Here is a 57,671-nt window from a genome sequence, read left to right as displayed (position 1 = left end):
CAGCCCGTGGCTCAGCATCCGCATCGCCGCGATCAGCAGCACGGCGTCGCTCGGCCAGCCGCCCATCCCGGGGAAGCGGCCGAGCAGCACCGCCGCGAACACGATGATCGACACCTGCCAGGCCACCCCGAAGGCGACCTTGAGCAGGAACTCGGCCCGGTACTCGGCCTGGGCGCGGAAGGTCAGCGCGACGATCCGCAGCGTCAGCCTCAGGTCGGCCCACCGCGTCAGCCGCAGGTCGCCGTGCCGCGTGACCCGCATGTCGGGCCGCCGCGCGTCCCCGCGCCGCGGTCCCCCCGGTCCCTGGACGAGTTCCTGGACGTCGCGCATGTCAGCCTCCCTGCGAGACGACGCGGTGTTCGGCCCGCCGCCACACCAGCCGGGTCAGCGCGGCGAGCGAGACCACCCAGAAGAGCTGGACGGCGAGGTGGCGGGGCAGGTCGTCCACCGGGAGGCGGCCGACGTAGAACGAGAGCGGGACGCTGAGCGTCGCCTGGAACGGCAGCAGCGCGCTCATCGTCTGGAACCAGCCGGGGAAGTACCACAGCGCCGCGTACCCGCCCGACAGCAGGTTCTGCGCGAACTGGAGGATCTCGACCGCCGAGTCGTTGCGGACGGCCCAGAAGCACATCTGGTCGGTGAGCAGCACGAGGTAGTACAGCACCGACTGGCCGAGCAGGAACGTCACCGCGAACGCGCCCGCCGCGCCCGCCGAGGCGGGCGGGTCCATCACGCCCGCCAGCAGGCACACCACGTACCCGGCGGCCGCCCACGCGAACCCGTAGAGCTGGTCGCCGACCGCGCGCCGCAGGTAGTAGCGCCACGGCGCGAGCGGGCGCAGGAACCAGTAGACGATCGTCCCGAACTCGATCTGCTGGATCACCATGTCGCGGCCGATCCAGCGGTCGGTGTCGCGCAGCCGCAGCGCGAGGACGGCCAGCACGCCGTAGGCGACGGCCTGCCCCTCGTCCAGCCCGCCGCTGGTCTCGGTGTCGCTGTACAGGGCGTGCCACAGGCACACGACCAGGAACAGCTGGACGGACATCCGCGCCGCCGTGCCGGTGAGGCGGCTCGGCGACAGCAGCTCGCCGAGCGCGGTGATGCCCGCCGTGCTCCACCCCTCGCGCATGGCGCTCCACCCGGGACGCCGTGCCCGGCCGGCCGTGGAGACGCTCACGCGACCGTCTCCCCGTCCAGTTCTCCATCCAGTTCGCGGTCCGCGCGGTCGTCGAGGTAGGCGGCGCGCATCACGTCTTCGAGGTCGCTCTCCTGGATGTGGATGTCGGTGACCTCGTAGCGGTCGATGACGCGCTTGAGCGCCTGCGGCGGCGCGACCCCGTCGGTGCCGTCGGGCTCGAAGATGACGCGGGCGCCGTCCTGGCGCACGACCCGCAGGCCCGGCGGGCAGCGCCCGGTGGCTGGTTCGGTCTGGACGAGCGTCGCGTTCACCCGCCAGCCGCTGCCGAACCGGGTGCGGATCTCCGCGAGCGTGCCGTCCAGCACGATGTGGCCGTGGTTGATCAGGACGACGCGCTCGGCGAGCCGCTCCACCTCCGTCATGTCGTGGGTGGTGAGCAGCACGGTCTGGCCGCGCCGCTCGACCTGGTCGCGCAGCAGCAGCCGGACCTGCTCCTTGACCACGACGTCCATGCCGATGGTGGGCTCGTCCAGGAACACCACCGGCGGGTCGTGCAGCAGCGCGGCGGCGAGGTCGCAGCGGACGCGCTGGCCGAGCGAGAGGTGCCGGACGCGGGTGTCCCAGAAGCTCGACAGCTCCAGCAGGTCGTCGAACTCGCGCATCCGGGACCGGTAGTCGCCGTCGGCCACGCCGTAGATGTCGCGCAGGATCCGGAACGACTCGCGGGCGGGCAGGTCCCACCAGAGCTGGGTGCGCTGCCCGAACACGGCGCCGATGTTGCGGGCGTTGCGGACCCGCTCCCGGTAGGGGACGATCCCCATCACGCTCGCGCGCCCGGCCGACGGGGTCAGGATGCCGGTGAGCATCTTGATCGTGGTCGACTTCCCGGCGCCGTTCGGGCCGAGCAGCGCGAGCAGTTGGCCGTGCCCCACCGAGAACGACACGTCCGCGACCGCCGTCGTGGAGACCCGCTCGGGCGCGACGAGCGCGCGGAGCATGCCGAGCGCGCCGGGGCGGCGGCGGGCCGTCCGGAACGTCTTGACGAGCCCGCGCGCCTCGATCGCGAACTCCGACTCGCGTGCCGTCATCGCGCGCTCTCCGGGGTGCCGGCCTCGGTGCCGCCGCTTTCCGCCGGGACGGTGCGCAGGCGGTCGGCGAAGCGCTTGGCGAGTTCCCGCGCGGCGGCCTCGGGCACGGCCTCGGGACGGTAGGAGACGACCAGCGCCATGCCGCCGTGCTCGTCCGGCCACAGCTCGGCGTGCAGGTCGAGCGGCAGGCTCACGTAGGGCTGGCGGAGGAACGTGGTCCGCGCGCCGGTGAGCGCCAGCCGGGGGACGGCGTTGTCCTGGAGGGCGAACAGCGTCCGGTACAGGGGCGAGCCGTCGGCGGCCTCGGCCAGGCGGAGGACGTCGTCGAGCGGCACGTCCTGCGCCGCGAACGCGCGGGCGGCGACCCGCCCGGTCGCGGCGACCGCCGCCGGGCCGCCGCCGAGCGCGGCGCCGCGCAGCCGGACGCACAGCGTCGTGATGTGGCAGCCGACCGACCGCTCCAGGCCCCGGCCGTGCCGCTGGTCGACCGGGACGCCGACCGCGAGGTCGTCCTGCCCGGTGACCTCCGCGAGGCACGCGCCGTACAGGGCGAGCAGCGCGCCGAACCGGGTGGCCCCGGCCCCGGCGGCCAGGGCGTCCACCCCGGCGACGACGGCCGGGGACAGCGGAACCTCGATATGTCGGGGCTCCACCGGCGGCGTCTCCGTCGCGCCCGGCGGCCATCGCAGCGGCGGCACGTCGGTGAGTTCCGCGCGCAGGTGGTCGAGGTGGGCGGCGCGGTCGTCCTGCCGGAGGCGTTCGGCGTGCTCACGGTGGACGGCCGCCATCGAGGGCGCCTCCTCCAGCGGTCCGGCGGTGTTGTAGGCGGCGGACAGGTCGTGGGCGAGCACCGCCTCCGACCACCCGTCGAAGGCGATGTGGTGGACGGCGCATCCGAACAGCGTGCTCGCGCCGTCGCCGATGGGGACGAGCGCCGTCCGCCACACGTCGCCGTCCATGGGCTCCAGGCCCCGGGCCAGCTCCTTGCGTAGCGCCGTCGCGGCGGCCTCGGGCGTCGGCTGGGCGGGCAGCGCGGTCAGCGCGGGCGGCGGCACGTCCACCGGCCACGCCACCGGACGCGGGTCGGGGACGTAGGCGGCGCGCAGCGGCTCGTGCCGCCGGTGGACCTCGGCGATCGCGGCCTCCAGCGCGGCGCGGTCCGGCGCGCCCTCGATGAGCCAGGTGAGCAGGCAGTGCGCGGTCCGGTCGAAGGGGTCCACGAGGTGCCGGGTCAGGTACACCAGTTGCATGGACGTCAGCGGGGTCTCGGCGTCCATGTCCTCGGCGGTGTGCGTGTCGGCCTCCTGGGGCGTGGTGGTGTCGAGCCGGTGCGCGAGCGCGGCGGGCGTCGGGTCCCGGTAGAGCCAGGACACCGGGACGGGCCGGCCGAGCCGCGCGGTGAGCCGGGCGCAGACGCGTCCGGCGCCGAGCGAGTCGCCGCCGAGTTCGACGAACGGCACGTCCGCCGGAACGCCGTCGCGGCCGAGCACCTCGGCGAAGACCTCCGCGACCAGGCGGGCCGTCCCGGCGGGCGTGGGCGCGGGCGCGGGGGGCGCGGCGGGCGCGGGGGCCAGGGCCAGCAGCGCGGGTTCGTCGAGCTTGCCGCGCTCGGTCATGGGGAAGGCGGCGACGCTCACGAGGGCGCCGGGGCGCTGGTAGGGGACGAGGTCGTCCCGCAGCACCGCGAGCGCGCCGTCCAGCGGGTCGCCCGGGTCGGCGGGGACGCAGAACGCGACCAGGTCGCGGGCGGCGCCGGACGCGTCGCGGCGCGCGAGCACCCGGCAGGCGCGCACGGCCGGCAGCAGCCGCTCGACCTGCCGCTCGACCTCGGCGGGCTCGACCCGGTGGCCCCGGATCTTGACCTGCCGGTCGTCGCGTCCCCGGTAGTGGAGGAGGCCGCCGGCGTCCCAGGCGCCGAGGTCGCCCGTCCGGTAGACGCGCAGCGGCTCGCCGTCGATGCTCACGTGCGCGAACTTGGCGGCGGTGAGCTCGGCGTCACCGAGGTAGCCGAGCGCCAGGCCGTCGCCCGAGACGCAGATCTCGCCGACCTCGCCCACCGCGCAGGGGCGGGAGCCGTCCAGCACGTGGACGCCGGTGCCGGGGACGGGCCGTCCGATCGGGATGCCGCCGGGCCGCGCGCAGTCGGCCTCGGTGACGCGGTGGGTGGTGGCGAACACCGTGCTCTCGACCGGCCCGTAGCCGTTGATCAGCGTGGCGCGCGGGTGGCGCCGCAGGAACCGGCCGACGTGCCCGGTCGAGAGCCGCTCGCCGCCGATCATGACCTGGTGCAGCCCGTCGAACGCCTCCACGGCCTCGTCCACGATCATGTTGAAGAGGCTGCCGGTGAGCCAGACGGTGCGGACGCCGTGCGCCGACACCGCCTCGCGCAGCGACGCGGCGGACAGGTACGGCTCGTCCACGATCAGGCTGGCGCCGCCGTTGAGCAGCATCGACCACAGTTCGAGCGAGAACGCGTCCCACGACATCGGCGCGGCCAGCGGGACGACCGCGCCGGTGTCGAAGCGCGCGAACCCGCCCGCCTGGAACAGCCGGGCGGTCGCGCGGTGCGGGCTCACGACGCCCTTGGGCTCGCCGGTCGTCCCGGACGTGAAGAACACGCAGCACGGATCGGACCCGCCGACGGCGGCCGGATGGAACCCGGCGACGGGCGCGACCGCGCCGGCCGGGGGCGTCCAGACGGGGCGGCCGAGTCCCGTGCCCGTCCCGCGCCGCGCGACCACGACGGGCGAGCCGAGCTGCGCGGTCACCTCGCGCAGGCGGCGCTCGGGCCAGGCCGGGTCCAGCAGCGCGTAGGCGGCGCCCGCCTTCAGCACGGCGAGCAGCGCGACGACGAGTTCGGTGCTCCGCGGCAGCAGCACCGACACGCGGTCGCCGGGCGCGACGCCCGCCATCGCCAGCCGCGCGGCCCAGGCGTCGGCGGTGCGGTCCAGCTCCGCATACGTCATGGTGTTCCGGCCCGCGACCAGCGCGGTGGCGCCGGGACGGGCCGCGGCGAGCCGCGCGACCGTCTCGTGCAGGCCCTCGTCTCGCGCGGTGCACGGCGAACCCATGATCCAACTCACGTCTGGCTGCACCGGCTTCCCACTTCCTCCGAGCCGATCGGGGTCAGCAGATCCTTGCCAAGATTTCCAAAATCGTGCCATATATTGCCACCTATGGCAATGTAGGTGGGCGCAGGCCCGGCGGCGGAGTTGACACGCGCGGGCGGGTGAGGTCCGATGGCCGTCGCCCGGCCGCCCCGGCCGGGCCCCGACCGGAGAGGACGCTGATGGCCGCTGGCAAGATGCACGCCGACGAACTGGACATCGACGAGGCGCTCGTACGGCGGCTGCTCGCGGCGCGGTTCCCCGAGTGGGCGGGCCTGCCGATCGAGCGGTTCCCGTCCGCGGGCACCGTCAACGCCCTGTTCCGGCTGGGCGAGGACATGTCGGTGCGGCTGCCCCGCATCCCCGGCGGCGTCGAGGACGTGGAGAAGGAGCACCGCTGGATCTCCCGGCTCGCGCCGCACCTGCCCGTCCCGGTCCCGGTCGTGCTCGGCAAGGGCACGCCGACCGAGGAGTACCCGTGGCCGTGGTCCGTCCACCGCTGGCTGGACGGGGAGAACCCCGCCCCGGAGACGCTCACCGACCCCGTCGCGCTGGCCGGGGACCTCGCCGCGTTCATCACGGCGTTGCAGGCGATCGACACCGACGGCGGACCGCGGGCGGCGCGCACCCGTCCGCTGGTCACCCAGGACGAGGAGTGCCGCCACGCGCTCGCCGAACTCGACGGCCTGGTCGACATCCCGGCGGCCACCGCGGCGTGGGAGGCCACGCTGGAGGCGCCGAACTGGAGCGCGCCACCGGTCTGGGTGCACGCCGACCTGATGCCCGGCAACCTGCTGACCAGCGGCGGACGGCTCAGCGCGGTGATCGACTTCGCCACCACCGGGATCGGCGACCCCGCCTGCGACATGATCGTCGCCTGGTACCTGCTGCCCGCGCACGCGCGCGAGGCGTTCCGCGCGGCCCTCGGCGTGGACGACGCGACCTGGACGCGCGGCCGCGGCTGGGCGCTGTCGATGGCGCTGATCCAGCTCCCCTACTACAAGGACACCAACCCCGCGATCGCCGCGCAGGCGCGGCACGTGATCGGCGAGGTCCTCGCCGAGCGCACCCACGACCTGTCCGCCTCCTGACCCCCCGCCCCGACCGCCCCGACCACCCCGTCCCTCATGGCGCACGGCTACTCGCCCGTCTCGTACAGGCGTGACCAGTTGGCGCGGCCGGTGAGCTCGGGGAGCGCCTCGAAGTAGCGGCGCCGCGCGTCCCGCGCCGTCCGGCTGAAGCGCAGCAGCGTCCGCGCGGCCCGGACCCCGAGCTCGACGGTCGCGTCCTGGTCGTGGCTGCGGACGCGGACGCCCTCCTGCGACGCGTCGGTGACGACCGCCGTCCGGAACCGGGCGACGTGCCACCAGTGCGCCTCGTCGTGCGCGACCTCCCCGAGCCGGAAGCGGTGCCGCCCGCGCAGCCGCGCGGCGGCGAGCCCGAGCGCGGCGGCGGCGGGCAGCAGCGGCGGGCGGCCGGGGGTGACGATCTCCAGCCGGTCGGACGGCGCGCCCGGCGCGGCCGTCGCGGGGTGCCGCCGCGTCTCGGGGTAGCGGGACCGCATCCGCGCGATCTCCTGGAGGCGTTCGGCGCCGCCGTCGTACAGGTCGTCCGGGCCGTCGAGGAAGTCCTCGACCGCGCTGAGGATCGTGGCGGCGAGCCCGTAGCGCATGTCCAGGATGCACTGGGCGATCTCGGTGCCGAGCCGCCGTGTGAGCGCGCCGACGGGGAACCTTCCGTGCAGCGCCGCGACGATCAGGTAGTTGCGCCGGATGAAGTAGGTCTTGACGTCGTCCAGGTCCTTCATCGAGAAGTCGGTGTGCCAGACGGCCGCGCCCGGCAGGATGATCGTCGGGATGCCGTTCTTGCGGGCGCGCGCGCACAGGTCGGCGTCTTCGCCCTGCCCCCAGACGGGCAGCATGTACCCGACGCGTTCGACCAGCTCGATCGGCATCAGGCAGGCCCACCAGGCGGTGTAGCCGGCGTCCAGGCGGCGCTCCTGGAGCGGCGGGCGCCCGGTCGCCGGGTCCGGGGTGAGCAGGTCGGCGTCGTGGTAGGCGTGCGGCATCGGCTTGCCGGGCTGGATGCCGTCGATGTCGGTGCGCTGCGCGTCGGCGAGCAGCACGGTCGGATGGAAGATGTTGATCATCTGCCCGCCGACGATCATCGGCCGGGTGACATGGTCGCCGAACGCGGTCAGCCGGACGACCACCTCGGGTTCAAGCAGGATGTCGTCGTCCAGGAACATGACGTTCGCGTTCTCGCTGGCATGCCGCGCCACCTCGTACAGGCCCCGGTTGCAGCCGCCCGACGAGCCGAGGTTGGGCTGCGGGGTGTGCTGGAGGCGGTCGCCGAAGTCGGCCGCGATCTCCTCGTACCAGTCCTGCCCGGTGACGTGGTCGCCGTGGTCGACGATGTAGATCCGCTCCAGCCGGGCGCGGGCGACGTCGTCGGCGGCGAGGGCCCGCAGCAGGTCGCGGCAGTAGTCGGGGCGGTTGTAGGTCGCGAACGCCAGCGAGGTCGGACGCCGCGACGCGGGCGCCGCGACCGTCCACCGGACGTCCTCGACGGTGAGGCGCCGCCCGTCCGCCGCCGCCTCCAGCTCGACCCAGATCGCGCCGCCGTCGGCGTACAGGTCCAGCGGCGCCGCGAGCACGACCCGCTCCCGGTCGGCGTCGCGGACGGTGCGCGCCGCCACGACGCGGGCCGGGCCGTTGACGTCGGATGCGGCGGCCGCCAGCCGTCCGGTGCCGGTGACGGTCAGCTCGACGCGGACCTCGCGGGCTTCTGTCCAGCGCTGCCAGTAGGTCGCGGGGAACCGGCCGAAGAAGGCGTTCCCGGAGGCCTTCGCCCCGGGCGCGAGCGTGAGCCGGGTGCGGCTCCGGGTCACGGCGCCGGTCGCCGCCGCGTAGAGGTCGTCGCTCACGGTCTCGTCGGGGCCCGTGAAGTGCCAGCGCCCGGCGAGCGTCCGCGCGGCCGCGTCCTGCGCGCCCTCGGCGGCGGAGGTGTCGGCGTCGGCGTCGGCGTCGGTCGGGTCGTGCCGGATCAGGTCGTCGCGCGTCTGCGGCATGCCACTCTCCCAAGGTGTCACCGGCCTCGCGTTCCCGATTCTGTGCGTCCGGCGGTCGGCAAGACGAGGAAAGAGAGTGTCAAGTTGATGCCGTGGCAGGAGGCTGTCACGGCCCGTCCCGCCGGGCGGCGCGGCGTCTGTGACACTGGCCGGAGTCCGTCCCCCGCGATCTATGGTGATATCGCCGCCCAGATGGCATTATATTGCCAAAGTTTGGCAACTCGCCGATCCGGCAAGGAGCGCAGATGGCCGACCTGAAGATCAGCGTCGTGATCCCCTACAAGCAGCGGCTGGACAACATCCGATCGGTGCTCGGCTCGCTGGCCGACCAGACCATGGACGCGGACGAGTTCGAGGTCGTCGTCGGCGCCATGGAGTACAGCGAGGAGTACGTCGCGGCCTGCCGCGAGTTCACCGGGAGCCTGAACCTCGTCTCGGTGCTGTCGGACGACGAGTGGAACGTCGCCCAGGCGCGCAACCTCGCGATCCGGCAGGCGACCGGGCGGGTCATCATGCTGCTCGACGCCGACATGGTGCTCCCCCCGCAGGTGCTCGACACCCTCTACGACGGGTATTTCGCCGGGCACCGGAACGTCTGCGTCCTCGGGAAGGCCCTCGGCTACAGCTGCGTCGTGGAGCACGCGCCGAACGGCACCGAGCTGACGATGTCCGGCCAGGACAACAGCGGCGTGCTCGCCTACGGCGGCCACCGCGCGCTCCTGGACGACCTGGAGCAGGCGGGCGAGGTGTGGGCCGACGACCGCAAGGTCCTGGAGTCGGTCCCGCTGCCCTGGTCGCTGGTCTGGACGGGCCTCGTCGCGCTGCCCGCCGAGACCGTCCGCCGGCACGACCTGATGTTCGACGAGAACTTCCGCGGCTGGGGCTCGGAGGACCAGGAGTGGGGGTATCGCGTCTACGCGACCGGCACCCCGCTCGTGCTCGGCGACGACGTGTACGGCATGCACCTGCCGCACGACCGCGACGCCGCCACCGACCAGGAGTCCTACCGCGCCAACAGCCGCTACTTCCTCACCAAGTGGCCGACCCTCGACGTCGAGATCACCCGCGCCTACGGCTGGGAGGACGGCAACCGCCTCTACCCGGAGGTGCGCGACGAGGTCGCCGCCGCCGTCTCCGGGCACGGCCGCACGCTCGGCGTCGTGCGCGGCAAGGCCGAGGGCACCGACCTGCTCGTGGTCGGCGCCGAGATCGACTCCCGGACCCGCGTCCCGGCGCCGGACGTCTCGGACCTGTTCGACGACGCCGACTCCCTCGACGTGCTGCCGCTGCTCGGGCTCGCGCTCCCCTTCGGCGACGGCGACCTCGGCGAGTGCCGCGTGCTGCCGTCCGTGCTGGGGCTGGGCGAGCGCCACCGGGACACCGTGCTGGCCGAAGCCGGACGCGTGTCCGCGGGCGCGGTGGCGTCGCCGCTGGAGACCGCCTGACGGGTATGTACCGGGGGCGGGTGCGCGCGGCCCCGGCCGCCGCGCGCCCGCCCGTCCCGTTCCCGCCCCCTTCCACCCCTTGTCCCCCCGCTTCGTCTCCGGTCCTCGACCGCCGCGCCCGAACGAAGGAGAGTCCCCATGCTGTACGCCGGTGTCGCCTGGCACTCCAGTGGTTACGAGGTCGTGTTCAGCCGCGACGCCGGTTCCGGGGGCGCGCCCGTCCCGTCCGCGCGGTTCGGGCCGAGCGAGCGCGACGCCCTCGTCGCGCACCTGCGGAGCGTCGCCGACCACGCCGACGACGAGCTGGTCAGCGTCGTGGACAGCACCAACGGCATCATCGACGGCCTGCTGATGGCCGTCGGGCTGCGTGTGCACCGCGCGGACCCGTGGTCGCTGCCGGAGCGTCCCGTCCTCGGCTCGGTGGGCGCCGCCGACCTCGCCGAGGCCGCCCGCCGCGACCTCGCCCGGTTGGACCGGCTCACCATCGACGACGGGACGCTCACCGGACGCGTCACCGAGCAGCTCGCCACGATGAAGAGGAGCGCGGCGGCCGAGGCGCCGCTGCGCGCGGCGGGACGCTGGTTCACCCACGGCGCCCGCGACGAGCGGGTGGTCGCGCTGACCTTCGACGACGGCCCGCAGCCGCCCTACACCGGCCAGGTCCTCGACATCCTCGACCACTACGGCGTGCCCGCCACGTTCTTCTGCGTCGGGCTCAACGCGCTGGAACGGTCGAAGGACACCGACCGGATGATGGCCGCCGGCCACACGGTCGCCAACCACACCTGGTCGCACGCCTACCTGCCCGACCTCACCCGCGACCAGCTCCGCGAGCAGCTCGCGCGGACGTTCGAGGTGCTGCCGCGCATCGACGGCGAACCCGTCCGCTACTTCCGCCCGCCCTACGGCTCGCGGTCGCCGGAGGTCGTCGGCTGGCTCGGCGAGGAGGACGTGACGACCGTGACCTGGGACGTCGACGCCGAGGACTGGACGCTGCCGAGCCCGGAGAAGATCGCCGCCGACGTGCTGCGCAAGACCGAGCCCGGCTCGGTGATCCTGCTGCACGACGGCGGCGGCGACCGCTCCCGGACCGTCGCCTCCGTCCCGCTGGTCATCGAGGGGCTCCAGGAGCGCGGGTACCGGTTCGTCCTGCTGGACGAGCTGAAGCCCGCCATCTGAGCCGCCGTCCTCCTGAGGGGGGGCGCGGCGCCCCCTCAGGAGGTCTCCGGGCTAGTCCGGCGGGAAGAGCTCGTCGAGGAAGGGGTTGCGGAACGTGCCGTCCGGGTCGCGGTCGCGCAGCAGCGCCGCGAACCGGTCCGCGCGCGGGTAGAGGGCGGCGATCTCCTTCCCGGTCATCGCGGTCAGCTTGCCCCAGTGCGGCCGGGCGCCCAGCGGGACGAGCCGGTCCTCGACGGCGGCCAGCACCGGCGCCACGGCCGCCGCGTCCCGGACCCAGGTGAAGTGCAGCGTGACCGAGTCGCGGCCGAACGCGGGGCTCAGCCACATCCCGTCCGCCCGGACGGTCCGGACCTCCGCGATGTGCAGCACCGGCCCCAGCAGGTCGGCGAGGCCGCGCAGCGCGGCGAACGCGGACGCGGCGGCCTCGCGCGGCAGGAAGTACTCCGACTGCAACTCCTCCCCCGCGCCCGGCACCACGCCGGGACGGAAGTGCGGCAGCCGCTCGTGCCACGGCCCGGCGAGCCCCAACTGCCCGGTGCACGACTCGGTCGGCATCCCGGGCACCATGTGGACGGGCGCGTCCGCCGCCAGCCCGCCCTCCCAGCCGCTGCCCGGCCGGTCGGCGCGGTGCTTGAGCCACACCGAGGCGTCGGGATCGCGCCAGTCGGTGAACACGCTGACGCTGTAGGCGGCGCCCGACACCTCCTCGAACCGCGCGGCCACCTCGTCCAGCGGCACGGCCAGCAGGACGCGCTGGGCCACCTCGAACTCCGGCTCGACGTCCAGCGTGATCCGGGTGACGACGCCGAGCGCGCCGAGCGCGACGACCGCGCCCGGGAACACGCCGGGGTCGGCGTCCCGGCTCAGCTCGACCAGGTCGCCGCCCGGCCCGACGAGCTGGAGCGCCGACACCGACGAGGCGAGGACGCGCAGCGCGTTCCCCGACCCGTGCGTCGCGGTCGCGCAGGACCCGGCGACCGAGATGTGCGGCAGCGACGCCATGTTCGGCAGCGCGAGCCCGGCCCGGTGCAGCGCGGCGGCGACATCGGCGTAGGGCAGCCCGGCCGACACCGCCGCGGTCCCGGTCGACGGGTCGATCTCGATCGCGCGGGGCAGGCCGTCCACCCGGACGAGGTCGCCGGTGGTGTCGGCGACCGCGCTGAAGGAGTGCCCGCTGCCGAGCGCCTTGACGCGGGCCGCGCCCGCGACGATCCGGCGCAGCTCGTCCAGGGACGCCGGGCGGTGCACCCGCGCGGCCTGGAACACGACGTTGCCCGCCCAGTTCGCGGCGGGACGCGTGGTCAGCACGCCGCCACCCCCTCGGGGGCCGTCGTCATGTCCTCCACGGACACGAACGTGTAGTCGTCGGCGAGCAGCCCCTCGATGATCGGGGCCAGCGCGCCGACGGTCTGCGAGCGGTCGCCGCCGCCGTCGTGCAGCAGGATGATCGAGCCGGGCCGCGTCCCCGCCAGCACCGTCCGCGCGATCACGTCCGCGCCGGGCATCGACCAGTCGTCGGGCTCGACGTCCCACAGCACGACCGTCGGGTCCATCTCCTCCAGCCAGTCGAGCACCCGCGGGGTCCGCGACCCGTAGGGCGGGCGGAACAGCGTCGGCGCCGCCCCGCCGGACGCCCCGGCGACGGCCTCGTTGGTCCGGTCGATCTGCTCGGCGAGCTGCGGACGGGTCAGCTCCGGCAGGAACGGGTGCGACCAGGTGTGGTTGGCCACCGTGTGCCCCTGCTCGCGCATGCGCGCGACCTCCTCCGCCCCCGCCTCGACGTTGATGCCGACGCAGAAGAAGGTCGCGGGGACGCCGTAGCGCTCCAGCACGTCCATGACCTGGCCGGTGTAGGGCGGCAGCGGGCCGTCGTCGAAGGTCAGCGCGACCTCGCGGCGGGAGCGGTCGCCGTGGCCGAGGCAGCGTCCGGCGCCGGTCAGCGCGGCGGTGCGGTCGGCGCTCGCCGCGATGTCGGCCAGGAGGACGTCCTCGCGCCCGGTCTGCGTGCCCGACGTCCGCTCCAGCCGGGCCAGCGCCGACAGGTCGCGCGCCGCCGCGCGGGCCAGCGCGCCCGCCGAAACGGACCCGAACACGGGACGTTCGGGCAGCGCGGGCGGGTCGGCCCGGTACATCTCCAGGCCCGCCGCCATCATGCGGCCGTCCAGCACGCCGTTCGTGCTGTCCACGACCGTGGCCATGGCCGGGTCGGCGTGCGCGCGGCCGGTCTCGCGCAGGAAGCCGATCATGTCGTCCACCCGGTCCGCGCCGAAGCGCGCCGGGGGCGCCACCCGCCTGCCCTCCCGGTCCACCACCTCGACCTCGTAGCCGGTGGCTCCCCAGGACACTCCCGAGTACAGCATCCAGTTCCTCCCTCAACAGATGGTCGGGCGACAGGGGCCGGTCACACCGGCCGGACGTACTCCTCGAAGTGGCGCTCGGCGAACAGCTCCGGCCGGCGGCCCCGGTCGAGCCGCAGGTCCCGGCCGCGCCGCAGCATGTGGCGCCAGAACGGCTTGACCGGCGGCCAGCGGCGGCCCACCTGGCAGTAGGAGCCGTCGACCAGGTAGCGGGGCTGGTCGCCCTGGCGCGGGTTCGGGCGCCGGGCGTGGAACAGCGCGGAGTGCAGCACCACGGTCGAGCCGGGGGGCAGCCGGTCGATCACGACCTCGCCCGGAAGCTCGGCGGTGCCGTGGGCGGCGCGCGCGTTCTTGGCCGCCACCTCGTACTGCGACCCGGGCAGCACCGCGAGCGGCGCCGTGCCCGCGTCGATGCCGTCCAGGTAGTGCAGCGTGTGGATCATGGTGTGGGTGCGCTCGGCCTGCGGGTTCTGCTCGTAGTCGTGGTGCCAGCTCTTGCCCGGGAGCCCGGGGTCCTGCCGGTGCGAGTGCATGTGGTGGAAGACGAACTCGGGCCCCATGAGCTGGGCGAGGACGTCCATCAGCGGCGGGTGGCCGACGAGTTCGCCGTGCGCCGCGAGCTCGATCTCCATGACCGGCGGCGGGCCCTGCGCGCCGGGATCGACGCAGCTTTGTATGGATCTGTCCCGCAGGCCCTCGTCCACCCAGCGGTCGGCCTCGGGCTTCAGGCGTTCGACCAGGTCACCGGGCAGGAAGGCGGGAAGGACGAGGTAACCGAGCCGGGTGAACCGGTCGATCTGGGCGGCCTCCAGGGGAAAGGGCCGCTCCGGGGCGAATGAGGTTCGCGAGGTCATGCCGGGGCCTCCGCTCCGCGTCGAGATGCGCGTGCTGCCACGCGCCCGCGGCGGCGCGCGCGCAGGCGCGCCGCCGCACGCGTCGATGTGATGGCGTGGATGGGGTGGCGTGGTGGGGTGGCATAGGTGTCGGAGTCGGTGGGGGCCCCCGGAGCTTCTGGCAACCGATGTTGGCACAGAGTTGCCTAACTTGGCAAGAAGGTGCCAACGACCCGTTCCGTCCAAGCGGGACACGCGGGGGCGTCACCGGTCGGCCGGGTCCGGGCAGCGCGGAAGGCCGGCGGCTCGTCAGCCGCCGGCCTTCGTGGATCCCTACTCGTGGCCGCTCAGGGCCAGTCGATCTCCGGACCGTCCATGGGCATCGCCCTCTCACGGGTGAGGCAGTCGTGCCGTCCGGCCTTGCGCCTGGGCGACGGGCACGCCGGGGCGGGCGGCGACCCGGCCCCGGTCGGCGCCGGAGCCGTCTGAGGCGCCTGCGCCGGGGGCGCCTGCGCCGGGGGCGCCTGCGCGGGTGCCGGCCTCCTGACCAGCGACACCGCCGGACGTCCGCCCTCCCGTTCGGCGACGCCGGGCACGGGGATCGCGCCGGCGAGGCCGAGGCCGAGCAGCAGGCAGCCGAGGACGTCGTCGGCCACGGGTCCGTCATGCGCGGTCATCGCCACCCCCAGGCCGGCCGCCGCTCCCAAGCCGACCGCCGGGGCCACGAGCGGCACCGGGGAACCCGACTCCCGGCCCTGGACGCGGGGACGGACCCGGGACGGCGCGGGAGCGCCCGCGGCACCGGCGAGGAGCAGGCCGAGGCGGAGCACGGGCAGGCAGGGGACCGGAAGCGGGAGCCGCGCGCCCGCCGTGCCCGTGCGCGCCCCGGCGCACCGCATTGCGCGCGGCGCGGGTGGGAGTCGCTTTCCGCTAATCCGCTCCACGGCCGCCGCCTGGGTGCGCAGGGAAGCGTCGAGAGCGCCGCATGCGCCACAGAAAAGGACAAGTACGGCGAAATCCCATACCCCCTGATGAACGAGGCCCCCGAGCGGCAGAGCACATCCGCCAAGGACCAGCGCCGTGCGTGCCGCGCCCGGACCCGTCCGGGACGCGAACACCGCCGGAACCGGCGTCGACGCGCGGAAACAGGCCACCGCACCGCCGGTAAAGTGCGCCATCGAGCGTCCGCGGCCGACGCGCGCCGGGGGCGCCGACCCGGTACCGGGCGCCGCCCAGGACGCCACCGCGCCGCCCCGCGCCGCCCGCGTCGCCGCCGCTGAGCGCCGGGTGCGCCGTCCCGCGACCCCGGCCCGCGGCCCCCTCACGAGCGGGCGCCTTTCCCGGCGAGCCGCATCGGATTCTCCGCCGCCGTCCCGGCCGCGCCTCAACCCCAGCCATTGGTTCCCGACGAATCTCCTCCTTCGGAGGTGAACATGAAATGACCGCCCTGAAGCATGGTGATGATCATTGTTCCACTCCCTTGAATCCTCGAAGTTCTTTCACAGGTGATTCTTGATAGGTTCGGTTCTTGAGCCAAGAGGCGGCGAGTGTCACGACCCTGCAATGGCATTAGCATGTCACCGGCTGATCAAGGACGGACCACCCCGAAGTTCTCGTGTGCCCGGTCCTGAGCCGCTCACACCCCGGCCAGGTCGTCGAATATGTGCTGCCAGGCCAGGTCGCACGCCTCGACCAGGCAGCCGTCCAGCACGGCCTCGCCGCGGCCCCCACCGACCTCCATCGGCGGCATGCCGCCGGCCGCCGCGGCGGGCAGCTCGTACCGCACCGCGTCCACGAACCCCGGCACCTCCGCGAGCCGTCCGGCGAACACCACGAGCCCGGGGCGCGCGATCGCCAGCACCGGCCGCAGCAGCCGCGCGGTCAGCACCGCCATCTCCGCGAGCACCTCGGCCGCGCGCCGGTCGCCGCGTCCGACCGCCTCCGCCAGCTCCTGCGGCCGCATGACGGGCCCGCCGCCGCGCGCCGCCGTGATCCGTTCGAGGTCGGAGGGAACGCTCCCGCCGGGCACGCCGCAGAGCCGCAGGAACGCGTCCCGCGCCCTACCGCCGCGGTCCGGGTCGCGCGGGGCCGGGCCGGGGGCGCAGACGGAGGCGTCCTGCGAGTGGAGCGCGCCATCGTTGATCACACCGATGTCGACCGAGGACTCGACCGTCACGTAGACGGTGGTGCTGGCGGCCCGCCGGTCGTCCCGGTAGCGGAACAGCGCCTCCATCTCCACGCCCCGGCGCGCCGAGTAGCGCGGGCCGAAGAGCCGGTGCAGGGCGTGGTCGAGGGAGGCGTGGCAGGCGCGGCTCGGCGGCGCGGGCATCATGTCGCAGGGCGCCGAGGAGAACCCGGCGACCACGCGCGCGAGGTCGGCCCGCGTGATGTCGGCCTGGCGGCAGACGAGGTCGACCTCCGCCGCGACGCCGGGCAGGCCCTGCTCGCCGCGCAGCGGCGACACCCGCGTCGAGCGCGCCTTGCCGTCGATCCGCGAGACGGCCCAGTGGGCGGCGCCGTCGCGCACGTCCACGCCGAGCACCCAGCCCGCGTTGTGCCCGACCGTGAACAGCGTGGGAGCCCGCCCCGGGCAGCCCGCGCGGTGCCCGGACCGCTCGACGAGGCCGAGCGTCTCCAGGTTCGCCACCACCGAGGAGACCGTGGGCTTCGACAACCCCGACAGCCGCGCCAGGTCGGCGCGCGACACCGTCTCCAACTGCCGGATCAGGCTGAGCACGTACCGCTCGTTCATCGCCCTGAGCATGCGGGCGGACGGCACCCGCGACGGGATCCGAGCCGCCCGCCCGCCCGAGGACGGCGGCGAAGCGGGCCCAGACCCGCCGCCGCAGCCCTCGCCCGCGGCACACGCCTCGCCCAACCCATCGACGTCGACGCCACAGGGCTCCCCCACCGTGCCCCCGCCACCCGCACCGCCCGCACCGCCCGCGCCACCCGCAAGGTCCGTGCCACCCGCGCCGTTCGCGGGGTTCGCGGGGTTCGCGGGGTTCGCGCCACCCGCGCCGCCCGGAAGGTTCGCGCCACCCGCGCCGTTCGTGGGGTTTGCGCTGTTCGCGGGATGCGCGCCGCCCGCAAGGTTCGCGGCGCCCGCGCCGTTTGCGGGGGGTGTGGGGTTTGCGGCATTCGTGCCGTCTGCGGGGGGTGCGGGGGCCTCGTCGGGGTTCGGTGGCGGGGGGGCGGACAGGATGAGGTCTTCGGCTTGGTCGACGAGCGTGACCATGCACTGCGCGACGGTCCAGTCCTGGCAGCCCGCCATGCGCATCGCCCGCCGGCAGATCTCGACGGTCAGCGCCTCGGCCCGGCGCGCGGTCTCCGCCAGCAGGAAGAAGACGACCTCCGTCGCGTCCGGTTCGAGCTTGGCGCGCAGGTGCTCCACGCCGTTGCCCTGGTCGACGAAGGTCCGCAGGCTGGAGGCGATCCGCTGCGCGCCGCCCGGTGACTGACCGGTCAGTCTGGCTTTGACTATGTACACCATTCGATCCCTGGTCGACATCGACCGCCGCTGGCCTATCCTGACCAGCTTAAAATTGATGCAAAAACGCGGGCGCCATGGTGCGCTGTCAGATGCCTGCAGTGGCAGGAAAGTGACATGTTCTCCACCCGTCCGGGCGAATCAGAACCGGCGGCGCCTGTCAACCCCTACCGGCTCGCGACGGCGCCCGGGCCCCTATTCGGCCACCCGAAAGGGGTGTGCGCCGCCCATCCTTCCAGGTCAGGCAGCTATGCACGGACGGCATCTCCACTAGCGTTTCGTCAACGGCCATGTGATACCCGGAACGGATAGAGGATTATTATGGCTTGACTGTAAAGGTTGCTAACAAACACGCTGCACGAGAGACTCGGTGGTACCCGACGCGTGCCCAGGGAGGCGGTGTGTTCGAGTCCATCGGGTTGCGGTCGGACGCGGCGAGACTGTACCGGGCGATACTGGACAACCCCAAGTACGGGGTGGACCAACTGGGCGAGCTTCTCGGCTGGTCACCGGAACAGGTGCGCGGCGTCCTGGACGAGCTCGCGGAGCTGTCGCTGGTGCGCCCCTCGTGGGAGCAGCCGGAGACGCTGCTCGCCGTCAACCCCGCCGTGGGCTTCTCCTCCCTGCTCGCCCGCGAGGAGCAGGAGCTGCTGCGGCGCCAGCAGGAGCTGGCCGCCAACCGGCGGGCCGTGATGGAACTGATCGAACAGCACTCCCGGCAGCGCCACCTGCACCATCCCGAGGTCGAGCACCTCGCCGGCCTGGACGAGGTCCGGCTGCGCATCGAGGAGCTGGCCGCCGCCTGCGAGGCCGAGCTGATGGCGTTCGCGCCGCGCGGCGCGCAGAGCCGGGAGGCGATGGAGGCGAGCCGCCCGCTCGACCAGGCGATCCTGCGGCGCGGCGTGCTCGTCCGCACCGTGTACGTGCAGAGCATCTACAACGACAGCCTCACCCTGGAGTACGCGCAGTGGCTCTCGGAGGCGGGGGCGCTGGTGCGCACCTACGGGGCGCTGTCGCAGCGGCTGCTCATCTACGACCGGGAGGCGGCGCTCGTCCCGGTCGACCCCGACGAGGAGAGCTCGGGCGCGCTGCTCGTGCGCGGCACCGGGATCGTCAACGCGCTGTGCGAGCACTTCGAGGCCGTCTGGGACAAGTCCGCCGAGCTGAGCCTCAGCCATCCCCGGCGCCGGGGCGGCGACGACCTGACCCCGCAGCAGATGGCGGTGCTGCGGCTGCTCGCCGACGGGCACACCGACGAGACGATCGCGCGCCGGCTCGGGGTGTCGCTGCGGACGACGCGCCGCATCACCGCCGAGCTGATGCAGATGCTCGGCGCGCGGAGCAGGTTCCAGGCGGGGGTGCGGGCGGTGGAACGTGGCATTCTCCGTTCGGAGAGCGACCGCCCTGACGAGGACGAACAGGCGGCCGAGACCTCCCCGTCCGGGACGCGCGGACGCCCCCTCGGCCCCGGCGCGAGTCCGAGCCCCGGCGTGACCTGACCGGGCGCCACGCCGACACGACCTCGTCGCTGCGATTGCCAATAAGGCAATCAATCTGGCAATCTTCTGTCAACTCGGAGGGTCCTCCACGCACGAGGCAGGCATCGCATGGCAGCAGCGAACCGAACCCCGACCCCGAACCGGCCGACCGCCGTCCTGGTGGACGCCTACTCCACCGGCAACTTCCTGCCCCCGGCCTTCGACCGGCTCGGCGTGGACGTCGTCCACGTGCAGAGCACGCCGGAGCCGATCGCCGGGATGCTCGCACCGGACCTCGGCGCCTACCGGTCGTCGCTGGTCTGCGGCGACCCGGCGGCGACCGCCGCGCGGCTCGCGGCGCTCGACCCGATCGCGGTGGGCGCCGGGCAGGAGCCGGGCGTGCCGCTGGCCGACGAGTTGTCCGAGCGGCTGGGCCTGCCGACCAACGGCACGGCGCTGTCGGCGGCGCGCCGCGACAAGTTCGAGATGATCGAGGCGCTGCGGCGGGCCGGGGTGCGGTGCGCCGACCAGGTCCGCGCCGCAGACGCGGCGGACGCGGTCGCGTGGGCCGAGCGCCGCGGCGCCTACCCGGTGGTGGTGAAGCCGCTCGCCTCGTCCGGCACCGACGGCGTGGAGATCTGCGCGGACGCCGGGCAGGTGCGGGACGCGGCGGAGGCCGTGCTCGGGTCGAGGACCGTCTACGGCGAGCCGAACACGGCCGTCCTCGTCCAGTCGTACCTGGCGGGCACCGAGTACGTGGTCGACATGGTGTGCTGCCGGGGCGCCCGGTACACGTGCGGGATCTGGCGGTCGCAGAAGCGGCTCCTCGGCACCCGCAACACCTACGACCTGGAGCTCCTCGTCGCGCCCGAGGAGGACGTGGTGGCGGACCTGATCGCCTATGTCGGCGGCGCGCTCGACGCGCTCGGCATCGACCACGGCCCCGCGCACGCCGAGGTGATCGTCACCGAGCGGGGGCCGACGCTGATCGAGGTCGGCGCCCGGCTCGCGGGCCACCTCGACCCCGGCTTCCACGACGAGTGCCTGGGCGGCAACCAGGCCGACCTGACCGCGCTCGCCTACACCAGCCCCGAGACGTTCCTGCGCGAGCGGGCGGGCCGCCGCTACACCCGGCGTCTCGCGGCGGGCGTCTACGCGAGCCCGACGGAGCAGGACGGCGTCGTCGAGCGGATCGACTGGACGGTCGTGAAGGAGATCGAGAACCTGCCCGGCGTGTACGGGGTGCTGCTCAAGCTGCGGGAGGGCGACCGGATCCGTCCCACCGTCGATCTGCGGACGAGCACCATGCGCGTCTACCTGCGCGCCGGGACCGAGGAGGCGATGGCGCGCGACTACCGGCTCGTCCGGGAGTTGAAGGACCAGGTCTTCCAGGTCGGCTGACCCCGCCCCCGAATGCGGTCGTGCCCGGGGCGGATAAGGACTGGCAACATATTACCGGCATTTTGACAACGTATTGCCAGGGAGTGCGGAACCCGGTTATCTTTCCGGCGAAACGATCTTCTCCCTGGGGGTGGCCGCATGCTGGTCGCGGGTCAACCTGTCCGGTCCGGCGCCGACGCCGGTGTCATCCACAACGCCCTTTCCCGGTTCCACGACGAGATCCGGGCCGCCGCGCGGGCGGTCGCGGCGGAGCGCGACGTCCAGCCGGTGGTGCCGCTGGAGCCCGCCGACCGCTTCACCGAGTTCACCGACGCCACCGACATCGGGCTCACCCGGGTGGAGCCGCACACCTACGTCCTCGACCTGATGCGCAACCCGGGCGCGCGCACGACCAAGACGATGGCGTCGCTGCTCATGGTGGCGCGCGCGGCCGGGCACACGCGCCGGACGGGCGAGCGCGTCATGATCCTCACGCCGACGTCCGGCAACAAGGGGACCGCGCTCCGGGACGCCGTCGCCCGCGCCTACGCCACCGGCATCGCCACGCCCGCCGACCTGCGCGTCGTCACGGTCAACCCGGAGGCGTCGCGCGGCAAGCTCCGCGACTGCCCGCTCACCGCCGACGCCGGCCTGCGCGCCGCGAACCCCGTCGCGCTCGCGCGGGTCGCCGAGCCCGGGGACGTCAAGGCCGTCACCGCGCGGGTCGCGCGGGAGGAGGCCGGCGCGCTGTTCGAGGCGACCGGGTTCCGGCTGTGGCCCACCCTCGACCTCGACAACTACCGGATCGCGGACGCGGCGCGCGCGTTCGCCGAGGCCGAGCTGCTGCCGCTCACCGAGGACTCGCCGCCCCGGCTGCACGCGCACGCGGTGTCGAGCGCGTTCGGCCTGCTCGGCTACCACCTCGGGCACGAGATGCTCGCGCGCGGCCTGCCCGGACGGGCCGTCCCCGCGCGCCATCCCGGGTTCTGGCTGGTCCAGCAGCTCGCGACGCCCGACATGGTGACCGCTGTCCTCGGCGCCGACGTCCCCGACTACGCCTGCGACCCCGGCGGCGCCGTCTGGCGGCAGGAGGGCGCACCGCACTTCCCCGCCGAGACCGACGACCCCCGCGAAGTCGTCGACTCGACCTTCTACACCCGGGCACCGGCCACGATCCCGCAGGTCAACGCCATCATCGGGCGGCACGGCGGCGGTGGGGGCATCGTCTCGCGGCGCGAGTGCCTGGCGCGGTTCGACCGCGTCCGCGCACTCGCCGCCGAGGCCGGGATCGCCATCGGCGCGGACCCGGCGGAGATCCGCGAGTGGTCATTGGTCAAGGCGCTCACCGGCGTGCTGGTGGCCCGCGAGCGCGGTCTGATCGCCCCCGGCACCGACGTGGTGGTGCACGCGTCCGGCCACTACACCGACGCCTCGCTCGCACCGGCGCGGGACGAGCACCTCACCCCGATCGGCGGCGCCGACGACCTCGCCCGGCTCGTCCGCGCGGCGGCGCGGTGATCCCGCGCGGCTGGCGGTACGCCTGGCAGCACGGCGCAGACCCGTGGATCGTGCGGGCGCGGGAGTGGGCGGACGCCGCCGTCTCCGCGCGCCCGCGGGTGACCGTGTCGGTGCCCGGGGACGGCGGGCCGGTGCTGGCCTACGGCGGCCTGCCCGACGGCCTCACCCATGTGCTGCCGTTCCTGGAGCAGCGCCGCGGCCCGGCCGCCGCGCGCCGCGTCACGCGCCGCACGTCCTGGACGGGCCTCGCCGACGGCCGCGCGGCGCCGGACGCCGACATCCTCGCCGTCGGATGCTTCCGGCGGCGCGTCCCCGACCCCGTCCCGGAGCACGTCCTGCTGCTGCCGTTCCGCGTCACGCTCGCCGTGCCGACCGGCGGCGGGCCGGAGCGGGTGCTGCGGGGGATCTCACGGAAGGCCCGGCAGCAGCACGCCCGGGAGGTGCGGTCGCGGGCGCGCACGCTGCGGGTCGCGACCGGCGACGCCGACTTCGAGCACTTCTACGAGGGCATGCACCGGCCGACGATGCGCCGCAGGCACGGCGGCGCGGCGCGCTCGGAGTCCAAGGAGACCGCGCGCGCGTGCCTGTTCCGGCGCGGCGCGCTGTTCTACCTGTGCGAGGACGGCCGCCCGGTGGCGGGGATGCTGTGCCGCCGGGAGCGGGCGGCGCTCGTCGTCCGGCTGGCGGGGGTGGCGGGCGGCGACGAGTCCCTGTACCGGTCGGGCGCCTACATGTCGCTGTACATCCTGGTCCTCCAGTGGGCCTCCGAGCACGGCGTCGCGCGGGTGGACCTGTCGGGCTGCGAGCCGTTCCTGAGCAAGGGCATCTTCCAGTTCAAGCGCAAGATGCACCCGGAGGTCGCCTTGCCCGCGAACCACTTCGGCGGGAAGCGGCTGCACCTGCGGGTCCGCCGGGACGGCCCGGCCGTGCGCGCGTTCCTCACCGCGAACCCGATGCTGACGCTCGCCCCGGACGGCGCGCTGGAGGCCGCCTACTTCCACGACGACGACCACCCGCCCAGGACGGACCTGCGCTGGGAGGCCCCGGGGATCACCGGGCACCGCCTGATCCATCTCGACGGGTTCCTGGACGGCCTGCCCGCCACACCCCTGAGCCTGCACGGAGGCGCCTGATGTGCGGCATCACCGGCTGGGTCGACTTCGGACGCGACCTCGCCTTCGAGCGGCCGACGGTCGAGGCGATGACGCGGTCGCTGTACCGGCGCGGCCCGGACGGCGAGGGCGTGTGGGTCTCGGCGCACGCGGCGCTCGGGCACCGCCGCCTCGCCGTCATCGACATCGAGGGCGGCGCGCAGCCGATGGCGGCGCGCGGCCGCCGGGCGGGCGAGCCGGTCGTGCTCACCTACAGCGGCGAGGTCTACAACTTCCGCGAGCTGCGCGCGGAGCTGGCCCGGCTCGGGCACCGGTTCGCGACCGCCTCCGACACCGAGGTCGTGCTGCACGCCTACCTGGAGTGGGGCGCGGCGTTCGTCGACCGGCTCACCGGCATGTACGCGCTCGCGATCTGGGACGCGGCGCGCGAGGAGCTGCTGCTCGTCCGCGACCGGCTCGGCGTCAAGCCGCTCTACTACCACGCCTATCCGGGCGGGCTGCTGTTCGGCTCGGAGCCGAAGGCGCTGCTCGCGAACCCGCTGTTCACGGCGCGCACCAGCGAGGCGGAGCTGCCGATCCTGTTCAACCCGAGGCTGGCGCTGCCCGGGGAGACGCCGCTGACCGGGCTGCGCCAGGTGCGGCCGGGGCATCTGGTGCGCGTCGACCGGTCGGGCGCGCACGAGACGCCGTACTGGCGGCTGGTCAGCCGGGAGCACCACGACGACCACGCGACGACGGTGCGGACCGTCCGGGAGATCCTGGAGGACGTCGTCGTCCACCAGATGGTGGCGGACGTGCCGCTGTGCGCGCTGCTGTCGGGCGGCCTGGACTCCACCGCGCTCACCGCCCTCGCCGCCGCGGACGAGCCCGGACGGCTCCGGACGTTCTCCGTCGACTTCGCCGGGTCCGGCGACGACTTCCACGCGACGACGCTGCGCCCCGACCGCGACGCGCCGTTCGCCGTGGCCGCCGCGCGCGACCTCGGCGTCGACCACACCCCGGTCACGCTCGACCCGGCCGCGCTGCCCGGCGCGGTCCCCGAGGCGCTCGCCGCGCGCGACCTGCCGAGCCTCGGGCAGTTCGACGCGTCCATGTACCTGCTGTTCCGGAGCGTGCGGGAGCGGTCGACGGTGGCGCTGTCCGGGGAGGCGGCCGACGAGGTGTTCGGCGGCTACCCCTGGTTCTTCGACGAGGCGACCGTGTGGGGCGGGACGTTCCCGTGGCTCGGCGCCGGGCCCCGGCTGACCGACTGCCTCGCGCCGGACGTGCGGGCCCGCGTCCGTCCCGGCGACGACGAGCGCGACCGGTACGCGACGATGCGGGCGCTCGTGCCGAGGCTCGCGGGCGAGGCGGGGTTGGAGGCGCGCATGCGCGAGGTCCTCTACCTGAGCCTCCAGGGCCCTCTGCACTACCTGCTGGACCGCAAGGACCGGATGAGCATGGCGCTCGGGCTGGAGGTGCGGGTGCCGTTCTGCGACCACACGCTGCTGGAGTACGTCTGGAACGTCCCATGGAAGATCAAGGTCGCGGACGGCCGGGAGAAGGGCCTGCTGCGCGCGGCCGTCGCCGACCTCGTCCCGCCGGAGGTGCTGCGGCGCCGCAAGAGCGCCTACCCCGCGACGTTCGCCCCGGCGCACGCGCGGGCCGTGCGCGCCGAGTTGGAGCGGGTGCTCACCGACGCCGCGTCCCCGCTGCGCGAGGTGCTGGACGTCCCGAAGGTCCGCGCGCTCGCCGCGAGCCGGACGTCGCCGATGACCGTCGCGGACTCCCTGCACTTCCTGCTCCCGATCGTCGAGGTCGACCGCTGGCTCCGCGCGTACGGCGTGTCGATGGCGTAAGGATCCTCCCGCGTGCGCACCTACCGCGAGCTGTTCGCGACCCCCGAGTACACCCCGCTGTTCCTCGTGGTGGCCGCGCACGTCGCGGCCACCACCGTGAGCGGGCTGGCGCTGAGCACGCTCGTCTTCGACCGGACGGGCTCGCCGCTGCTGTCGGCGCTCGCGATGTTCGGGCCCTCGCTCGCGCAGGCCGCGGGGGCCGCGACGCTGCTGTCGGCGGCCGACCGGCTGCCGCCGCGCGCCGCGCTCACCGGGATCGCGCTGCTGCTCGCCCTCGGCACCGCCGCGCAGGCCGTGCCCGGCCTGCCGACCTGGGCCGCGTTCGGCGTCCTGCTGGCGGCCGGGATGGCCGGCTCGCTGGGCGGCGGGGTCAGGTACGGGCTGCTCACCGACATCCTCGCGCGGGAGGGGTACCTGCTCGGCCGGTCCGTCCTCGCGATGACCGACGGCGTCATGCAGATCTGCGGGTTCGCGGTGGGCGGCGGGCTGGTCGCGGCGCTGTCGCCGCGGGGCACGCTGCTCGCGGGCGCCGCGCTGTTCTGCGCCGCGGCCGGGACCGCGCGGCTCGGCCTGGCGGCGCGTCCGGCGCGCGCGGCGGGGCGCCCGTCGGTCCGCGCGACCTGGCGGCGCAACGCGCGGCTGTGGTCGCTGCCGGCGCGGCGGCACGTCTACCTCGCGCTGTGGGTGCCGAGCGGGCTGGTCGTCGGCTGCGAGTCGCTGTTCGTGTCCTACGCGCCCCGGCAGGCGGGGCTGCTGTTCACCTGCTCCGCGCTCGGGATGCTGGCGGGCGACACGACGGTCGGGCGCTTCGTCCCGGACGCGTGGCGGGGGCGGCTCGTCGTCCCGCTGTACGTGCTGCTCGCCGCGCCGTACCTGGTGTTCGCGGCCGGTCCGCCGCTGCCGGTCGCGGCCGCGGCGGTGACGGTCGCCTCCGCCGGGTACGGGACGGGCCTGCTGCTCCAGCCCCGGCTCATGGACCTGACGCCGGACGAGATGAGCGGCCAGGCGCTCGGCCTGCACTCCTCCGGGATGCTGGCCGCGCAGGGCGTCGCCGCCGCCCTCGCCGGGACGCTCGCGCAGTGGTCCTCGCCGGGGACGGCGACGGCCCTCATGGCGGGGCTGTCGCTGGCGGCCACCGCGGCCCTCGCCCGCGCGCTCCGGGCGCCGCACGACACCGTTTCCGGCCATATGGCAAGTTGACCTTGCCAAGATTGGCAATATCCCTGACACTCGATGGAAAGATCGAAAAGGCGGGGTGAGATGGAACTTCGGTCGGCCGACCCACGCGTCAGCATCGCCATCATGAGCCATTCCAAGCGGGCCCGGGAGGCCGCCGCCCTCGCCGGGCGGCTGGAGGGGGCCAGGGTGGTGACCGACCCGTCCCCTCCCGAGCGGCAGTTCCCGCTGCGGACCGCGATCCTCGCGTGGGGCGCCGCCGAGCCGGGCGCGACCCACCACATGGTCGTCCAGGACGACGTCGAGCTGTCCCCCGGGTTCCTGCGCCGGGTCGAGGCAGGCGTGCGGCTGTTCCCGGACGCCGCGCTCGCCTTCTACGCCAACTGGAGCTCGATGAACGGCGCCGCGATCCGCCTCGCGGGCGCGGCGGGCGCGACCTGGGTCCACGAGATGGGCACCGAGTACTTCCCGACGCTCGCGCTCGCCCTGCCCGCGCGGCACGTCGGCGACTTCGTCGAGTTCGCGACCGCGCTCAGCCGGTGGTGGCGGGACGACGACGACGTGATGCGCGAGTTCCTGGAGTCGCGCGGCATCGACGCCTACGTGTCGGTGCCGTGCCTGGTCGAGCACCGCGACCTGGAGAGCGTCGCCGGGAACGGAGACCACGGCGAGCGGCGCGCGGCCTGGTTCACCGCCGAGCCCGCCTACGACCCGTCCCACGAGGCGCTCGCGCACGCGATCGACTTCTGCCCGTGGCTCAACAAGTGCCGCGCGCTGGTGCTCGCGCGGACCGTCCACGACGGCCGCCAGATGTGGATCCAGCGGCCCTGGACCGACATGGCCGCCGCCCACGGCCTGGACGCGGGCGACCTCAGGGCGGGCTTCGACCGGCTGGCCGCGCGGAGCCCGCGCCTCCAGAAGACCGCCGACGACCTGGGCGAGCTGTTCGTGTTCTCGCTGTGGCTGACGTCCTACCTCATGGGGGCGGCGGTCCGCGCCGGAGTGCCGCTGCGCACGCTCCCGGGCCGCGGCGCCCCGCCGACCGGCCCGGCGATCGAGCGCGCCGGGCTGCACACGCTCGCCGTCGGGGGCAGCGCGTGGATGCCGCTGCCGCCGTCGCTGCTGGCCACCTACTCGGCGGAGACGGCCGAGCTGGCGCAGACCGGCTTCACCACCGGGCTCACCGCCGGCTAGCCGACCAGCGCGAGGACGGCGCGCTCGAAGTCCGTCCGGTCGCCCGCGAAGACCCCCTCGGAGCGGGGATGGTTGACGACGACGTCGGTGAAGCCGAGGTCCCGGCAGCGGCCGACGACCTCGGCGAACCGCTCCGGCGAGGCGTAGGGGGCGTCCACGACGCGGCTCACGTTCACCAGCCGTCCGAGGGACGCGGGATCGCGCCCCGCGCGCTCGCAGGCGCCTTCCAGGCTCGTGAGCTGGCGGCGCAGCAGCCGCCACGCCTCCTCCTCCGCCTGCCCGCCTGGGCGGCCGGGGTCGCCGATCGTCACCCACAGGTCCGCGTGCCGGGCAGCGAGGAGCAGCCCGCGCGGGCCCGCGGCGGCGATCGCGAACGGCACCCGGGGCCGCTGGACGCAGCCGGGCACCATCCGCGCGTCCACCGCCGCGAAGTGCGCGCCGCGGTAGGTCGCGGACGGCTCGCGCAGCAGCATGTCCGACAGCTCGACGAACTCGGCGAACCGGTCGGCGCGCTCGCGCGGGGACGCGGCGGCGCGGCCGAGCAGGGCGGCGTCGGCGCCGGACGCGCCCGCGCCGAGGCCGAGCACGAACCGCCCGCCCGACACCTCGTCCAGCGTCATGACCTGCTTGGCCAGCACGGCGGGATGCCGGAAGTTCGGCGAGGACACCAGCGTCCCGAGCCGCATCCGGCCGGTGACGGCGGCCACCGCCGACAGCGTCGCGACCGCGTCGTACCAGGGGCGCTCGCGCAGCGTCCGCCAGGAGTGGTGGTCGAACGTCCAGGCGTGGTCGAGGCCCATCTCCTCCAGGCCGGTCCAGATACGGCGCGTCTCCGCCCACCCGTACTCGGGGAGGACGACCGCGCCGATCCGCGGCCGCCGCGCGCTCACCCGGTCACGAACTCGATCGAGCCCGCGAGCTTCAGCGCGAGCGCCCGCGCCTCGGCGGAGGTCTCCGCGCCGACGACCACGGCCCCGGCCCGGTCGGAGGACTCGCGGTGCGTCGCGGGCAGCACGTCGCCGGGCCGGACGGTCAGCTCCGCGTGCAGGACGGCGGGGTGCGCGAGCAGCCCCGACCAGCCCCGCACCTCGGTGAGGCGGCCGGGCGCGGGCGCGAGGAAGTACGCGGCGGCGGCCCGCGTGACCGGCGGGGCCGGCTCCACCGGGCGGCCGAGCGCGTCGTCGTAGATCGGGCCGAACATCTCCAGCCCCGGAACCGCGTAGGTCAGGAGCCGGTGCAGCCAGTCGCCGCCCGGACGGGCGTGGACCTCGCCCAGCACCACGCCCTCGGCGGTCAGCCACAGCTCGACGTGGAACGGCCCGAAACGCAGGCCGAGCGCGGTGAGGGCGGACGTCACCTCGTCGTCGATGCGTCGCCTGCCGGGCTCGGGGAGGTCGGCGGGCAGCACGTGCCCGATCTCCACGAAGTGGGGCGGCGGCAGCTTCGTCTTGGCCGTGACGGCGAGGACGTGCGGCCTGCCGCCGAGGAACACGCCCTCCACGCTGAACTCGGGCCCCTCGACGAACTGCTCGACGAGGAACTCGTCCTGGGAGGGCAGCGCCTCGACGGCCGCCCGGAGGTCCGCGGGGGCGGTCACCTTCCGGACGCCGATGCTGGCCGTGCTGTCGCGCGGCTTGACCACCCAGGGGCCGGGTGCCTCGGCCACGAACGCGGCCGCGTCGTCGAGGCCGTGGCACAGCCGGACCGCCGGTTGGCGAAAGCCCGCCGCCGCCAGCGCGGTGCGGCAGGTGTCCTTGGTGCGGGCGCGGCGCGCCGCGTCCGGCGGGTTGCCGGGCGCGCCGACGACCGCCGCGACGTCGGCCGCCGAGGCGAGGACCGTGTCGCGCAGGCCCATCACCAGGTCGAAGCGCTCGCCCCGGGCGAGGCGTTCGCGCGCCCACCGCACGCACGCCGCCGGGTCGTCGGGGTCCACCACCGACACCTCGTCGGCGAGCGCGTTCACGTCGGCGGTCACGTCGAGGGTCTCGGCCCGGTTGATGATGTGGGTGCGGATGCCCCGGTCCCGTGCCTGGGTCAGGGCGTCGGTGACGATGTCGCGGCTGTGCGAGACGGCGCGGGCGCCGCCGACGAACAGCAGGCGCGGCGCGTCCGGTAGGGAGGTCATCGGCTCACCTTGCCAGGATCCGGCGCAGCCAGTCGGCGCGGGCGCGCTGGGCGGTCTTCGAGACGACCGCGTCCGGCACCCACTCGTCGAAGCTGTGGAAGGCCCCGGCCCACACGTGCAGCTCCGCGTCGCCGCCGGCCTGGCTGATCCGGGTGGCGTAGGCGATGGCCTCGTCGCGGAGCGCCTCGACGGTGCCGACGTCGATGAACGCGGGCGGCAGGTTCGCCAGGTCCGTCTCGCGTCCCGGCGCGGCGTAGGACGGGACGTCGCCGGTGCCGACGCGGTCGCCGAGCAGCGCCGTCCATCCGGCGAGGTTGGACCGCCCGTCCCAGAGCCCGACGCCGTCCATCTGGGCGGCCGACACCGTGTCGCACCGGTCGTCCAGCATCGGGCACTGGAGCATCTGGCCGAGCAGCGGCGGGCCCTGCCGGTCGCGGGCGAGCAGGCTGACGGCGGCGGCGAGGCAGCCGCCCGCGCTGTTGCCGCTGATGACGACGCGGCTCGGGTCGAGGCCCAGCTCCGCGCCGTGCTCGTGCACCCAGACGAGCCCGGCGTAGCAGTCCTCGACCGGCGCGGGGTGGGGGTTCTCGGGGGCGAGCCGGTAGTCGACCGCGACCACGGCGAGCCCCAGCTCCTCGGCGCGGTCCAGCTCGCCGGCCAGCTCCGTCGTGCGGTTGTGGCCCGCGACCATGCCGCCGCCGTGCGTGTTGTAGATGACGGGGAGCGGGCCTTCCACGCCGGTCGGGCGGCAGATCAGCACCGGGACGCCGGGCGCGCCCGCGGGGCCGGGCACCACCCGCTCCTCCAGCTCGAACGCGCCGCCCCGGCGGATCTCGGCGTCCGACAGCCGCCCCCGCTCGGAGCTCCTCCGCCGGTCCGCGATCAGGTCGGGCGTCAGCGGGACGGTGATCCCGGCGAGGATCGTGCGCAGCGGCTCGGCCAGCTCGTGGTCGAGGGGCGGTGCCGGCGGTGTCACCGGCCGGGCGGGGGTCTCGGTCATCGTGCTCCTTCGCGGGCGGTGGCGGGCTCAGGGGCAGGCTCAGCCGGCGGGGGCGGTGTCCAGGCGGTCGGCGAGCACCGCGAACGGGGGGTCGGCGACGAGATAGAAGTGGTCTCCGCTGACGATCTTCTCATGGAAGCCCCCGGCGGCCAGCTCGCGCCAGGGCCGGCGGTCGGCGTCCGGGTCGGCGTCCCCGACGATCGTGGTGACCGGGCAGCGCAGCGGCGGCTCGGCGCGGTGCTCGTAGGCGTGGAACATGCGGCCGTCGCCCTGGATGTAGGGCAGGACGAGTTCCAGGAAGAACGGGTCGGACGCCAGCTCGGGGTCGGTGCCGCCGAGGCGGGCGAGGCGCTCGGGGACGTCCGCGTCGTCCTCCGGGACCAGCTCCTCGGGGCTCGGCAGCGGCGCGTCGCGGGAGCCGGAGGCGAACAGGTGGGCGGGGACGACGCCGCGCGCCTCCAGGCTCCGCGCCGTCTCCAGCGCCACCGCCGCGCCCATGCTGTGCCCGAACAGCGCGATCGGGCGGTCGGCCAGCGCCGTCAGCGCCTCGGCGATGTCGTCCGCGAGTCGCCGCAGGTCGGTCGGGGACGGCTCGTCGATGCGCTCGGCGCGTCCCGGGTAGCGGACGCCGTGCACCTCGCAGCCGGGGATCCGCCATTCGCGGAAGAACGACGCCGAGCCTCCGGCGTGCGCGAAGCAGACGAGCCGCAGCCGGGCCTCGGGATCGGGTGCCGGGCAGCTCAGCCAGGTCGAGAGGTCGTCGGTCATCGGCCTGTCTCCTGTGTCGTGCGGGGGTCGGCGGGGGCGGTGCGCTGGCGGCGGGCGCGTGCGGCGCGGGCGCGCCGGGCCGCCGCCTGGCGGGAGGCGCCCGGCGAGCCGTCCGCCGCCGCGCCGCCGTCGCGGATCAGCGCGGACTGCGCCGCGACGGTCGTGTGCCGGAACAGCGCCACGATCGACGGGCGGGTGCCGGTGTGCAGCTCCAGCGCGTCCTGGAGGCGGAACATCGTGAGCGAGTTGCCGCCCAGGTCGAAGAAGTTGACCTCGGCGGGCACCTCCGAGATCTTCAGCACCTCCGCCCACGCGGCGGCGACGCCCGTCGGCGCCCCCGCCCCGGACGGCGCCTCCTCCGCCTTCGCGAGCAGCGCGGCGCGGTCGACCTTGCCGTTGAGCGTGCGGGGGAAGGCGTCCAGGATCCGGACGCGGGCGGGCACCATGACGCCGGGGAACCGCTCCGCGACGTGGGCGCGCACGTCCTCGGGCCTGATGTCGGACGCGGCGACGACGAAGCCGACCAGTTGCGCGCCCGCCTGGTCGGGGACGGCGACCGCGTCGCCGACGCCCGGCGCGCCGCGCAGCGCCGCCTCGACCGCGCCCAGCTCCACCCGGTGCCCGCGGATCTTGACCTGCTGGTCGCGGCGGCCGAGGAAGTCGAGCGTGCCCGCGCCGTTCCAGCGGACGCGGTCGCCCGTCCGGTACATGCGGGCGCCGGGGGCCTCGGCGAACGGGTCGTCGACGAACGCGCGGGCGGTGGCGCCGGGGTCGCCGAAGTAGCCGCGGGCGATCCCGGCGCCGCCGATCACCAGCTCGCCCTCGGTTCCGGGCGGCACCGGCCGCAGCTCCTCGTCCAGGACGTACAGGGCCGCGCCGGGGATCGGCCCGCCGATCGACACCGGGCCCGGCGCGTCGAAGCGGTGGTAGCTCGCCCAGACGGTCGCCTCGGTCGGGCCGTACTCGTTGACCAGCGCGATCGGGCCGGGACGCAGCGCGAAGTGCCGCCGCACCAGCGGCTCGGGCAGCGGCTCACCGGCGACGATCACCGTGTCGAGGGAGGCCAGGCGCTCGACGCCGGCGCGTTCCGCCGCGTCCAGCAGGACGCGGTACAGCGACGGCACGCACAGCGTCCGCGTCACGCCGTGCTCCTCGACCAGCGCGACCAGCCGCGCGGGGTCGCGGACCTCGTCGGCGGTGGCCACGACCAGGCAGCCCCCGGCGGTGAGCGTCCCCCACAGCCCCACCACGGACGAGTCGAACGCGATCGGCGACACCAGCAGGAACACCGGCGCGCCCGGGTAGACCGCGTGCCGCGCGAGCGTCGAGGCGGCCAGGTGCCCGTGCTCGACCAGCACGCCCTTCGGCTCGCCCGTGCTGCCGGAGGTGTAGATGAGGTAAGCCGGGTCGCCCTCCCCGACCTCCACGCCGGGCGGTGCGGCGGCGTCGCCGCCGTCCTCGGCCGGGAGGAAGGGGAGGCCGAGGCCGCTCAGGCGCTCCGCCTCGCCCTCGGTGGCGACCGTCCATGAGACGCCCGCGTCGGCCAGGATCTCGGCGACCCGCCGGTCGGGGTTCTCCCGGTGCACCGGGACGTAGGCGGCCCCGGCGCGCAGCACGCCGAGCGCCGCCGCGACCATCGCCGCCGACGGCTCCGCCAGCAGCCCGACATGGTCGCCGCGCCGGACGCCCGCCGCCGCGAGCCGCGCCGCGATCCGGGCGGACCAGGCGTCCAGCTCGCCGTACCCGACGGTCCGCCCGCCGCAGCGGACGGCCGGCCGCGCGGGGTGGGCGCGGGCGATCGCGGTCACCAGCTCGTGGACGGGGGTCCGCGGCGGCGGCGGGAGCGGGGCGCCGCGTCCGAGGCGCGCGCTTCCGGGCCGCGCGCTTCCGGGCCGCGCGTGTTCGGGACGCGCGTGTTCGGGCCGCGCCAGGCCGACCGGCGAGGGACCGGGGTGTTCCGGCGATGACATCTGTTTCCTCCGCTTCGGTGTTCATGGCCCGCGACGTTCATGGCCCGCGACCGCCGCCGTGGGGACGCCGTGGGGACGCGCCTGGCCGGGCGGGCCGCCGGATCGCGACGGCTCCAGCAGGTCGAGCACGATCGTCGTCTGCCGCCCGAGCGTCCGGCCCGCGAGCATCTCGCGCATCGGCACCCGGACCCCGAGCTCCCGGTGGACCCTGCGCGCCAGATGCGTGACCAGCAGCGAGTCCCCGCCGAGCTTGAAGAAGTCGGACTCGGCGGTGAGGTCGGCGTGGCCGAGCAGCTCGGTCCACAGCCGCGCGAGCAGGGCGGGGGCGTCGGGCGCGCCCTGGCCGGCGGGCTCGGGCGCCTTCGGCGGCTCAGCCTCGGGGAGCGGTTTCGGGGCGGCCTCCGGGGCCATCCAGCTCGGCCCGGCGAACGGGTAGGCGGGCAGGTGGAGCAGGTGTCCGGGCTCGATCAGCGGCTCCGTGGCGAGGGGCTGGCCGAGCGTCCAGAGGGCGCCGAGGGCGGTCCTGACCTCCTCGTCCGGGTGCGCGGTACGGGACGGGGAGAGCGCCACGGCGGTGAGGCCCGCCGCGTCCGCCATCCCGGTGAGCGCCCGGCCGGGGCCGATCTCGACGGCGACCGCGCCGGGGTGGCGGGCGGCGATCGCGGCCATCGCGTCGGCGAACCGCACCGGCTCGCGCGCGGCGCGGACGAGGTCGCCCGGCTCGATCGGGGTGCCCGCCGGGACGAGTTTTCCGGTGGCGTTCGCGGCGTAGGGCACGGTCGGGGGTTTCGGTGCGAGGCCCGGCAGCGCGGCGGCCAGCTCCCGCAGCCCCGGTTCCACGAGGGAGGTGTGGAAGGCACGGCCGGTGCGCAGCGGGCGGGCGAAGACGCGGTCGCCGAGCCACGCGCGGAACGTGTCGACCGTGTCGGCGGTGCCCGCCACCACGCAGGTGTCGGGTGTGTTGATCGCGGCGATCTCCAGCGCGGCCCCGGACGCGGCGAGCAGCTCGCGCGCCGCCGCCTCGTCGCAGCCCAGCGCGAGCATGGCGCCGGGCGGGCAGCCCTGGAGGGCGCGCCCGCGCGCGGCCACGAACCGCGCGGCTTCGGCCGGGTCGAGCGCCCCGGCGACGCACAGCGCGGTGATCTCGCCGAGGCTGTGCCCCGCCACCGCGACCGGGACGACGCCGAGGCCGCGCAGCGCGCGGTCGGCCGCGTACTCGACGGCGAACAGCGCGGGTTGCGCCAGCTCCGTCTCCCGCAGCTCCGCCTCGGGGAACCCGCGGGTCAGCAGCGCGCGCCGCAACCGTCCGGCGAGCGGTGTGTCGAAGGTGTCGAGGATCTGGTCGAGGACGTCGGCGAAGCCGGGTAGCGCCTCGGCGAACGGCAGCGCCATGCCCGGATACTGCGACCCCTGGCCGGGGAACAGGAACACGACAGGCGCGGGTCCGTCGGCCGGGCGGCTCCCCCGCACCACGCCGTCCCCGCCGGCGAGGCGCGCGGCCACGTCGGCGGCGCTCCGTCCGGACACCGCGAGGCGTTCGGTGAGCGCGACGCGCCCGGTGGCGAGGGTGAACGCGACATCGCCCAGGTCGAGGTCGGAACCGCCGAGCCGCTCGGACAACCGGGCGGCGGACCGCGTGAGCGCCTCGGGGTCGGCGGCCGACAGCAGCACCAGACCGGGCCGGTCCCGCCGCGTCCGGGGGACGTCGGCGGCCCGCTCCACGATCACGTGCGCGTTGGTGCCGCCGATGCCGAACGAGCTGACCCCCGCGCGCCACGGCCGGGGACCGCTCCACGGCGCCGCCTCCGCCGGGACGTACAGCGGCGAGTCGCCCGCGTCCAGCAGCGGGTTCAACCGGGTGAACCCGGCCACGGGCGGCACGGCACCGTCCCGGAGCACCAGCAGCGTCTTGATCAGCGACGCGAGCCCGGCCGCGTTGTCGAGGTGCCCGACGTTGGCCTTGAGCGCGCCGACCGCGACCTGCCCCGGCGCCGCGCCCATCCCGCCCAGCGCGGCGGACGCGGCGGACCACTCGATCGGGTCCCCCACGCGGGTGCCGGTGCCGTGCGACTCCAGGTAGCCGATCGAGTCGGCCTCCACGTCCGCCGCGAGCAGCGCCGACCGGATCACCGCCTCCTGCCCGGCGACCGAGGGCGCGTAGTACCCGGCCTTCGCCGCGCCGTCGTTGTTGATCGCCGTGCCGAGGATGATCCCGTGCGGCGCGACCGCGGCGTCGGCGGCCCGCCGCAGCACCACGGCCGCGACTCCCGACCCGGCCACCACCCCGTCCGCCCGCGCGTCGAACGGACGGCACGTGCCGGACGGGGAGTGGATTCCGCCCGGCACGTGCAGATGTCCGGCCTGGGGATGGGCGATCCCGGCGGCGACGACGAGCGCCTGGTCGCAGTCGCCGTTCAGCAGCGCCTGCCCCGCCATGTGCAGGGCGACCAGCGACGACGAGCACGCGGTCTGCACCGCGAGCGCGGGCCCGGTCAGGCCGAGCTTGTAGGAGATGAGGCTCGCCATGAAGTCGGGCTCGGTGCCGTGCACCGCGTCCTCAAGCGTGAGCGGGTCGAGCTTCCCGCCCGCGACCATCGCGCGCAGGTACCCGCTCCCGCTCGCGGACGCGTAGACGCCCGTGACCAGGTCGCCCGCGGACCCCGCGTCCTCCAGGGCGGCCCAGGCCGCCTCCAGCATCAGCCTGTGCTGCGGGTCCATCATCTCCGCGTCGCGCGGGCTGACCCGGAACAGCGCGTTGTCGAAGCGGTCGGCGCCGTCGAGGTGCCCGTGCACCGGGACGTAGTCCGGCTCGTCCAGCAGGCTCGCCGGGACCCCGGCGGCCTCCAGCTCGCGCCGCTCGTACCGCCGGGTCAGGACGCGCCCGGCGAGCAGCGCCGACCACCACGCGTCGAGGTCGGCGCAGCCGGGGAAGCGGCCGGACATGCCGGTGACGGCGATGTCGAGCGAGCGGTCGCGGGTCACTCAGACCGTCCCGCCGCTGTAGGCGGAGGTGTCACCGGCCAGTGCCCGGCCGGGGCGTCCGTCCACGCCGACCGGGACGTCCCCGATGATCGTGAGGCGCTCGCCGCGCCGGGGCTCGTCGCCGTAGTCGTAGATCGCGTAGTGCATCGTCGCCTGGTTGTCCCAGATGACGAGGTCGCCGACGCGCCACTTCCACCGCACGGTCTGCTCGGGCTTGGTCACGTACTCCTGGAGCACCCTGATCAGGTCGCGCCCGGCCTGCGGGGGCAGCCCGACGACGCTGCGCGCGAACCCGCCGAGCAGCAGCGACCGCTCCCCCGTCTCCGGGTGGACGCGGACGGCCGGGTGCTCGGCCTCGTACCGGGTGGAGATGTAGTCGCCCCGCGCCGCGACCGTGTCGTCGGTGTAGTCGGAGTCGTTGCTGTGGACGATCCGCAGCCGGTCCGCCAGGTCGCGCAGCTCCGCCGGAAGGCTCTGGTAGGCGCTCGCGGTGTTGGCCCAGATCGTGTCGCCGCCGACCGGCGGAATGATCTTGCTGTGCAGCAGCGCGAACGCGGGCGGCCGCTCGATGAAGGTGAGGTCGGTGTGCCAGTGGTTGGCGCGGGTGCCCTGCCGCGAGTCCATCTCCCGCAGCGCGGGGCGGTTCTTCGGCGCGTCGTAGATCGGGTGGCCGAGCGTCAGGTCCCCGAGCCGCCGCGCGAACGCGACCTGGCTGTCGTAGTCGAGGTCCTGGTCGCGCAGGACGATGAGCTTGTGCCGGAGCAGCGCCGCGCGGACCGAGGCGACCACCTCCGCCTCCAGCGGACGGCTCGCGTCCACCCCGCTGATCTCGGCACCGATGTTGCCGGCGAGCCGGGTGATCCCGACGCCGGTCGGGGACAGGACGGTCATGTGCGGACCCCTTTCGACCAGGTGACGGAAGGGCGGGGGAGGTCCCGCCGACCGTGCGAACCAGGCGGACGTCGCCATCTTGCCTGATATGCCAAGAATCTGGCAACCTTTTGACTCAACATTGGCAAAAGAGTTGGCAGGAGCCCATGACGGCGACAACGTCCCTGGATCCCACCGGCCTGGTCGACCCCGCCGTGCACGCCGCCGGCGCCCAGCACGAGATCTGGCGCTGGATGCGCGAGCACTCCCCCGTCCACCGGCACGAGCCGACCCACCTCCCGGCGTTCTGGTCGCTGACCCGCTACGAGGACGTCCGCGCCGTCTACCGCGACCCGGGCCGGTTCAGCTCGGCGAGCGGCGTCCTCCTCCGCCCGACCAGGCTGCGCGAGGACCCGGGCGCCGGAATGACGCTCGCCCTCACCGACCCGCCCCGCCACAAGGAACTGCGCAACACGGTGGCCGACTGGTTCACGGCCCGCTCCGTCCGCGCCCTGGAGGACGCGATGCGCGGCATGGTCCGCGCCGTCCTCGCCCAGGCCGTCGAAGCGGAGGAGGCCGACTTCGTCCACGACGTGGCGGGCCGCCTGTCCATCTACACGATCGGCCACATGATGGGGGTCCCCGAGCCCGACCACGAGACGCTCTTCCGCTGGACGAACGAGGCATTCGAGGCGGGCGTCTCCCTCGCCGCCCACCAGGAACTGATGCTCTACTTCATCGACCTGATGGACCGCCGCACCGCGAACCCGGCCGACGACCTGGTGAGCATGCTGCTGGGCGGGACAGTGGAAGGCGAACTTCTTACGGAAGAGGAGGTACTCCTCAACTGCGAGAACCTCGTAGGCGCCACCGAGAACGGCCGCCTGGCGCTGGCGGGCGCCATGCAGGCCTTCCTCGAAAACCCCGGTGAATGGGAGCGCCTGCGCGAGGACCGCTCCCTCCTGCCATCGGCCGTGGAAGAGACCCTGCGCTGGACCTCCAGCGCCACCCACAGCATGCGCACGGCCACCGAGCCCATAACCCTGCACGACCAGCGAATAGCCCGGGGCGACAAGGTGGTGGTCTGGGTCCCCTCGGCCAACCGGGACGAGTCGATCTTCCCCGCCCCGTTCACCTTCGACATATCCCGCAAGCCCAACCGCCACCTGGCCCTGGCGTCCGGCGAGCACTTCTGCCTGGGCGCCACCCTGGCCCGAGCCCAAGCGAGAATCCTCCTCTCGGAGCTCCTGGACTCCACCGAGAAAATAGAACCGGCGGCCGCCCCGACCCCGGTCCACTCGATAGCCGTGAACGGCCCCGAACACCTCCCCGTCCACATCACCGGCAAGTGAGAAGCGCCCGACCTCGCGTCGACAGGCGCCAGGAGGTCAGGTGCGGGGGAAGAGGCGCAGGGAGAGGGCCAGGGTTGTCGTCAGGAGGGCCAGCAGACCCGCCAACGTCGTCGTCAGGCTGGTCTTTTCGGCGATCAAACCCACCGCCATCGGGCCTATCAGCAGGCCGGTGTAGGTCAGGGTGCTCACTTTCGCCAGAGCTGACGCCGCGCCTTCGGAATCGGCGGCATTGTGGCCTACCGTACTGAAGATTATCGGGAGGAGAACGGACAGGCCCAGGCCGAATATGGCGAATCCTGCGACGGCCAGGACTGGCAGGGGGCTGACGACCACGGTCGCCAGGCCGGTGATCGCCAGGGCGCCGCCGCAGCGGACCAGGAGTGGGGCGCCGAAGCGGGTTTGGAGGCGGTCGCCTACCAGGCGGCCTCCCGTTTCGAAGGTGCTGAAGAAGATGTAGCCGAGGGACGCCGCCGCAAGGGACATGCCCAGTTCGTCGTGCAGGAAGACGCCGCTCCAGTTGCCCATCACGCCGCTGCACACGAGGACGATCGTCCCCACGGCGCCGAACATCAGGATGCGGGGCGTCCAGCCTGAGCGGCGCGCCGGTTCTGCGACGCGGTCCGTGCGGGAGGAGAGCATGTACGGGCCGGTCGCGGCCGTGAAGGCCACCAGGACCAGCGCGACGATCAGGAAGTGCTCGGTGAGGGAAAGGCCAGCTTTTATGGCCAGGCCGCCCAGGATGGAGCCCGCGGCGGCACCGATGCTCCAGGACGCGTGGCAGCTGTTCATCACGCGGCGGTCCAGTGTGCGCTCCACGGTGATGGCGTGGGCGTTCATCGAGACGTCCACGAGGCCGTCCAGGGCGCCGAAGAGGAGGAGGGCCAAGGCCAAGCAGGTCTGGCCTCCGGACGTCGCCACGCAAAGGAGGGATATCGGCAGGCCGGCCATTGTCAGGCGGACTATCGGGGCGCTGCCGAAGCGGGCCACCAGGCGGCCGGTGAGCTGCATCGCCGCGAGGCCGCTGAGGACGGGGAGGGTGAGGAGCAGTCCCAGCCGTCCGTCGGAGAGGCCGAAGGCCATTTTCAGTGACGGCACGCGGACGAAGAAGCCGGCGAGGACGAGGCCCGTCGCCAGGAACGGCGCGCGGGCCGCCCAGAGCGCGCCGGGCGCCGCCGGGGGCGGGGGCGCCGTCCGGGTGGGGAGTTCTTGGGTGTGAGTCATCGCGACCCCCAAATCGGTTTGGCGAGGACGTTGCCACCATTTGCCTAGCGCAACAACGCCTTGACGTGGCATCTAGCTGCCAAGGTCACGGACGGCCATTGTCGGGGGCGATGGGGTGTGTCAATCTTCTTGCCAGAACCCGGCATCGCGAGGACGGTTCCCATGGAGCAACGATCGTTCGACAGGCTCGGCCGGACGGCGTCGGTCGTCGGCCTCGGCACCTGGCAGCTCGGCGCGGACTGGGGCGACGTCTCCGAGGACGACGCGCTGGCGGTCCTGGACGCGGCCGTCGCGTCCGGCGTGACGTTCATCGACACCGCCGACGTGTACGGGGACGGCCGCAGCGAGCGGCTCATCGGCGCGTTCACGGCGGGCGGGCCGGACGGACGGCTGCTCGTCGCCACCAAGCTCGGACGGCGCGGCCCGCACGAACCGTCCGCGTTCACGCTGGACAACTTCCGCGCGTGGACCGACCGCTCTCGCGAGAACCTCGGCGTCGACACGCTCGACCTCGTCCAGCTGCACTGCCCGCCGACGGCGGTGTTCCACAAGGACGAGGTCTACGACGCGCTCGACACCCTGGTCGAGGAGAAGCGGGTCGCCGGGTACGGGGTGAGCGTCGAGACGTGCGACGAGGCGCTGGCCGCGATCGCGCGGCCGGGGGTGGCGAGCGTCCAGATCATCCTGAACCCGTTCCGGCGCAAGCCGCTGGAGCGGGTGCTGCCCGCCGCGCGCGAGAAGGGGATCGGGATCATCGCGCGGGTGCCGCTCGCGTCCGGGCTGCTGTCGGGGCGCTACCGGCACGACTCCACGTTCGCCGCCGACGACCACCGGACCTACAACCGGAACGGCGAGTCGTTCGACGTGGGCGAGACGTTCTCCGGGGTCGACTTCCACAGCGGTGTCGAGGCGGCGGAGGCGTTCGCCGCGCTGGCGCCCGAGGGGGCGACCCCGGCGCAGGCGGCGCTGCGGTGGATCGTCCAGCAGCCGGGGGTGACCACCGTGATCCCCGGCGCGCGGACGGTCGCCCAGGCCCGCGCCAACTCCGCGGCCGCCGACCTGCCGGAGTTGGACGCCGGCACCCTGACGGCGCTGGCCGAGCTGTACGACGCCCGGATCCGTCCCCAGGTACATCACCGCTGGTGACCCGCGACCCGAAGGAAGCCATGGACAAGCCGCTCGTCGTCATCACCGGTGCCGGTTCGGGGATCGGGGCCGCCACCGCGCGCGCCTTCTCCCGCGAGGGCCACCCGCTGCTGCTGCTGGGGCGCCGTCTCGACCGGCTGGAGGCGCTGGGGCTGCCGCGCGCGCTCTGCCGGGCCGCCGACGTCGTGGACGGCGCGGCCGTCGCGGCGGCGGTCAAGGAGGCCGAGGCCGCGTACGGTCCCGTGGACGCGCTGGTCAACAGCGCGGCGGTCCTCCAGCCGGGGGTGGCGGCGGCGCAGTCGCGCGAGCACTGGGAGCGGATGGTCGACGTGAACGTCAAGGGCGTGCTCGGCTGCGTCCAGGCCGTGCTGCCCGGGATGATCGAGCGCGGCGGCGGCACCGTCGTCACGATCGGGTCGATCGCCGCGTACAAGACGGCGGGGGTGGAGGCGGTCTACAGCGCGACCAAGTCCGCCGCGCACATCCTGTCGGAGGGGATCCGGCAGCAGGCGGCCCCGCACGGGACGCGGGTGGTCACGGTCGCGCCCGGTTACGTCGCGACCGGCATGGGCGACCTGATCGCCGATGACGTGCTGCGGGCCGAGCACGCCGGGTCGCAGGAGGCGGCGGGCGGCGGGCTGGCGGCGGAGGACGTGGCCGAAACCGTCCTGTTCGTGTACCGGCAGCCGCAGAACGTCTGCGTTCGCGAGGTCGTGCTCGCCTCCACCGCCCAGGTCGTCTAGGACGGCGCCGCGGCGTCGGCGGCCTCCCGGCCCAGCAGGAGCTCGAAGAGGCGGACGAAGTAGGGCATCACGTCCTCGGCGTTCGCCGCCTGGAGGGCCGGGGAGCGCACGATCGAGCGCATCGCGCCCATGCCGAGCAGGGCGCCGACGAGGATCTCCACGCGCAGCTCGGCGTCGGGGCCGTTGACCAGCTCGTTCAGCTTCAGGAAGTACTCGTCGCAGACCCGGTCGTGCAGCCGTCCCCTGACCTCCTCGTAGGCGGACGAGCGGAGCAGCGCCACGAGCGGGTGGTCGCCGGTGAACTGCGACCAGTCCTCGAAGACGATCGAGCGCAGCAGCCCGATCGGGATCTGCTCGGGCGGGCCGTCGAGCAGCGTCGTGAACTGCTCCTGGTCGACGCACGCCTCCTCGAACAGGGCGAGCTTGGAGCCGAAGTACCGGTAGACCAGCGCGGGGTCGACCCCGACGTCCTTCGCGATGTCCCGCACGCTCGTGCCGTCGTAGCCGAGCCGGAAACGCTCGCGCGCCGCCGCCAGGAGTTCCGCCCGCGTCGCGGCGCGGTCGCGCTTGCGCGCGCCGCCCTTGGAATCGCCTCGCGCGTCGCCGTTCTCGGTGTTTCCCGTCATCCCCGTCCTCACAAGTCATCAGTGTTGACATGTTACCGGGCTCCCCGTAGCGTCAGCCAAGTCACCGTTGATGACTACTGGGAGTGGACATGCGGACGATCCTTATCACCGGCGGCACCGACGGGATCGGCAGGGGGCTGGCACTGCACTTTCTCCGGAACGGTGACCGCGTCATCGCCGTCGGTTCCACGCAGGCGAAGGGCGACCGGCTGCTCGCCGACGCCGAGCGGCTCGGCGCCGCCGACCGGGTCGTGTTCCACCGGACGGATCTCACGCTGACCCGCAACTGCCAGGAGTTGATCGACTTCGTGGACGCGTCCTACCCGCGGTTGGACGCGCTCATCCTCGGCGCCCGGCACGACAGGCCGTTCGGCCCGCGGGTGGAGACCGAGGAGGGCTTCGAGCGGCACCTCGCGCTGCTGTACCTCAGCCGGTTCGTCCTGGCCTACGGGCTGGCGCCGGCGCTGGAGCGCGCCGCGAACCCGGTGATCGTGAGCCTCTGCACGCCCGGCGTGTCGGCCGGCGCGATCAACTGGACGGACCTGAACATGACCGGCAAGTACAGCGGGTTCAAGGCGTCCCTCCAGGCCCTGCGCGCCAACGACCTGCTCGGCGTGATCTTCGCGGAGAAGCGCGTCGGCGGGAAGACGCGGTTCGTCGCCTACAACCCCGGCGTGGTCGCGACCAGCATGACCGACACGCTGCCGATGCCGGTGCGGCCGATCGCCAAGGCCGTGTTCAAGGTCGCGGCGCAGCCGGTCGACAAGGCGCTCCCGCCGATCGTCGCGCTGGTGGACGCGCCGCCGGAGCAGCGCTTCAGCGCGTCCTGGAAGACCAAGCAGGTCGATCTCGGCAAGGACACCTTCGACGTCGACAAGGCGTGGCGGCTGTTCGACGCGACCGGCCAACTGCTGCGCACGCACAAGACCGGCATCGCCGTGTGAGCCATTAGCAGCGCTTTAGCGCGCCTCCCGAGGCTGTGAGATCGCGGTCCCGCGCGCGGGACGAGGTCGAACGGCCCGAGAGGGGTGCTCGCTTTGAAGGAACAACCGCTTGCCCGGCAACGACGGCACACGCTCTATCTCCTGAAGGAGATCCGGGCCTTCTCCCCGGTGTTCCTGGACACCGAGGTCGACATGACCCGGGTCCGGGCGCACCGGACGGCGGCGGGCGACGGGGGCCGCCGCTACTCGATCGTCTCCTACGTCCTGCACACGGCGGCGCGGGTGCTGGTGAAGCACCCCGACGCCAACGCGGCGGTGCGCGGACGGTTCGGCCTGCGGGTCGCCCGCTACCCGTCCGTGCACGGCAAGCTCACGCTGGACCGGACGATGGGCGGGCAGCGGATCGTCCTCGCCGCCCTCCTGCCGAACCTGGACACCGCCTCCCTGGACGGCATCCAGGACCGCATCGACCACTACCGCGAGGGCGACCCCGAGCAGATGCCGGAGTTCGCGGGCGTCCGGGCGCTGCACAAGCTGCCGTGGAGCGTGGGGCTGCGGGGGTGGCGGCGGGCCGTCCGCCCGCTGCCGGCGCGGGCGGGGCTGCTCGGCACGCTGTCGGTGACCTCGCTCGGCCACCGTCCCGTGGACGGCTTCCACTCGGTGGGCGGCACCACGGTCACGCTGGGCGTGGGACGGATCACCGACCGCCCGGCGGCGCGCGACGGCCAGGTGGTCATCGCCCCGACGATGCGCCTGAACCTGGCCTTCGACCACCGGGTCATCGACGGCGCCGAGGCCGCCGACGTCCTCGCGGAGATCAAGGACGGCCTGGAGACCTTCACCGCCGACGCCGAACCCCGCGAACCCGTCGCGGCGGAGCGTGCGCGGTGAACGACGTCGAGGAGCTGAAGAGGTTCGTCATCGTCCACGCCCGCGCGCAGAACCTGCCCGCCGACCTGTACGAGGGCGTCCTGGACCGGATCCGGCACGACGGTGAGGGCGAGGGCTCGTGGGCCGCCGAGTGGTCGGCGGCGGCGCGCACGCTGGAGGACGCGGGCGACCCGCTCGCGGCCTGCCGCTGCTTCACGATCGCCCGGTTCCCGTTCGTGGACGGCCTCCCCCGCCGCACCGCCATGCGGGACGCGTGGCGGGTCTTCGAGACCTGGCGCGGCGCGGACATCGGCGTCCTCGACCTGGAGGGCCGCCTCCGCTGCTGGACGTCGGGCCTGAGCCGGGAGGAACCGAGGCCCCTGCTGGTGGTCATGGGCGGCATCGTGAGCACGAAGGAGCAGTGGGCCCCGCTCCTCCTCCAGGCGGACGCGCTGGGCATGGCGATGCTGGTCACGGAGATGCCGGGCATCGGCCACAACACACTCCCCTATGACAGGGCGAGTCCGGGCATGCTCCCGGCGATCCTGGACGCGCTCGCGGACCAGGCGTCGGTCGGCGACACCTACGCGGTGGCGAACAGCTTCAGCGGCCACATGGCGCTCCGCGCGGCGGTGAGCGACCGGCGCATACGCGGGGTCATCACGAACGGCGCCCCGATCCACGACTTCTTCACCGACCCCGACTGGCTCCGGGCCCTGCCGCAGATCACCCGCGCAACACTCGCCCACCTGACCGGCACGACCCCCGACGACCTGCCCGACGTCCTAGGCGATTGGGCACTGACCCCGGACGAGTTGTCCGCGCTGGAGATCCCCGTCTCCTACACGGTCAGCCTCCGCGACGAGATCACCCCGCCCTCGGAGATCGCCCACCTGCGCAAGCACGTGAAGGAACTGTGGGTGAAGGAGTTCGACGACGTCCACGCCTCCCCGGCACACCTGGACGAGACCCGAGCCTGGCTCCTCGAATCCCTGCTCCGCATGCGCACCCCGTCCTGAAAAGCCCGAATCGCAACCGATGGCCGTCGGTGGGTCAGGGAGTGAGGTGGGGTGGGTGGCCGAAGGTCGCGGGGAGGGCGGGGTCGTGGAATTTGATCACGTGGGCGATGCCGGTGGGGGTGGGGGTCAGCACCACGGCGCCGTCGGCTCGGAGTGTGCCGTCGGGGGCGCGGTGGTACACGGCGGCGGCGGGGTGGCCGTTGGCCGCGGTGGCGATCATCCGCCAGTCGCCCGGTGCGCCCAGCACGTAGGTGTCCAGCGTGTGGATGCATGTCGCCCGGCCCGACTGCCATTCGCGGAAGGGCGTCGCCTCCAGCGTCGCGTCCGCGCGCAGTACCTGTTCCAAAAGGCGGGCGTCGGAGTGTTCGAAGGCGGCGATGTAGCCGTCGAGCAGTGCGCGGGCGCGGGGGTCGGTCGGTTCGAGTAGGGCTTCCGGCTCGGGTTCCAGTTCGTCCAGCCGGGCGCGGGCGCGCTGGAGGCCGCTCTTGACCGCCGCCGTGGTGGTGTCGAGGATCTCCGCGGTCTCGGCCGCCGAGAACGCCAGCACCTCGCGCAGGATGAGGATCGCGCGCTGGCGGGCGGGCAGGTGCTGGAGGCCGGCGATGAGCGCCAGGCGCACCGACTCGCGTTCGACCGCCACCGCGGCGGGATCGTCGGTGGCGATCCACGCGTCCGGCAGTGGTTCCAGCCACGAGACCTCGCCGGGCGGGACGGGGGTGGGCGGGCGGTCGGACGGGCCCGCCAGGCCCGAGGGCAGCACGCGGATCGGGCGCGGCTTCAACGCCGTCAGGCAGACGTTGGTGGCGATCCTGTAGAGCCAGGAGCGCGTCGACGCGCGGCCCTCGAACCCGGAGTAGGACCGCCAGGCCCGCAGGTAGCACTCCTGGACGAGGTCCTCGGCGTCGTGCGCCGAGCCGACCATGCGGTAGCAGTGCGCCAGCAGCTCCTGGCGGAACCGCTCGGTCTCGGCGATGAACCGGTCGCGGTCCGGTGTCACGCCGCGAGCCTAGTACGGTGCGGCATCGGCATCGGCATCGGCATCGTTCAGGGCAGCAGGGCCAGTTTGCCGACGGTGGCCCTGGCCTCCAGTTCCGTCAGCGCCTTGGGCCCGTCGGCCAGTTCGTGGACGGTGGGCGCGACGGGGGCGAGCACGCCCGCCGCGATCAGCGCGGACAGCTCGCCCATCACCTCGCCGAAGATCCGCGGCGCGGCCTGGACCAGCACGCCGATGTTGAGGCCGATGACGTGGACCTGGTGCTTGTACACCAGGTCCCAGTTGGTGATCGCGGCCTCGCCGCCCGCCAGGCCGTAGACGATGACGCGTCCGGTGACCCGCTTGGCGGCGGCCAGGCCGGCGGCGAAGGTGGCGCCACCGGCCGACTCCAGGACCACATCGACGCCGGAGCCGCCGGTCAGCTCGGCCACCTCGGCGGCGAGGTCGCCGCCGAGGGAGTCCAGGACGTGGTCGGCGCCGAGTGCCAGCACCGTTTCGTGCTTGCCCGGCGAGGCGGTGGCGATGACCGTCGCGCCGTAGTGCTTGGCGATCCGCACGGCGGCCTGGCCGGTTCCGCCCGCCGCGGCGTGGATCAGCACGACGTGGCCGGAACCGACGCCGCCCAGGGGCCTGAGCGCGGCCAGCGCGGTGGGCCAGTTCACGACCAGGCCCAGCGCCTGCCGCTCCGTCCAGCCCGAGGGCACGGGGACCGCCGCCGCCGCGGGCAGGGCCATGTACTCGGCGAAGGCGCCGGTTCCGACGCCGACGACGCGGGCCCCCGGCTGCCAGGTCACCGCCTCCCCTACTGCGACGATCTCTCCAGCGGCCTCGAAACCCGCCACGTACGGGGGCCGCGGGCCGTCCAGGAACGTGCCGCGGGCCCTGGAGACGTCGGCGAAGTTGACCCCGGCGGCGGTGACGCGGATCAGGACCTCGTCCGGGCCGGGGGCGGGCACCGGCGCGTCGGTGACCAGGCGCATGTCCTGCGGGCCGTCGAGGGTCGTCTGCTGGAGCGCGCGCATGGTCGCGGGAACGGTCATCGAAGATCGGCCTTCCGTCTCGGTGTACGGGAGGGGCCGACCGGCCGCGCCTCCCATCATGTAGACCTCGGCCGGGCCGAAAAGGAATCGGCCGCTCCTCCCCCGGAATGCCCCGGTCGGGAGGGCTGTTGCGCGAGTATGTCGATCTTGATTACGACGCCGAACGGCGGCGTGGGGCGGTACCTGACCGAGGCGCTGCGCGAGCGGGAGGACGTGCGCTTCCTCGTTCGGTCCGCCGCGAGCGCGGAGGCGCTCGGCGCGGTTCGCGGGGAGGTCGTGCGCGGCGACGCCGCCGACGCGGCCGACGTCCGCCGCGCGGTCGCCGGGGTGGAGCGGCTCTACCTCGCGCATCCCTTCGCCGAGGACCAGGTGTCCATCGAGATCGGGCTCGGCCTGGCCGCCCTTGAGGCGGGGGCGCGGCGGATCGTCAAACTCGGCGCCCTGGCGTTCTCCGGCGCCGCGCTCCCCGACGCCGTCACCGGCGCCCATGACGTGGTCACCGAACGGCTGCGCGCCGAAGGCGTCCCGGAGCTGACCGTCCTGCGGCCCGACCGGTTCCTGCAGAACTTCCTGCCGCTGGCGGCCTCGATCGCGCGGGGCACCTTGCCCGATCCGGTGTCCAGGGGCGCGCGCGGCTATATCGACACGCGGGACATCGCGGACGTCGCGCTCGCCGAACTGCTGGCCGAGCACCCGGTCGGCGGCGAGATCGACCTCAGCGGTCCGCAGGCGCTGACCGTGCCCGAGCTGGCCGGGCGCTTCGGCGCCGTGCTCGGGAGACCGGTCCGCCACGTCGATGTGCCGATGGACGGGTCCTGGCGCGCCGACCTGGCCGAACGCGGTGTCCATCCGCAGGTCGTGGACGGTCTGCACGACCTGTACACCAACTACCTCAACGAGGGCGCGGCCGGGCTCGGCGACGGCGTCCAGCGAATGCTCGGCCGCCCTCCGCGCTCGGTCGAGGACTTCGCCGCCGAACAACTGGCCCCGGCCGTCCGGCGGCATCTCCCCTGAGTCGGGTTCCGCTTCGCGGGGGTCAGTCCGGGGGCGGGGTGATGAGCAGGCGGATGCCGTCGATCAGTGCCCGCGCCTTCCAGTCCGGCCAGTCGGCGATCCGGTCCGCGAGGTGCCGGGTCAGCGCCTCGCGGAGCTTGCCGACCGCGGCCTCGCCCGCGGGCGTCAGTGAGAGCAGGGTGGCGCGGCCGTCGCGGGGGTCGGGGCCGCGTTCGAGCAGGCCCGCGGCTTCGAGCCGGTCGGCGTAGCGGCTCGCGCCGGACCGGTCGATGCCGACCTCGTCGGCCAGCCGCGCCGCCGACCGCGGTCCGAGCCGCGCCAGACCGCTCAGCACCGAGTAGGTCTGCCGGTCGACGCCCTCCGGCGCCGACTCCAGGATCGCGTCGTAGATCGCGCTCCTGTTGCGCCGCAGGAGCAGTTGCACCAGGGCCTGCTCCAGGTCACGTGCCAGTTCCGCATCCGCCATCCGACCAGGATACGTGCAATTCACACGCAACGGGCGTACAGTGAAACGCGTGCAATTCACACGCGGTTGCGGGGAGGTCTCATGGGCGCCGGCGCGGAAGAGGTTCTCGGCGGGGGGCGTCGCGGTGCGCTGATCGGGCCGGTGCTGGTGCTGGCCACGCTGGTCGCCAGCGTCATCAGCTCGTTCGGTGCCCCGCTCATCCCCACCGTCGCGCGCGATTTCCACGTGTCGCTGAGTTCGGCGCAGTGGTCGCTGACCGTGGCGCTGCTCGTCGGGGCGGTGAGCTCACCGGTCCTCGGACGGCTCGGCGACGGCCCGCGGCGGCGGGCGACGCTGCTCGGCGGCCTGGCCGCGGTCACGGCGGGCGGTGTCGTGGCCGCGCTGGCGGACGGCCTGGGAACGCTGGTCGTCGGCCGCGGGCTCCAGGGCGTCGGGCTCGGGCTGGTGCCGCTGGCGATGGCCACCGCCCGGGAGGAGCTGCCGCGGGCCAGGGTGGCGCCGATGATCGCGCTGTTGTCGGTGTCGGCGGGGGCCGGTCTCGGCGCCGGCTACCCGATCAGCGGGTTGATCGTCGAGGCGTGGGGCCTGGCGGGCGCGTACTGGTTCGGGGCGGTCGTGTCCGGGTTCGCGCTGGTCTGTGTCGCGGTGTTCGTCCCGTCGAGTGCGGGACGCGGCGTCGCCGCCCGGTTCGACTGGCCCGGAACCCTGCTGCTCGCGCTGGCGATCGTCGCCACGCTGGTGGCGGTGGCGGAGGGGACGGAGTGGCGGTGGGGCTCGCCGACGGTCATCGGCCTGCTGGCCGCCGGGGCGGCGCTGTTCGCGGTCTGGGCGGTTCAGCAGTCGCGCGCCGGGAACCCGCTCGTCCAGCTGCGCCTGCTGCGCCATCCGTCCGTGTTCGCCGCCGACGCCTGCGCCATGGTGCTCGGTGTCGCGATGTACATGGCGCTTTCGGGGGTGACGGAGTTCGTCCAGTCCCCGCGCTCGGGCGGCTTCGGATTCTCCGCGTCGGCCGTCGTGGCCGGTCTCGTCCTCATCCCCCTGTCCTTCCTCATGCTGGGCAGCTCCCGCTTCCTGCCCGCCCTGGTGTCGCTCATGGGGGCCCGCGCGGTGCTCGCGATCGGCTGCCTCGTGTCCGCGCTGGGCTGCGGATTCTTCGCCGTCGTCCACGGCGCCCTGTGGCAGGCGTTCGTCATGACGGGTGTCCTCGGAGTGGGGCTGGGCACCACCTTCGCCGCGATTCCGGGCCTGATCGTGGAGGCGGTCCCCGCGCGGGAGACGGGCAGCGCCATGGGCTTCTACCAGGTGGTCCGCTTCACCGGGTTCTCCCTGGGCAGCGCGCTCACCGCCACCGTCCTGGCCGCGCACGCCGGCGGCGACGGGCAGCCGTCGGTGGGCGGCTTCACCATGGTGCTGTGGATCGCCGCCGGCATCTGCGTCGCCGCCGCCGCGCTCGCCTGGTTCCCGCGCGCCCGCGCGGAGCGCCCGCCCGCCGGCGGGATCCGGCTACCGGAGCAGACCGGCGACGACCTCACGTCCGATGGCCTGCGCCCCTGACCGTCACGGGGATTCCTGGGGTTGTTCGAGGCGGTCGGCCAGGGCGTCGAGGAGGTGGCGGGCCAGCGCGTCGGGGGTGGGGTGGTCGAAGACCACGACCGAGGGCAGGTCCAGGCCGGTGGCCGCGCAGAGCTGGTTGCGCAACTCCAGGCCGGTGAACGAGCTGAAGCCGAGTTCGAGGAACGTCGTGGCCGGGTCCACCTCCCCGGCGGTGTGGTGGCCGAGGATCGCCGCCGCGTGGTCGGTGACCAGGCGCAGGAGCTCGGCCTCCCGCTTGTCTCCCGGGAGTTCGGCCAGGCGGGCGCGCAGTTCCCCGGTGTCGCGGGGGGTGCTCGCGGCGCGCGCCGCGTCCAGGACGCGTCCGGCCTCCGGGACGGCGGACAGCAGCCCGGCGCCCCGGCCGCCCCGGCGGGAGGCGAACGCCGGCCAGTCCACGTCGGCGATCGCGGGGAACGGGTCGTCGGCGTCGAGGACCTGGCGGAGCACGGTCGCGGCGGCCCGCGCCTCCATGGGACGCAGGCCGGGCGCGGTGTCCTCGCCCTCCAGCGGCCCCCAGGCGATGGCGGCGGCGGGCAGGCCGCGCGAGCGCCGGTGGTGGACGACGGTCTCGGCGAGCGCCTCGACCGGCACCCGCCACGCGGGACGCGCGTCGCCCATCGCCGCGCCGAACTCCCCGAACAGCAGGAACACGTGGAGGTCGCGGTCGCGGGTCAGCTCGTCCAGGTTGCGGACGGCCGCGATGTCGTGCGGGGCGGTGTCGCCCGCGGCCGGGTCGTGGACGGTGTGGACGGTGTGGACGACACCGGTCAGGCGTCCCTCGGCGGCGAGCGTGGCGAGCAGCGCCGCGAGGGCGTCGCGGTCGGCGGGGTCGCAGTCGGTGACGTGGACGTCCGTCCCGAGCGCGGTGAGTTCGGCCTCCAGGACGGCGGCGCCGCCGCTCTCGGCGCCGGGCGTGCAGGCCAGGACGAGGCGTTCGGCGCCGTCGTCGGCCAGGCAGCGGGCGGCGTGCGCGATCGCCCGGGTGAGCGGGCCGGTGAGCAGGACGGTGCCGTGCGCGCGGCGCGGCCGCTCGGGGGCCGCCGCCGTGGGCGTGGCCCTGACCAGTCGGCGGGCGTAGGTGCCGTTCGCGCGGACGGCCAGGCGGTCCTCCCCGTCCGAGGCGAGGGCGCGGAGCAGGCGTCCGGCGAGGGCGTCGTCGAGCCTGCCGGGCAGGTCGATGGCCTTGGCGTTCGGGGGCGGGAAACCGGCGGTGGCCTGCTCCTGCGAGGTTCCGTCTCCGGCTTCGTCCACGGTGACCGCGCCGCGCGTCACCCACCACAGCGGCGCGTCGATGTCCGCCCCGGCCAGGGCGGCGGGGAGCGGGTCCCCGGGCGCCGGGACGACGAGAACGCCCGACAGGTCCCGGCCGTCGAGGGCCGCGAGGAGGTCGTCCTTGTCCGCTTCGGGGTGGACGGAGATGGTGGTGGCGCCGCGTTCGGTCAGGGCGGCGGCCACTCCTAGGGGGTCGTCGGCGGCGGCCAGGACCAGCCATGTGCCCGGCCGGGTCGGTGCGGCGGTCTCCGGGAGCGGGCTCCAGGTGACGCGGTAGCGCCAGGTCCGCCGGCGGTGCCAGGCCGACAGCACCGGCAGCAGCGTGGTCAGCGAGCGCCGCTGGTCGCCGTTGACCTGGAGGATCCGGGACAGGACGTCGAGGTCGCCGCCCTCGACCGCCGTCCAGAACGCGCCGTCGGACGAGGCGCCCCCGGCGGTGTCGGCGGAGGCGTCGAGCCAGTAGCGGCGGTGCTGGAACGCGTAGGTGGGCAGGTCGGTGGGGGTTCCGCCCTGATCGCTGAGCAGACCCCGCCAGTCGACGCTCGCACCCGAGACCCACACGTGGGCGAGCGCGGTGAGGAACGTCGTGGCGTCGGGGCGGTCGCCGCGCAGCGCGGGGACGAGGACGCGCGGCTCGGCGGCCAGGCACTCGCGCGCCATCGCGGTGAGCACGCCGTCCGGGCCGAGTTCGACGAACGCGGTGACGCCCGCCGCCTCCAGCGCGCGGACGCCGTCGAGGAAGCGCACCGGTTCGCGGATGTGCGAGGCCCAGTAGCCGGGGGAGGCGAGCTGCTCCGCCGTCGCGGGCCCGCCGGTCAGGTTGGAGATCAGCGGGATCGTCGGCGGGTGGAAGGCCAGGCCCTCGGCGACCCGGCGGAACTCCTCCAGCACGTCGTCCATGTGCGGGGAGTGGAAGGCGTGGCTGACGCGCAGCCGCTTGGTCTTGTGGCCCGCCGCGCGCCAGTGCGCGGACACCTCCGCGACCGCGTCGGCGTCGCCCGACACCACGACGGACGTCGGGCCGTTGACGGCGGCGATCGCGACGCGTCCGGCGTGGCCGGCCAGGGATTGCAGTACCTGCGACTCCCCGGCCTGGATCGCGGTCATCGCGCCGCCGGACCGCGCCGCCTGCATGAGCCGTCCCCGGGCCGCGACCAGCGCGCAGGCGTCGTCGAGGCTCAGCACGCCCGCGACGTGCGCGGCGGTCAGCTCGCCGATCGAGTGGCCGATCACGTGGTCGGGCGTGAGGCCGTGGTGCTCGAACAGCCGGAACAGCGCGGTCTCCACGGCGAACAGGGCGCACTGGGTGTAGCGGGTCTGGTCGAGCAGCGCCGCGTCCGCCGTCCTCGGCTCCGCGAAGATCACCGCGCGGAGGGGGCGGTCGAGGTGCGGGTCGAGGTGCGCGCACGCCTCGTCCAGCGCCCGCGCGAACACCGGGAACGCGGCGGCGAGGTCGCGGCCCATGCCGAGGCGCTGGCTGCCCTGGCCGGTGAACAGGAACGCGGTCTTACCGCTTGGGTCGGCCCGTCCGCGCAGGACGTGGAACGCGGGACGGTCCTCCGCCAGCGCCGCGAGGCCCTTGTCGAGGGCGTCGCGGTCGCCCGCGACGATGACGGCGCGCTCGTCGAAGGCGGTGCGGCGCGCCAGCGAGAAGCCGACGTCCACGGGGCGGAGGGGCGCCTGCGACCGCAGGTACTCCCGCAACCGGCTCGCCTGGCCTTGGAGGGCGGGGGCGCCGCGTCCGGAGAGGACCACGGGGGTGACCGGGGGCTCGTTCCGCTCCGGTTCCGTCGAGGTCGCGGAGGGGGGTTCCTCCAGGATGACGTGGGCGTTCGTGCCGCTGATCCCGAACGAGGACACCCCGGCGCGGCGGGGGCGCCCGTTCCTGCCCCAGGGCCGCGGTTCCGCCAGCAGCGCGACGTCGCCGGACGTCCAGTCGACGTGCGGGGACGGCTCGTCCACGTGCAGCGTCCGCGGCATGACCTCGTGCCGCATGGCAGCGATCATCTTGATCATGCCCGCGACCCCGGCGGCGGCCTGGGTGTGGCCGATGTTCGACTTCACCGACCCCAGCCAGAGCGGGCGGCCCTCGGGGCGGTCCTGGCCGTAGGTCGCGAGCAGCGCCTGCGCCTCGATCGGGTCGCCGAGCGTGGTGCCGGTGCCGTGGCCTTCGACCACGTCCACGTCGGAGGGTTCCAGCCGGGCGTCGCTCAGCGCGGCCCGGACGACCCGCTCCTGCGCCGGTCCGTTCGGCGCGGTGAGGCCGTTGGACGCGCCGTCCTGGTTGACCGCCGAGCCCCGGATCACACCGAGGATGGTGCGGTCGTTGCGCTGCGCGTCCGACAGGCGCTCCAGCAGCAGGACGCCCGCGCCCTCGCCGAAGCCCGTGCCGTCGGCCGCGCCCGCGAACGCCTTGCACCGGCCGTCGGCGGACAGGCCGCGCTGGCGGGCGAACTCCACGAACAGGCCCGGCGAGGCCAGCACCGTGACGCCCCCCGCGAGCGCCAGCCCGCACTCGCCGCGGCGCAGCGCCTGGACCGCCAGGTGCACGGCTACCAGCGACGACGAGCAGGCCGTGTCGATGGTCACCGCCGGGCCCTCGAACCCGAACGTGTAGGCGATCCGGCCGGACGCGACGCTCGGCGCGCTGCCGTTGCCGACGAAACCCTCGTACTCCTGCGGGACGCGGCCGAGCCGCGCGGCGTAGTCGCTGTACATCACGCCCGCGAACACGCCGGTGTCGCTCGCGCGGAGCGTCGCCGGGTCGATGCCCGCCCGCTCGACCGCCTCCCACGTGGTCTCCAGCAGCAGCCGGTGCTGCGGGTCCATCGCGGTCGCCTCGCGCGGGCCGAGCCCGAAGAACGCCGGGTCGAAGCCGTCCGCGTCGTAGAGGAACGCGCCGCGCCGCGTGTAGAAGGTGCCGGGGCGGTCCGGGTCGGGGTCGTAGAGCGCGTCGACGTCCCAGCCCCGGTCGGCGGGGAACCCGGCGACGGCGTCGCCGCCGGTGTCCACCAGCCGCCACAGCTCCTCGGGGCTCCGCACGCCGCCCGGGAAACGGCAGCCGATCCCGACGACCGCGACCGGCTCCCGCGCCGCGTCCTGTACCTCGGCGAGCCGCCGCCGGGTCCGCTGCAGGTCCGCGGTCACCCACTTGAGGTAGTCGACGAGCTTTTCCTCGTTGTTCTTGGCGTCGCTGGTCATCGGTCCTCGCTCCGGCGTCCGTCGGCTGGCTCGGTACAGGTCAGTGGTGGTCGGTGAGGTTGCGGCCGAGTTCGGTGTCGATGAAGTCGAAGATCTCGGCGGTCGACGCGTCGCGGATGCGCTCCTCCTCCGCCGGGGCCTCCTCGGCCGGTCCGGTCCCCCAGCGGCGCAGCATCGCCTCAAGCCGGGCGGTGATCGCCGTCCGGGCCCGCTCGTCGTCCGAGAGGCCCGCGAGCCGCTCCTCAAGGCGGTCGAGGTCCTCGGCGGCGGACGCGGCGCCCGTGTCGTCCGGCGCCAGCTCGTCGTGGATGTGCCGGGCGAGCGCGGCCGGCGTGGGCCGGTCGAAGATCAGCGTCGCGGGCAGCCGCAGACCGGTCGCGGCGTTGAGGCGGTTGCGCAGCTCCACGGCCGTGAGCGAGTCGAAGCCGAGCTCCTTGAACGCCTGGTCGGCCTCGACCGCGCCGGTCGTGTGCCCGAGCACGGCCGCCGCCGTGGAGCGCACGGTCTCCAGGACGAGCGCGTGCCGCCCGCCCTCGTCCAGCCCGGCGAGCCGCCGCGCCAGCGACTCGCCGGGAGCCGCGTCCCCGCCGCGGGCGGCCGCCGGGACGAGCCCCTCGAACAGTGGCGACAGCACGCCCCGCCCGGCCTGCTCCCGGAGCGCGGGGAGGTTGAGCCGCGCCGCGACCACGACGGGCTCGCGGGTGCGGAGCGCCGCGTCGAACAGGCCGAGGCCGTCCTCGGGGGTGAGCGGGACGACGCCGTGCCGGCTCAGCCTGCGGTGGTGCTCGCCGGTGAGGTGGTCGGTCATCGTCGTGACCAGCGTCCACAGGCCCCAGGCGATCGACACCGTACGGGCGCCGCCCGGGAGGGGGTGGCGCGCGAGGGCGTCGAGGTAGGTGTTCGCCGCCGCGTAGTTGCCCTGGCCCGGGTTCCCGGCGATGCCCGCGAAGGAGGAGAACAGCACCAGCGTCCTGATCGGGTGGACGTCGGCGAGGCGCCGCAGGTTCCCGGCCGCCGCCGCCTTGCCGCGCCATGTCGCGCGCATGTCGCCGCTGGTGAGGGCGTGGATCGGCGCGTCCTGGGTGATGCCCGCGGTGTGGATGACGGCGGTGATCGTGTGGGCGGCCGTCACCTTGTCGAGCGCGTCGGCGTCGGCTGCGTCGCACGCCTCCACGGCGACCTCGGCGCCGAGCCCGGCCAGCTCGGCTCGCAGTTCGGCCGCGCCGGGGGCGTCCGGGCCGGTGCGGCTGACCAGCAGCAGGCGCCGCGCGCCGTGGCCGGTGACGAGGTGGCGCGCCGTGAGCATGCCCAGCGTGCCCGTCCCACCGGTGATGAGGACCGTGCCGTCCGGGTCGAACCAGTCGCCGCCGTCGGCCGGTGCCGCCTGGACGAGGCGCGGCGCGAACAGCTCGCCGCCGCGGATCGCGACCTGCGGCCTGCCGGTCGCGAGCGCCGTCGCGAGCGTGCCGGGCTCCAGCCGGTCGGCGTCCAGCGCCATGAAGCGCCCGGGGTGCTCGTTGCCCGCCGTGTGGACCAGGCCCCAGAGGGGGGCCGCTGTGAGGTCGGGGGCGTCGGTGTCGATGGCGTTGTGGGTGATGACCACCAGGCGCGCATCGGCGAAACGGTCGTCGGCCAGCCATCGCTGGATCAGCGTCAGCGTCCTCTCGGCCGCCGACAGGGCCTCGTCCTTTTCGTCCCGCCGGTCTACCAGGACGAAGTCGGGGACGCCCGCGTCGGCGATCGCGTCCAGGTCCGGGAAGGCCGGGACGCCCAGGTCGCCGCCGCCGAGGGCCGCCATGCTCGACCCGGCGGGCGCGGGTGCCGTGAGCCGGTGCCAGCGGACCGCGTACGGCTGCCGCCGCGCCGACCCCAGCGCCGCCAACTGCGCCCGCGGGATCGGACGGGTGTGCACCGCGCCGATCGTGACCACCGGGCCTTCGTCATCGCTGATGGTCAGCGGGGTGCCGTCGCCGTCCGCCGGCCGGAGGCGCACCCGCGCGCCCGTGACGGCGGAACGGTGCGCGACGACGCCGGAGAAGGCGAACGGCAACCGCACCTCGTCGCCGGACGTCCCGCGCAGCGCGAGCGCGTGCAGCGCCGCGTCGAGGAGCGCCGGATGCTGGACGAAGCCCCGGGTGTCGGCGCCGGACGGCAACTCGATCCCGGCGTAGAGGGTGTCGCCGTCCTGCCGCGCGGACCTCAGGCCCTGGAAAAGGGGGCCGTATTCGTAGCCCTGGTCGGCGAGGCGCTCGTACATGCCGTCGATGTCGATGGGCTTCGCGGTTTCTGGGATCTGCCCGTCGTAGGTGTCTGGGGGTGCGGCTGTGTCGTTGCCGACCACGCCTGTGGCGTGTCGCGTCCATACGTCGTCGGCGCGGGAGCGGATGGTGATGGCGCGTTGCCCGCCCTCGTCCGGGCCCAGGACGACCTGGAGGTGCGTGAGGCTTTCGTCCAGCGGGAGGGGCGCGTGGAGGGTGAGTTCGTGGACGGCGGGGTGCGTGTGGAGCGCGAGGTCCAGGAACGCGGTCCCGGCGAGAAGGGCGGTGCCGCCGATCGTGTGATCGGTGAGCCAGGGGTGGGTGGTGGTGGAAACGGCTCCGGTGTAGACGGTCGTCCCGTCGGGGAGTTCGTTGGCGGTGGCGAGGAGCGGGTGGTCGGCGGTCTGGAGGCCGAGGTGCGGGGCGTCCGTTGTGGACGGCGCCGCCGCCAGCCAGAACGACTGGTGCTGGAAGGGGTAGGTGGGGAGGTCGGCGGGGGGCGCGTCCTTGGGGAGGAAGGGCGTCCAGTCGATGGTGGTGCCGTGGACGTGGAGGTGTGCGGCGGAGGTGAGGAATCGGTCGAGGCCGCCTTCGTCCCGCCTCAGCGTTCCGGTAACGACGGTTTCGCCGTTGACGTCGGTGTCGCTGATAGGCGTGGTGAGGACGGGGTGGGCGCTGGCCTCTACGAAGGTGCTGTGTCCGTCGTTGAGGAGTTGTTGGATGGCGGGTTGGAATTGGACGGGGTTGCGGAGGTTGTTGTACCAGTACTGGCCGTCAAGTTGTTCGGTGTCGAG

General features: G+C 74.4%; 42 protein-coding genes (2 of these 42 running past the window's edge). 18 read left to right on the top strand and 24 right to left on the bottom strand.

All coding sequences use genetic code 11. The features are described 5' to 3' along the window. The 4 genes in view from GNZ18_RS09375 to GNZ18_RS09360 are tightly spaced (at most 1 nt apart) and all read right to left on the bottom strand, a layout consistent with a single transcriptional unit that may run on beyond the window. Positions 1–330: the start of an ABC transporter permease gene (locus tag GNZ18_RS09375; RefSeq protein ID WP_214618549.1), read on the bottom strand. 579 nt of this gene lie to the left of the window's left edge; 330 of the gene's 909 nt are visible here — the first part of the coding sequence; the start codon lies at positions 328–330; its stop codon lies beyond the left edge, outside the window. Position 331: 1 nt separating this feature from the next. Continuing rightward, positions 332–1,177, bottom strand: a complete 846-nt coding sequence (locus GNZ18_RS09370; RefSeq protein WP_214618548.1) for an ABC transporter permease — start codon at positions 1,175–1,177, stop codon at positions 332–334. Continuing rightward, complete coding sequence (locus GNZ18_RS09365) at positions 1,174–2,226, bottom strand: ABC transporter ATP-binding protein (RefSeq protein WP_156215858.1); 1,053 nt, start codon at positions 2,224–2,226, stop codon at positions 1,174–1,176. The genes GNZ18_RS09370 and GNZ18_RS09365 overlap by 4 nt, the downstream gene beginning before the upstream one ends. Further along, entirely contained in the window at positions 2,223–5,297 is a 3,075-nt protein-coding gene (locus tag GNZ18_RS09360; RefSeq protein ID WP_156216230.1) for a non-ribosomal peptide synthetase, read from the bottom strand. Before GNZ18_RS09360 ends, GNZ18_RS09365 begins: the two co-directional genes overlap by 4 nt. Before the next feature lie 218 nt (positions 5,298–5,515). Between GNZ18_RS09360 and GNZ18_RS09355 the strand changes: the two genes are divergently transcribed. Further along, a complete protein-coding gene (locus GNZ18_RS09355; protein ID WP_156215857.1) occupies positions 5,516–6,424 on the top strand; it encodes an aminoglycoside phosphotransferase family protein in 909 nt (302 codons plus the stop codon). A gap of 47 nt (positions 6,425–6,471) precedes the next feature. Here GNZ18_RS09355 and GNZ18_RS09350 read toward each other — a convergent pair whose 3' ends face one another. After that, positions 6,472–8,403 (bottom strand): glycosyltransferase, encoded by a 1,932-nt coding sequence (locus tag GNZ18_RS09350; RefSeq protein ID WP_156215856.1) that lies wholly within the window; start codon positions 8,401–8,403, stop codon positions 6,472–6,474. 245 nt (positions 8,404–8,648) lie between these two features. Between GNZ18_RS09350 and GNZ18_RS09345 the strand changes: the two genes are divergently transcribed. Then, on the top strand, positions 8,649–9,848 hold the full coding sequence (locus GNZ18_RS09345; protein WP_156215855.1) for a glycosyltransferase family 2 protein: 1,200 nt from the start codon (positions 8,649–8,651) through the stop codon (positions 9,846–9,848). 138 nt (positions 9,849–9,986) lie between these two features. Continuing rightward, on the top strand, positions 9,987–11,027 hold the full coding sequence (locus GNZ18_RS09340) for a polysaccharide deacetylase family protein (RefSeq protein ID WP_156215854.1): 1,041 nt from the start codon (positions 9,987–9,989) through the stop codon (positions 11,025–11,027). Positions 11,028–11,078: 51 nt separating this feature from the next. Here the strand turns inward: GNZ18_RS09340 and GNZ18_RS09335 are convergent, their stop codons facing one another. The 5 genes from GNZ18_RS09335 to GNZ18_RS43605 form a co-directional block, all read right to left on the bottom strand. Further along, positions 11,079–12,335, bottom strand: a complete 1,257-nt coding sequence (locus GNZ18_RS09335) for an FAD-binding protein (protein WP_214618541.1) — start codon at positions 12,333–12,335, stop codon at positions 11,079–11,081. Continuing rightward, a complete protein-coding gene (locus GNZ18_RS09330) occupies positions 12,329–13,387 on the bottom strand; it encodes a polysaccharide deacetylase family protein (RefSeq protein ID WP_156215853.1) in 1,059 nt (352 codons plus the stop codon). Before GNZ18_RS09330 ends, GNZ18_RS09335 begins: the two co-directional genes overlap by 7 nt. A gap of 41 nt (positions 13,388–13,428) precedes the next feature. Continuing rightward, on the bottom strand, positions 13,429–14,238 hold the full coding sequence (locus tag GNZ18_RS09325) for a phytanoyl-CoA dioxygenase family protein (protein ID WP_156215852.1): 810 nt from the start codon (positions 14,236–14,238) through the stop codon (positions 13,429–13,431). Between the two features lie 326 nt (positions 14,239–14,564). Continuing rightward, positions 14,565–15,047 (bottom strand): hypothetical protein, encoded by a 483-nt coding sequence (locus tag GNZ18_RS09320; RefSeq protein WP_156215851.1) that lies wholly within the window; start codon positions 15,045–15,047, stop codon positions 14,565–14,567. A gap of 806 nt (positions 15,048–15,853) precedes the next feature. After that, positions 15,854–17,707: an ROK family transcriptional regulator gene (locus GNZ18_RS43605; RefSeq protein ID WP_173390702.1), complete on the bottom strand. Its 1,854-nt coding sequence runs from the start codon at positions 17,705–17,707 to the stop codon at positions 15,854–15,856. Positions 17,708–18,108: 401 nt separating this feature from the next. On the opposite strand from GNZ18_RS43605, the gene GNZ18_RS43600 reads away from it, so the two are divergent. From GNZ18_RS43600 to GNZ18_RS09280, 7 genes are all read left to right on the top strand, one after another. Further along, positions 18,109–19,206, top strand: coding sequence for a helix-turn-helix domain-containing protein (locus tag GNZ18_RS43600; protein ID WP_216651217.1), 1,098 nt, complete (start codon positions 18,109–18,111; stop codon positions 19,204–19,206). A gap of 108 nt (positions 19,207–19,314) precedes the next feature. Then, positions 19,315–20,586, top strand: a complete 1,272-nt coding sequence (locus tag GNZ18_RS09305) for an ATP-grasp domain-containing protein (protein WP_156215848.1) — start codon at positions 19,315–19,317, stop codon at positions 20,584–20,586. 138 nt (positions 20,587–20,724) lie between these two features. Beyond that, a complete protein-coding gene (locus tag GNZ18_RS09300) occupies positions 20,725–22,083 on the top strand; it encodes a DUF6002 family protein (RefSeq protein ID WP_156215847.1) in 1,359 nt (452 codons plus the stop codon). Then, a complete protein-coding gene (locus GNZ18_RS09295) occupies positions 22,080–23,216 on the top strand; it encodes a GNAT family N-acetyltransferase (RefSeq protein WP_156215846.1) in 1,137 nt (378 codons plus the stop codon). Before GNZ18_RS09300 ends, GNZ18_RS09295 begins: the two co-directional genes overlap by 4 nt. Continuing rightward, positions 23,216–25,033, top strand: a complete 1,818-nt coding sequence (gene asnB / locus GNZ18_RS09290; RefSeq protein ID WP_156215845.1) for an asparagine synthase (glutamine-hydrolyzing) — start codon at positions 23,216–23,218, stop codon at positions 25,031–25,033. Before GNZ18_RS09295 ends, asnB begins: the two co-directional genes overlap by 1 nt. A gap of 12 nt (positions 25,034–25,045) precedes the next feature. Next, complete coding sequence (locus tag GNZ18_RS09285; protein ID WP_216651216.1) at positions 25,046–26,233, top strand: MFS transporter; 1,188 nt, start codon at positions 25,046–25,048, stop codon at positions 26,231–26,233. Positions 26,234–26,335: 102 nt separating this feature from the next. Further along, positions 26,336–27,403: a hypothetical protein gene (locus tag GNZ18_RS09280; protein ID WP_156215844.1), complete on the top strand. Its 1,068-nt coding sequence runs from the start codon at positions 26,336–26,338 to the stop codon at positions 27,401–27,403. On the opposite strand, the gene GNZ18_RS09275 is transcribed toward GNZ18_RS09280, so the two are convergent. Genes GNZ18_RS09275 through GNZ18_RS09245 form a run of 7 tightly spaced genes read right to left on the bottom strand, consistent with a single transcriptional unit; the run spans position 27,400 to position 37,139 of the window. Continuing rightward, a complete protein-coding gene (locus GNZ18_RS09275; protein WP_216651215.1) occupies positions 27,400–28,293 on the bottom strand; it encodes an LLM class flavin-dependent oxidoreductase in 894 nt (297 codons plus the stop codon). The two genes, GNZ18_RS09280 and GNZ18_RS09275, sit on opposite strands and share 4 nt — an antisense overlap. Continuing rightward, positions 28,290–29,528, bottom strand: coding sequence for an ATP-grasp domain-containing protein (locus GNZ18_RS09270; RefSeq protein WP_156215843.1), 1,239 nt, complete (start codon positions 29,526–29,528; stop codon positions 28,290–28,292). Before GNZ18_RS09270 ends, GNZ18_RS09275 begins: the two co-directional genes overlap by 4 nt. A gap of 4 nt (positions 29,529–29,532) precedes the next feature. Next, positions 29,533–30,528 (bottom strand): alpha/beta hydrolase, encoded by a 996-nt coding sequence (locus GNZ18_RS09265; RefSeq protein ID WP_156215842.1) that lies wholly within the window; start codon positions 30,526–30,528, stop codon positions 29,533–29,535. A gap of 39 nt (positions 30,529–30,567) precedes the next feature. Next, entirely contained in the window at positions 30,568–31,296 is a 729-nt protein-coding gene (locus GNZ18_RS09260) for a thioesterase II family protein (protein WP_156215841.1), read from the bottom strand. Beyond that, positions 31,293–33,266, bottom strand: a complete 1,974-nt coding sequence (locus GNZ18_RS09255; RefSeq protein ID WP_156215840.1) for a non-ribosomal peptide synthetase — start codon at positions 33,264–33,266, stop codon at positions 31,293–31,295. Before GNZ18_RS09255 ends, GNZ18_RS09260 begins: the two co-directional genes overlap by 4 nt. Positions 33,267–33,287: 21 nt before the next feature. Further along, positions 33,288–36,248 carry a type I polyketide synthase gene (locus GNZ18_RS09250; RefSeq protein WP_312874400.1) on the bottom strand — a complete coding sequence of 987 codons (2,961 nt, stop codon included), beginning with the start codon at positions 36,246–36,248 and terminating at the stop codon, positions 33,288–33,290. Continuing rightward, positions 36,249–37,139: a TauD/TfdA dioxygenase family protein gene (locus GNZ18_RS09245; RefSeq protein ID WP_156215839.1), complete on the bottom strand. Its 891-nt coding sequence runs from the start codon at positions 37,137–37,139 to the stop codon at positions 36,249–36,251. It lies immediately after the preceding gene. Between the two features lie 146 nt (positions 37,140–37,285). Here GNZ18_RS09245 and GNZ18_RS09240 point away from each other — a divergent pair, with 146 nt between their 5' ends. Beyond that, complete coding sequence (locus GNZ18_RS09240) at positions 37,286–38,470, top strand: cytochrome P450 (RefSeq protein ID WP_156215838.1); 1,185 nt, start codon at positions 37,286–37,288, stop codon at positions 38,468–38,470. A 36-nt stretch (positions 38,471–38,506) separates the two neighbouring features. Here GNZ18_RS09240 and GNZ18_RS09235 read toward each other — a convergent pair whose 3' ends face one another. Further along, on the bottom strand, positions 38,507–39,691 hold the full coding sequence (locus GNZ18_RS09235) for an MFS transporter (protein WP_173390701.1): 1,185 nt from the start codon (positions 39,689–39,691) through the stop codon (positions 38,507–38,509). A gap of 162 nt (positions 39,692–39,853) precedes the next feature. Between GNZ18_RS09235 and GNZ18_RS09230 the strand changes: the two genes are divergently transcribed. Both GNZ18_RS09230 and GNZ18_RS09225 read left to right on the top strand, forming a co-directional pair. Continuing rightward, entirely contained in the window at positions 39,854–40,837 is a 984-nt protein-coding gene (locus tag GNZ18_RS09230; protein WP_156215836.1) for an aldo/keto reductase, read from the top strand. Then, positions 40,834–41,580 carry an SDR family oxidoreductase gene (locus tag GNZ18_RS09225; protein ID WP_308166124.1) on the top strand — a complete coding sequence of 249 codons (747 nt, stop codon included), beginning with the start codon at positions 40,834–40,836 and terminating at the stop codon, positions 41,578–41,580. Before GNZ18_RS09230 ends, GNZ18_RS09225 begins: the two co-directional genes overlap by 4 nt. Here GNZ18_RS09225 and GNZ18_RS09220 read toward each other — a convergent pair. Beyond that, a complete protein-coding gene (locus GNZ18_RS09220; RefSeq protein WP_156215835.1) occupies positions 41,577–42,206 on the bottom strand; it encodes a TetR/AcrR family transcriptional regulator in 630 nt (209 codons plus the stop codon). The genes GNZ18_RS09225 and GNZ18_RS09220 overlap by 4 nt on opposite strands. 89 nt (positions 42,207–42,295) lie before the next feature. Here GNZ18_RS09220 and GNZ18_RS09215 point away from each other — a divergent pair, with 89 nt between their 5' ends. The 3 genes from GNZ18_RS09215 (at position 42,296) to GNZ18_RS41965 (ending at position 45,039) form a co-directional block, all read left to right on the top strand. After that, positions 42,296–43,150, top strand: a complete 855-nt coding sequence (locus tag GNZ18_RS09215) for an SDR family NAD(P)-dependent oxidoreductase (protein ID WP_156215834.1) — start codon at positions 42,296–42,298, stop codon at positions 43,148–43,150. 93 nt (positions 43,151–43,243) lie between these two features. Continuing rightward, on the top strand, positions 43,244–44,041 hold the full coding sequence (locus GNZ18_RS09210; protein WP_216651214.1) for a 2-oxo acid dehydrogenase subunit E2: 798 nt from the start codon (positions 43,244–43,246) through the stop codon (positions 44,039–44,041). After that, positions 44,038–45,039 (top strand): alpha/beta hydrolase, encoded by a 1,002-nt coding sequence (locus tag GNZ18_RS41965; protein WP_216651213.1) that lies wholly within the window; start codon positions 44,038–44,040, stop codon positions 45,037–45,039. Before GNZ18_RS09210 ends, GNZ18_RS41965 begins: the two co-directional genes overlap by 4 nt. Positions 45,040–45,073: 34 nt before the next feature. Here the strand turns inward: GNZ18_RS41965 and GNZ18_RS09200 are convergent, their stop codons facing one another. Together GNZ18_RS09200 and GNZ18_RS09195 are read right to left on the bottom strand one after the other, a co-directional pair. Then, the gene (locus tag GNZ18_RS09200; RefSeq protein ID WP_312874399.1) at positions 45,074–46,036 is read right to left on the bottom strand and encodes an RNA polymerase subunit sigma-70; all 963 of its coding nucleotides are present in this window, start codon (positions 46,034–46,036) and stop codon (positions 45,074–45,076) included. Positions 46,037–46,083: 47 nt separating this feature from the next. After that, positions 46,084–47,073, bottom strand: a complete 990-nt coding sequence (locus GNZ18_RS09195) for a zinc-binding dehydrogenase (RefSeq protein WP_156215833.1) — start codon at positions 47,071–47,073, stop codon at positions 46,084–46,086. Between the two features lie 138 nt (positions 47,074–47,211). Here GNZ18_RS09195 and GNZ18_RS09190 point away from each other — a divergent pair, with 138 nt between their 5' ends. After that, the gene (locus GNZ18_RS09190) at positions 47,212–48,087 is read left to right on the top strand and encodes an NmrA family NAD(P)-binding protein (protein ID WP_156215832.1); all 876 of its coding nucleotides are present in this window, start codon (positions 47,212–47,214) and stop codon (positions 48,085–48,087) included. 22 nt (positions 48,088–48,109) lie between these two features. On the opposite strand, the gene GNZ18_RS09185 is transcribed toward GNZ18_RS09190, so the two are convergent. Further along, entirely contained in the window at positions 48,110–48,553 is a 444-nt protein-coding gene (locus GNZ18_RS09185) for a MarR family winged helix-turn-helix transcriptional regulator (RefSeq protein WP_156215831.1), read from the bottom strand. 81 nt (positions 48,554–48,634) lie between these two features. Here GNZ18_RS09185 and GNZ18_RS09180 point away from each other — a divergent pair, with 81 nt between their 5' ends. Next, positions 48,635–50,107: an MFS transporter gene (locus tag GNZ18_RS09180; RefSeq protein WP_156215830.1), complete on the top strand. Its 1,473-nt coding sequence runs from the start codon at positions 48,635–48,637 to the stop codon at positions 50,105–50,107. A 3-nt stretch (positions 50,108–50,110) separates the two neighbouring features. Here GNZ18_RS09180 and GNZ18_RS09175 read toward each other — a convergent pair whose 3' ends face one another. Continuing rightward, positions 50,111–54,619 (bottom strand): type I polyketide synthase, encoded by a 4,509-nt coding sequence (locus tag GNZ18_RS09175; protein ID WP_156215829.1) that lies wholly within the window; start codon positions 54,617–54,619, stop codon positions 50,111–50,113. Between the two features lie 40 nt (positions 54,620–54,659). Then, positions 54,660–57,671: the final stretch of a type I polyketide synthase gene (locus tag GNZ18_RS09170; RefSeq protein WP_156215828.1), read on the bottom strand. The gene runs 7,260 nt beyond the window's last position; only the last 3,012 of its 10,272 coding nucleotides appear in the window; its start codon lies off the right edge, out of view; the stop codon is at positions 54,660–54,662.

This window comes from Actinomadura litoris (assembly GCF_009733595.1).
Classification (GTDB): Bacteria; Actinomycetota; Actinomycetes; order Streptosporangiales; family Streptosporangiaceae; genus Spirillospora; species Spirillospora litoris.
This window is presented reverse-complemented; position numbering and strand designations above follow the sequence as displayed.

Bases quoted from the DNA above. Each gene is read 5' to 3' on its own strand.
- asnB (WP_156215845.1), top strand. From the start codon at position 23,216: ATGTGCGGCATCACCGGCTGGGTCGACTTCGGACGCGACCTCGCCTTC.
- GNZ18_RS09190 (WP_156215832.1), top strand. From the start codon at position 47,212: ATGTCGATCTTGATTACGACGCCGAACGGCGGCGTGGGGCGGTACCTG.
- GNZ18_RS09260 (WP_156215841.1), bottom strand. From the start codon at position 31,296: ATGACCGACGACCTCTCGACCTGGCTGAGCTGCCCGGCACCCGATCCC.
- GNZ18_RS09300 (WP_156215847.1), top strand. From the start codon at position 20,725: ATGCTGGTCGCGGGTCAACCTGTCCGGTCCGGCGCCGACGCCGGTGTC.
- GNZ18_RS09305 (WP_156215848.1), top strand. From the start codon at position 19,315: ATGGCAGCAGCGAACCGAACCCCGACCCCGAACCGGCCGACCGCCGTC.
- GNZ18_RS09270 (WP_156215843.1), bottom strand. From the start codon at position 29,528: ATGACCTCCCTACCGGACGCGCCGCGCCTGCTGTTCGTCGGCGGCGCC.
- GNZ18_RS09255 (WP_156215840.1), bottom strand. From the start codon at position 33,266: ATGTCATCGCCGGAACACCCCGGTCCCTCGCCGGTCGGCCTGGCGCGG.
- GNZ18_RS09220 (WP_156215835.1), bottom strand. From the start codon at position 42,206: ATGACGGGAAACACCGAGAACGGCGACGCGCGAGGCGATTCCAAGGGC.
- GNZ18_RS09340 (WP_156215854.1), top strand. From the start codon at position 9,987: ATGCTGTACGCCGGTGTCGCCTGGCACTCCAGTGGTTACGAGGTCGTG.
- GNZ18_RS09180 (WP_156215830.1), top strand. From the start codon at position 48,635: ATGGGCGCCGGCGCGGAAGAGGTTCTCGGCGGGGGGCGTCGCGGTGCG.
- GNZ18_RS09240 (WP_156215838.1), top strand. From the start codon at position 37,286: ATGACGGCGACAACGTCCCTGGATCCCACCGGCCTGGTCGACCCCGCC.
- GNZ18_RS09230 (WP_156215836.1), top strand. From the start codon at position 39,854: ATGGAGCAACGATCGTTCGACAGGCTCGGCCGGACGGCGTCGGTCGTC.
- GNZ18_RS09325 (WP_156215852.1), bottom strand. From the start codon at position 14,238: ATGACCTCGCGAACCTCATTCGCCCCGGAGCGGCCCTTTCCCCTGGAG.
- GNZ18_RS09360 (WP_156216230.1), bottom strand. From the start codon at position 5,297: ATGGGTTCGCCGTGCACCGCGCGAGACGAGGGCCTGCACGAGACGGTC.
- GNZ18_RS09235 (WP_173390701.1), bottom strand. From the start codon at position 39,691: ATGACTCACACCCAAGAACTCCCCACCCGGACGGCGCCCCCGCCCCCG.
- GNZ18_RS09345 (WP_156215855.1), top strand. From the start codon at position 8,649: ATGGCCGACCTGAAGATCAGCGTCGTGATCCCCTACAAGCAGCGGCTG.
- GNZ18_RS09280 (WP_156215844.1), top strand. From the start codon at position 26,336: ATGAGCCATTCCAAGCGGGCCCGGGAGGCCGCCGCCCTCGCCGGGCGG.
- GNZ18_RS09215 (WP_156215834.1), top strand. From the start codon at position 42,296: ATGCGGACGATCCTTATCACCGGCGGCACCGACGGGATCGGCAGGGGG.
- GNZ18_RS09330 (WP_156215853.1), bottom strand. From the start codon at position 13,387: ATGCTGTACTCGGGAGTGTCCTGGGGAGCCACCGGCTACGAGGTCGAG.
- GNZ18_RS09195 (WP_156215833.1), bottom strand. From the start codon at position 47,073: ATGACCGTTCCCGCGACCATGCGCGCGCTCCAGCAGACGACCCTCGAC.
- GNZ18_RS09265 (WP_156215842.1), bottom strand. From the start codon at position 30,528: ATGACCGAGACCCCCGCCCGGCCGGTGACACCGCCGGCACCGCCCCTC.
- GNZ18_RS09365 (WP_156215858.1), bottom strand. From the start codon at position 2,226: ATGACGGCACGCGAGTCGGAGTTCGCGATCGAGGCGCGCGGGCTCGTC.
- GNZ18_RS09175 (WP_156215829.1), bottom strand. From the start codon at position 54,619: ATGACCAGCGACGCCAAGAACAACGAGGAAAAGCTCGTCGACTACCTC.
- GNZ18_RS09355 (WP_156215857.1), top strand. From the start codon at position 5,516: ATGGCCGCTGGCAAGATGCACGCCGACGAACTGGACATCGACGAGGCG.
- GNZ18_RS09350 (WP_156215856.1), bottom strand. From the start codon at position 8,403: ATGCCGCAGACGCGCGACGACCTGATCCGGCACGACCCGACCGACGCC.
- GNZ18_RS09185 (WP_156215831.1), bottom strand. From the start codon at position 48,553: ATGGCGGATGCGGAACTGGCACGTGACCTGGAGCAGGCCCTGGTGCAA.
- GNZ18_RS09245 (WP_156215839.1), bottom strand. From the start codon at position 37,139: ATGACCGTCCTGTCCCCGACCGGCGTCGGGATCACCCGGCTCGCCGGC.